At 45.9% G+C, this 57,671-nt stretch carries 44 protein-coding genes and 1 pseudogene (2 of these 45 only partly in view); 18 read left to right on the forward strand and 27 right to left on the reverse strand.

What is annotated here, in order from left to right; all coding sequences use genetic code 11:
- The 4 genes in view from SPIGRAPES_RS09130 to SPIGRAPES_RS09145 are tightly spaced (at most 33 nt apart) and all read right to left on the reverse strand, a layout consistent with a single transcriptional unit that may run on beyond the window.
- A protein-coding gene (locus tag SPIGRAPES_RS09130; RefSeq protein ID WP_014270475.1) for a glycosyltransferase family 4 protein crosses the window boundary here: on the reverse strand, positions 1–526 show its start. Its footprint begins 902 nt before the window's first position; 526 of the gene's 1,428 nt are visible here — the first part of the coding sequence; the start codon lies at positions 524–526; its stop codon lies beyond the left edge, outside the window.
- Positions 523–1,485, reverse strand: coding sequence for a carbohydrate ABC transporter permease (locus tag SPIGRAPES_RS09135; protein ID WP_014270476.1), 963 nt, complete (start codon positions 1,483–1,485; stop codon positions 523–525). The genes SPIGRAPES_RS09130 and SPIGRAPES_RS09135 overlap by 4 nt, the downstream gene beginning before the upstream one ends.
- Positions 1,479–2,393 (reverse strand): carbohydrate ABC transporter permease, encoded by a 915-nt coding sequence (locus tag SPIGRAPES_RS09140; RefSeq protein ID WP_014270477.1) that lies wholly within the window; start codon positions 2,391–2,393, stop codon positions 1,479–1,481. Before SPIGRAPES_RS09140 ends, SPIGRAPES_RS09135 begins: the two co-directional genes overlap by 7 nt.
- A 33-nt stretch (positions 2,394–2,426) precedes the next feature.
- Complete coding sequence (locus tag SPIGRAPES_RS09145) at positions 2,427–3,803, reverse strand: ABC transporter substrate-binding protein (RefSeq protein WP_014270478.1); 1,377 nt, start codon at positions 3,801–3,803, stop codon at positions 2,427–2,429.
- Between the two features lie 439 nt (positions 3,804–4,242).
- Here SPIGRAPES_RS09145 and SPIGRAPES_RS17030 point away from each other — a divergent pair, with 439 nt between their 5' ends.
- From SPIGRAPES_RS17030 to SPIGRAPES_RS09150, 3 genes and pseudogenes are all read left to right on the forward strand, one after another.
- Positions 4,243–4,401 (forward strand): hypothetical protein, encoded by a 159-nt coding sequence (locus SPIGRAPES_RS17030; RefSeq protein WP_155816697.1) that lies wholly within the window; start codon positions 4,243–4,245, stop codon positions 4,399–4,401.
- Positions 4,402–4,413: 12 nt separating this feature from the next.
- Positions 4,414–4,590: pseudogene (locus tag SPIGRAPES_RS17595) on the forward strand (MarR family transcriptional regulator); the annotation flags it as partial.
- A gap of 30 nt (positions 4,591–4,620) precedes the next feature.
- The gene (locus SPIGRAPES_RS09150) at positions 4,621–7,125 is read left to right on the forward strand and encodes an FAD-dependent oxidoreductase (RefSeq protein ID WP_014270479.1); all 2,505 of its coding nucleotides are present in this window, start codon (positions 4,621–4,623) and stop codon (positions 7,123–7,125) included.
- Between the two features lie 7 nt (positions 7,126–7,132).
- Here the strand turns inward: SPIGRAPES_RS09150 and SPIGRAPES_RS09155 are convergent, their stop codons facing one another.
- Positions 7,133–7,339 (reverse strand): SlyX family protein, encoded by a 207-nt coding sequence (locus tag SPIGRAPES_RS09155; RefSeq protein WP_014270480.1) that lies wholly within the window; start codon positions 7,337–7,339, stop codon positions 7,133–7,135.
- Between the two features lie 164 nt (positions 7,340–7,503).
- On the opposite strand from SPIGRAPES_RS09155, the gene SPIGRAPES_RS09160 reads away from it, so the two are divergent.
- From SPIGRAPES_RS09160 to SPIGRAPES_RS16600, 3 genes are all read left to right on the forward strand, one after another.
- Positions 7,504–8,472 carry a helix-turn-helix transcriptional regulator gene (locus tag SPIGRAPES_RS09160; RefSeq protein ID WP_014270481.1) on the forward strand — a complete coding sequence of 323 codons (969 nt, stop codon included), beginning with the start codon at positions 7,504–7,506 and terminating at the stop codon, positions 8,470–8,472.
- A 56-nt stretch (positions 8,473–8,528) separates the two neighbouring features.
- The gene (gene rd / locus SPIGRAPES_RS09165) at positions 8,529–8,690 is read left to right on the forward strand and encodes a rubredoxin (RefSeq protein WP_014270482.1); all 162 of its coding nucleotides are present in this window, start codon (positions 8,529–8,531) and stop codon (positions 8,688–8,690) included.
- 182 nt (positions 8,691–8,872) lie between these two features.
- Positions 8,873–11,461 carry a two-component system response regulator gene (locus SPIGRAPES_RS16600; RefSeq protein ID WP_014270483.1) on the forward strand — a complete coding sequence of 863 codons (2,589 nt, stop codon included), beginning with the start codon at positions 8,873–8,875 and terminating at the stop codon, positions 11,459–11,461.
- 62 nt (positions 11,462–11,523) lie between these two features.
- On the opposite strand, the gene SPIGRAPES_RS09175 is transcribed toward SPIGRAPES_RS16600, so the two are convergent.
- Positions 11,524–11,997: a GNAT family N-acetyltransferase gene (locus SPIGRAPES_RS09175; protein WP_014270484.1), complete on the reverse strand. Its 474-nt coding sequence runs from the start codon at positions 11,995–11,997 to the stop codon at positions 11,524–11,526.
- Complete coding sequence (locus SPIGRAPES_RS09180; RefSeq protein ID WP_014270485.1) at positions 11,994–13,307, reverse strand: MFS transporter; 1,314 nt, start codon at positions 13,305–13,307, stop codon at positions 11,994–11,996. Before SPIGRAPES_RS09180 ends, SPIGRAPES_RS09175 begins: the two co-directional genes overlap by 4 nt.
- An 80-nt stretch (positions 13,308–13,387) precedes the next feature.
- Here SPIGRAPES_RS09180 and SPIGRAPES_RS09185 point away from each other — a divergent pair, with 80 nt between their 5' ends.
- The 4 genes from SPIGRAPES_RS09185 to SPIGRAPES_RS09200 are packed head-to-tail and all read left to right on the forward strand — an operon-like array spanning position 13,388 to position 18,569.
- Positions 13,388–14,173: a nitroreductase family protein gene (locus SPIGRAPES_RS09185; protein ID WP_041384570.1), complete on the forward strand. Its 786-nt coding sequence runs from the start codon at positions 13,388–13,390 to the stop codon at positions 14,171–14,173.
- 52 nt (positions 14,174–14,225) lie between these two features.
- Entirely contained in the window at positions 14,226–15,842 is a 1,617-nt protein-coding gene (locus SPIGRAPES_RS09190; protein ID WP_050805807.1) for a response regulator, read from the forward strand.
- Positions 15,843–15,846: 4 nt separating this feature from the next.
- Positions 15,847–17,613 (forward strand): cache domain-containing sensor histidine kinase, encoded by a 1,767-nt coding sequence (locus SPIGRAPES_RS09195; protein WP_014270488.1) that lies wholly within the window; start codon positions 15,847–15,849, stop codon positions 17,611–17,613.
- On the forward strand, positions 17,610–18,569 hold the full coding sequence (locus SPIGRAPES_RS09200; protein ID WP_014270489.1) for a substrate-binding domain-containing protein: 960 nt from the start codon (positions 17,610–17,612) through the stop codon (positions 18,567–18,569). The genes SPIGRAPES_RS09195 and SPIGRAPES_RS09200 overlap by 4 nt, the downstream gene beginning before the upstream one ends.
- A gap of 107 nt (positions 18,570–18,676) precedes the next feature.
- On the opposite strand, the gene mglC is transcribed toward SPIGRAPES_RS09200, so the two are convergent.
- The 7 genes from mglC to SPIGRAPES_RS09235 all read right to left on the reverse strand — a co-directional run bounded on the left by mglC (position 18,677) and on the right by SPIGRAPES_RS09235 (position 31,143).
- A complete protein-coding gene (gene mglC / locus SPIGRAPES_RS09205) occupies positions 18,677–19,708 on the reverse strand; it encodes a galactose/methyl galactoside ABC transporter permease MglC (protein ID WP_014270490.1) in 1,032 nt (343 codons plus the stop codon).
- 13 nt (positions 19,709–19,721) lie between these two features.
- The gene (locus SPIGRAPES_RS09210) at positions 19,722–21,227 is read right to left on the reverse strand and encodes a sugar ABC transporter ATP-binding protein (RefSeq protein ID WP_014270491.1); all 1,506 of its coding nucleotides are present in this window, start codon (positions 21,225–21,227) and stop codon (positions 19,722–19,724) included.
- A gap of 98 nt (positions 21,228–21,325) precedes the next feature.
- A complete protein-coding gene (locus tag SPIGRAPES_RS09215; protein WP_014270492.1) occupies positions 21,326–22,342 on the reverse strand; it encodes a galactose ABC transporter substrate-binding protein in 1,017 nt (338 codons plus the stop codon).
- Positions 22,343–22,512: 170 nt separating this feature from the next.
- Positions 22,513–23,496: a pectinesterase family protein gene (locus SPIGRAPES_RS09220; protein WP_014270493.1), complete on the reverse strand. Its 984-nt coding sequence runs from the start codon at positions 23,494–23,496 to the stop codon at positions 22,513–22,515.
- Between the two features lie 156 nt (positions 23,497–23,652).
- Entirely contained in the window at positions 23,653–27,189 is a 3,537-nt protein-coding gene (nifJ, locus tag SPIGRAPES_RS09225) for a pyruvate:ferredoxin (flavodoxin) oxidoreductase (RefSeq protein WP_014270494.1), read from the reverse strand.
- Positions 27,190–27,344: 155 nt separating this feature from the next.
- Positions 27,345–28,592, reverse strand: coding sequence for an MFS transporter (locus SPIGRAPES_RS09230; protein WP_014270495.1), 1,248 nt, complete (start codon positions 28,590–28,592; stop codon positions 27,345–27,347).
- A 46-nt stretch (positions 28,593–28,638) separates the two neighbouring features.
- Complete coding sequence (locus SPIGRAPES_RS09235) at positions 28,639–31,143, reverse strand: adenosylcobalamin-dependent ribonucleoside-diphosphate reductase (RefSeq protein ID WP_014270496.1); 2,505 nt, start codon at positions 31,141–31,143, stop codon at positions 28,639–28,641.
- Between the two features lie 461 nt (positions 31,144–31,604).
- On the opposite strand from SPIGRAPES_RS09235, the gene SPIGRAPES_RS09240 reads away from it, so the two are divergent.
- Positions 31,605–32,264 (forward strand): AlkZ-related protein, encoded by a 660-nt coding sequence (locus SPIGRAPES_RS09240; protein WP_014270497.1) that lies wholly within the window; start codon positions 31,605–31,607, stop codon positions 32,262–32,264.
- 63 nt (positions 32,265–32,327) lie between these two features.
- On the opposite strand, the gene gdhA is transcribed toward SPIGRAPES_RS09240, so the two are convergent.
- Positions 32,328–33,665: an NADP-specific glutamate dehydrogenase gene (gene gdhA / locus SPIGRAPES_RS09245; protein WP_014270498.1), complete on the reverse strand. Its 1,338-nt coding sequence runs from the start codon at positions 33,663–33,665 to the stop codon at positions 32,328–32,330.
- Positions 33,666–33,901: 236 nt separating this feature from the next.
- On the opposite strand from gdhA, the gene SPIGRAPES_RS09250 reads away from it, so the two are divergent.
- The gene (locus SPIGRAPES_RS09250; protein WP_050805808.1) at positions 33,902–36,838 is read left to right on the forward strand and encodes a PEP/pyruvate-binding domain-containing protein; all 2,937 of its coding nucleotides are present in this window, start codon (positions 33,902–33,904) and stop codon (positions 36,836–36,838) included.
- 4 nt (positions 36,839–36,842) lie between these two features.
- Here SPIGRAPES_RS09250 and SPIGRAPES_RS09255 read toward each other — a convergent pair whose 3' ends face one another.
- The 3 genes from SPIGRAPES_RS09255 to SPIGRAPES_RS09265 are packed head-to-tail and all read right to left on the reverse strand — an operon-like array spanning position 36,843 to position 41,310.
- Entirely contained in the window at positions 36,843–37,535 is a 693-nt protein-coding gene (locus tag SPIGRAPES_RS09255; RefSeq protein ID WP_014270500.1) for an RluA family pseudouridine synthase, read from the reverse strand.
- The gene (locus tag SPIGRAPES_RS09260) at positions 37,535–39,508 is read right to left on the reverse strand and encodes a DNA topoisomerase IV subunit A (RefSeq protein WP_014270501.1); all 1,974 of its coding nucleotides are present in this window, start codon (positions 39,506–39,508) and stop codon (positions 37,535–37,537) included. The genes SPIGRAPES_RS09255 and SPIGRAPES_RS09260 overlap by 1 nt, the downstream gene beginning before the upstream one ends.
- Positions 39,508–41,310, reverse strand: a complete 1,803-nt coding sequence (locus tag SPIGRAPES_RS09265; protein WP_014270502.1) for a DNA topoisomerase IV subunit B — start codon at positions 41,308–41,310, stop codon at positions 39,508–39,510. Before SPIGRAPES_RS09265 ends, SPIGRAPES_RS09260 begins: the two co-directional genes overlap by 1 nt.
- Before the next feature lie 90 nt (positions 41,311–41,400).
- On the opposite strand from SPIGRAPES_RS09265, the gene SPIGRAPES_RS16605 reads away from it, so the two are divergent.
- From SPIGRAPES_RS16605 to leuS, 6 genes are all read left to right on the forward strand, one after another.
- Complete coding sequence (locus SPIGRAPES_RS16605) at positions 41,401–42,024, forward strand: lysoplasmalogenase family protein (protein WP_172635088.1); 624 nt, start codon at positions 41,401–41,403, stop codon at positions 42,022–42,024.
- Between the two features lies 1 nt (position 42,025).
- Complete coding sequence (gene corA, locus SPIGRAPES_RS09275; protein ID WP_014270504.1) at positions 42,026–43,072, forward strand: magnesium/cobalt transporter CorA; 1,047 nt, start codon at positions 42,026–42,028, stop codon at positions 43,070–43,072.
- Positions 43,063–43,896: a GNAT family N-acetyltransferase gene (locus tag SPIGRAPES_RS09280; RefSeq protein ID WP_014270505.1), complete on the forward strand. Its 834-nt coding sequence runs from the start codon at positions 43,063–43,065 to the stop codon at positions 43,894–43,896. The genes corA and SPIGRAPES_RS09280 overlap by 10 nt, the downstream gene beginning before the upstream one ends.
- 15 nt (positions 43,897–43,911) lie before the next feature.
- A complete protein-coding gene (locus tag SPIGRAPES_RS09285; protein ID WP_014270506.1) occupies positions 43,912–45,045 on the forward strand; it encodes a GNAT family N-acetyltransferase in 1,134 nt (377 codons plus the stop codon).
- Between the two features lie 83 nt (positions 45,046–45,128).
- Positions 45,129–46,388, forward strand: a complete 1,260-nt coding sequence (locus SPIGRAPES_RS09290) for a hemolysin family protein (protein WP_014270507.1) — start codon at positions 45,129–45,131, stop codon at positions 46,386–46,388.
- Positions 46,389–46,460: 72 nt separating this feature from the next.
- Positions 46,461–48,977 (forward strand): leucine--tRNA ligase, encoded by a 2,517-nt coding sequence (leuS, locus tag SPIGRAPES_RS09295; RefSeq protein WP_245535425.1) that lies wholly within the window; start codon positions 46,461–46,463, stop codon positions 48,975–48,977.
- Between the two features lie 93 nt (positions 48,978–49,070).
- Here leuS and SPIGRAPES_RS09300 read toward each other — a convergent pair whose 3' ends face one another.
- From SPIGRAPES_RS09300 to SPIGRAPES_RS09340, 9 genes are all read right to left on the reverse strand, one after another.
- On the reverse strand, positions 49,071–49,793 hold the full coding sequence (locus SPIGRAPES_RS09300) for a glycerophosphodiester phosphodiesterase (RefSeq protein ID WP_014270509.1): 723 nt from the start codon (positions 49,791–49,793) through the stop codon (positions 49,071–49,073).
- Between the two features lie 15 nt (positions 49,794–49,808).
- Positions 49,809–50,567, reverse strand: coding sequence for an amino acid ABC transporter ATP-binding protein (locus tag SPIGRAPES_RS09305; RefSeq protein ID WP_014270510.1), 759 nt, complete (start codon positions 50,565–50,567; stop codon positions 49,809–49,811).
- Positions 50,567–51,781 (reverse strand): amino acid ABC transporter permease, encoded by a 1,215-nt coding sequence (locus SPIGRAPES_RS09310; RefSeq protein WP_014270511.1) that lies wholly within the window; start codon positions 51,779–51,781, stop codon positions 50,567–50,569. Before SPIGRAPES_RS09310 ends, SPIGRAPES_RS09305 begins: the two co-directional genes overlap by 1 nt.
- Positions 51,782–51,791: 10 nt before the next feature.
- Entirely contained in the window at positions 51,792–52,994 is a 1,203-nt protein-coding gene (locus SPIGRAPES_RS09315) for an amino acid ABC transporter permease (RefSeq protein WP_014270512.1), read from the reverse strand.
- A gap of 63 nt (positions 52,995–53,057) precedes the next feature.
- On the reverse strand, positions 53,058–54,170 hold the full coding sequence (locus SPIGRAPES_RS09320) for an amino acid ABC transporter substrate-binding protein (RefSeq protein ID WP_014270513.1): 1,113 nt from the start codon (positions 54,168–54,170) through the stop codon (positions 53,058–53,060).
- Between the two features lie 55 nt (positions 54,171–54,225).
- Positions 54,226–55,257, reverse strand: coding sequence for a LacI family DNA-binding transcriptional regulator (locus tag SPIGRAPES_RS09325; RefSeq protein ID WP_014270514.1), 1,032 nt, complete (start codon positions 55,255–55,257; stop codon positions 54,226–54,228).
- Positions 55,258–55,531: 274 nt separating this feature from the next.
- On the reverse strand, positions 55,532–55,852 hold the full coding sequence (locus SPIGRAPES_RS09330; RefSeq protein ID WP_155816699.1) for a hypothetical protein: 321 nt from the start codon (positions 55,850–55,852) through the stop codon (positions 55,532–55,534).
- 334 nt (positions 55,853–56,186) lie between these two features.
- On the reverse strand, positions 56,187–57,395 hold the full coding sequence (locus SPIGRAPES_RS09335; protein WP_014270516.1) for an L-serine ammonia-lyase: 1,209 nt from the start codon (positions 57,393–57,395) through the stop codon (positions 56,187–56,189).
- 45 nt (positions 57,396–57,440) lie between these two features.
- On the reverse strand, positions 57,441–57,671 hold the 3' portion of the coding sequence (locus tag SPIGRAPES_RS09340; protein WP_014270517.1) for a hypothetical protein. Its footprint extends 513 nt past the window's final position; only the last 231 of its 744 coding nucleotides appear in the window; its start codon lies off the right edge, out of view — the gene reads right to left on this strand; its stop codon occupies positions 57,441–57,443.

The following is a 57,671-nucleotide window of genomic DNA, read 5'->3' on the forward strand; positions in this document are numbered from 1 at the left end:
AGCAATCGACAATCTCCATCGCTGTCTTACAGGTCATCCCAAGCCCAATGACACGCTCCCAGTAGAAATCATGTTCATGGGAAAGAATCGAAAGATGATGCCCCTGAATGGCTAAACTGAGGGCAATGGCAGCCGCAGGATGCAACCCTACAGACCAGACATTCTCAACAATGATTACATCGAGAAGGTTGTTTTCTATCCACTCATCCAACTTCCCTTTTATACCTTCGGCACTTTGAAACAGGGCTTCCCTGTATTTTGCTTCATCACCGAAGGGCAACAAAGAATGAAAGGTTGCTTTATCGAGGTCCCGGGACAAAGGAAGATGATAAGAGAGCTCCTCTATGATAGTGATGTTTGAAAAAGAACTATAGGGGGATTTTTCCCCACTGCATAAAAACACCGAATGCCCAGCATTTTCCAGTACTTGTTTCCATTTTTCCATTTCCAAAGAAACCCCGTCTGTCCCAAATATCTCAAAATGGAGCATTCCAATCCTTAATGGCTCTTTTCCCCCTTCACTCATTCTTTCACCCCCCCTGCGGCTAAACCGCTGGTAAGGTTTTTCTGTATTGCCATGAACAGAACCATAACAGGGACTGCAGTCAGCATTGAAGCAGCCATGATCCTATCCCAGATAGCGTTTTTCGATACAAACAGAGTTTTCAATCCTATCGGCAGGGTATAGAGTCCTTTGAAACTTTTCAAAAAAACCGAAGCAAACATATATTCATTCCACGCTATCATGAAACAATAGATAAATACCGTAAAGATAGCCGAAAGTGAAAGAGGAATGATAATCCTAACCAGTGTCCCAAACCTGCTCAATCCTTCGATCAAGGCAGCTTCCTCAATGGAAAAGGGAATCGTGCGAAAATAATTCCCCAACATATAGAGTGAAACGGGAAGTGTCTGTACCACATAGACAATAATAAGGCTTCCCATAGTCCCTGCCGGGGAGCTGAGCAATCCCACCATGGCAAAAATGCGATACAGGGGGATCAACAAAAGGATGCCACCGAACATGTAGACAAACAAAACCCCCCGCTGAATAACCGAACGACCGATGAATTTCAAACGGCTGAATGCATAGGCCCCCAGGATGGCCAGACAAACAGAAACGAAAGAGGCAAGCATGGCAACAAATACCGAGTTCCTGAAATACGTAAGGAATGGAAAAACATCCCCTGTGTCCTGATACTTCGCCACAATTGCCTTCTTCTGTGCAGCTGAAAGTTGAGGGGATTCCTCAAGCAGTGTTCGCACGGAATCGGGGACAGCCTTCAAGTCACTGCCTATGTTGAGCAATTCCTTATAGGCTTCCAGATTCACCAAAGAAGGGATCAAAGAAGGATTTCCCCATTCCCAGGGATATTTCAACGACAGGGAAAGCATCTGGGCAAAGGGAAAAAGGCAAAAGAACACAATGGACAGGACAAGGAGCAAAAAGAGCAGGCTTTTTAGGAAATTCTTTCTCTTTACCATTTGAGGACCTTCTTTACATAAAACAAGATAAATCCTATCAATAAAACAAATTGGATTACTGCCAAGGTTGCTCCTTGGCTTAGATCCATTGTCCCTGTAAATGCTTTGAGATATGTATATACGGAGAAAACCTTCACATTGCTGCTGAGCAGGTAGACCTCATCGAATTTGTTAAAATTCCAAATAACCCTAAGCAGGATAAGGGCATTTACTACAAAATAGATTTCAGGCAGAGTAATTGCCTTGAATTGCTGCCATCCGTTTGCGCCATCTACTTCCGCTGCCTCATAGAGATTCTGGTCGATGGCCTGCAGACGCGAAAGCACCATAAGATAGGTAAAAGGAAAGTTTTTCCATACACTAAAAAGAATTGCAGCCCATACAGCGGTCTTGGGATCACCGACTACATTCATACGTTGGGAAAACCAGCCAAGCTTGGAATAGAACACATCCATGAACACCCCGTTTACCGGGTCAAACACAAACTGCCACGCAAAAACAACGGAAATGACAGGGGCAACATAGGGTAATAAGACAATGCTCCTTACAAGACCACGCAAGGGAAATTTCTTATTCAGCGTCAATGCAACAATAATGCCAAGCAACGTGGTACCGATGGTCGTACAGGTTACATAGAGGATAGTCGTACCCAAGGCGTACAAAAATTCCTTGTCCTGCAATACCTGAAGGTAATTAGAGAACCCCACAAACGTACGTTCCCCGGTAAGATCGAAATCAAAAAGGCTCAAATAGCAATTATAGAGAACCGGATAGAGAATAAGAACCACGATGATGAGTGCAGAGGGAAGAACCAAGGCCCAACCCAAATGCTGTTCCTGTTGGGCCCTGGTCAGGTATCTCTGTCTTTTCATCGTTTCGGCATCACGTGTGCCTGTTCTTCGAATCATTGAGAAACCTCTGGAGAAAACCCCTGCCATCGATTACATAAGCTTACGCATCTCGGCCTCCGCCCAGCTCATGGCAGCGTCGATTGGCATATTCTCCTGGGTAATCTTATAGAGCATCTGGGGAATAATCTGTTTTGCGGTTATTTCACTTGCTTCTTCAATCCTGGTGCCGTCGACGATACTGAACGTACGGACATTTTCCAGACCATCGATTATTTCCGCCATTTTTTTCTGGCCATAGCGTTTGAACAAACCGGAAGGATCATTCTGGAACCTTGGATTCGTTGCAATTTCCTTCAGCATAGGGTTCATTCCTCCAGGAGCCATATGCAAGAAAGTAATATAGGCATTCTGGGTATAGAGGTACTCAATGAATTTTCTCGCTGCCTCCGTCTTTGCCTTGTCGGTCTGGTTGAATAAACCGAGTGCGACTACGGTACCGTACCCAGCAGGGAATCTGTGGTAGACCATCGAGGCAATTTCCGTATTGGTAACCAGTTCGGGATCAAAACTTGTCCCCTGCAAGTTGCTGAAGTTTTCTCCGGTGAGAGACCCTGCGGCTACCTCCTGCACTGCAAGATCATCCATGATGTACGTGGAATAGAAGAACATGGCCATTTTCCCCTGCAAATAATAGTCACGGGCTCTCCAGGTCTGAGGTCCAGGAGGATTGTATTTTGCCAGTTCGGCATAGAACGTAACGGCTTCCTTCATTTGGGGAGAATTGAAGACCAAAGTTTTGTCGGCGGTGAACAAAGCAGCACCATTTGACATGGCAATCGGTGTAAAACATTGCTCGGTATAGGCTTCAGGCAACGTTCCTACCAAAATGCCATATTGGTTCTTTTCCGGCTTATAGAAGTATTTGGCAGCGGCGAGAATGTCTTCCCAGGATTCGGGGGGAGCCAGCCCTGCCTCTTTGAACCAGTCAGAGCGATACCATAAGCCCTGTACCCAGCCATGGTAGGGAAGTGCATAGTACTGGCCTTTTGTGGTCGTTTCCAAGACCCTCAGTGGCCCGGAATAGAATCGATCAGTCCCGATCGATTTGATAAGTTGTGTCGTTGTTGCAATGTCAAGCATGTTCTGGGTGCCAAAAGAGACCACCGTTTCTGCTGGCCCTTCAAACAAGGCCGGCAACGTACCCGTGGCTTTTGCTGTCTGGGCCTGGGTGGCAAGATCATTTTCATCGACAGGGATTACGTTGATGGAAATGTTGGGATTCAAAGCGGTAAAAGTATCAACCAGAACTTGGATTGTAGCCATTCTGTCTGATTGTGTCTCCGTGGTCCAGAATTCAATGGACACAGGTCCTTTTCCCGTTGTTTCCGTTTGAGCTTGGGCAAAGACTCCGCCCGGGATCCAGAGTACCAGAATGAGGGCAATAAGTAAAAAGGCTCCTTTTTTCATTTGATTTCTCCTTGCATCATCTAAGAAGGGAGAAGAATTTTTGGATAGAGAAACATCCAAAAAACATTTTAGCTGCACATAATTCTATTCTCCAAAAGTGTTAAAAGTCAATGCAACCAAATTATGCCCACAAATTTCAGCGGTGCAGGTATAAAAAAAATCCAATATCCATACTAGCAGAGGCAACAGGTAAACTATGGGTTTAGGCCCAAAAGTAGGCTTGAAATATAATATGTAAATATTCTTATTAAAATATATATTGTATAATTATTAAGTATTTTTGCTTATTAATAATACTGTTTTCACATTATTTTCGCTTTATACTCCAGAAACTCCCTATTTTTTAGAAAAAACTAACTCATCCCTTGACGCCCATTTCTATCTGGCCTATATTTGTCTTAAGCAATATTTGCTAGTGAGAATTATATGGGAGTATCAAATGCTTGACCTTTGTTCCATACGGAAATTACAGACCTCTATCAGAACCTTTGAGGAGACCCTCAAGAAAGAAACCGGATTATCCTTGAACGACGCCCTCCTTCTTTGTGCCACCCACAAAGGCATTCATGAACCGAGTGCCCTTGCCAAAGAGCTTTAGTTATCACCATCCAGACTCACCCGCATTCTTGACACCCTGGAAAAAAGGAATCTCATTGCCAGGACAATTTCCGACGCAGACAGAAGAGGAGTTCTGGTTTCCTTGACTGTAGATGGGGACAAGTTGATCGAACGCTACAGCTGTAGCGGAATTACGATTCCAGAAGAACTTTCCTTTATCCAGAAATAAATTAAAAGATAACCTTTAGGAGGATAGTATATGGCCAAATACGTTATTGTCGGAGGAGTTGCAGGAGGAGCAGGAACAGCTGCACGACTGAGAAGACTCGATGAGAAAGCAGACATCATCATGTTTGAACGCGGGGAATACATCAGCTACGCAAACTGCGGGCTTCCTTATTATTCAGGAAATGTGATAACCGAACGGTCTCGTCTGTTTGTAATGACGCCAGAAAAATTCAAACAATCCCTCAATGTCGAGGCAAGGGTTTTGTCCGAGGTAGTATCCATCAACAGGAAAGAGAAATCTGTCCATATAAAGAATCTCAAAGACAACACTGAATATGATGAAAGATATGATACTTTGATTCTCAGTCCCGGGGCGAGCCCGATCAAACCTCCGATCCCAGGCATTGACAACCCCTCTATCATGTCCCTCCGCTCTGTTACCGATATTGATAACATCAAGGAAAAAATCGACAACCCTGCAACCAAACGGGCAGTTGTGGTCGGTGGTGGTTTCATCGGCCTTGAGATGGCGGAAAACCTCAAGGAACGAGGCTTGGAAGTCTCAGTAGTGGAAGCCCTCGAACAGGTGATGAATGTCATCGACTATGACCTGGCAGCAGAAGTGCAGCAGCATATGCGCTCAAAGGGCGTTAATTTATATCTCAAGGACGGCGTCTCTGCCTTTGAGAAACATGGCTCTCTGATAACCGTACGCCTTGCCTCAGGAACCCTCATTGACACGGATCTCGTCATCCTCTCCATCGGGGTCAGGCCCGACACAGCTTTCGCCAGGGAAGCCGGGATTGAATTGGCAAAGAACGGGGCAATAAAGGTAGACCAGTATTTCACCACCAATGACAAAAACATCCGTGCAGTTGGCGATGCCATTGAATATACCAGCCCACTTACAAAAAGTGCCCTTACTGTTCCCCTTGCAGGTCCTGCAAACAAGCAGGCAAGACTCTGTGCCGATAATATCGTCAATGGCAATAAACGCCCTTACGGCGGAACCATTGCTACCAGTATTGCAAAGATTTTCGACTTGACCATTGCTTCGACAGGACTGACCGAAAAAAGCCTGAGAAAAGCCGAACTCCCCTTCCGTGAGGCAGTAACCCATGCAGGAAGCCATGCAGGCTACTATCCTGGGTCGAAGCAGATGACCTTGAAGGTTCTGTATCATCCAACAACTGGAAAGGTCTGGGGAGCCCAGGCAGTAGGCTATGTCGGGGTAGACAAGCGTATTGATGTCATTTCCGCCCTCATTGGCAAGGAAGGTACCGTACATGACCTTGCAGAATTTGAACAGGCGTATGCCCCACCGTTCTCCAGTGCAAAAGATCCAACGAATATGGTTGGGTTCATTGGGGAAAATGTTCTCGATGGCCTATCGGACACGATTACCTGGGAAGAAGCCGCAGAGAAGAAAGCTGCAGGTGCCTTTATGCTCGATGTGCGTAGCCCGGAGGAATTTGCCCTTGGGAAAATCGAAGGCGCTCTCAACATTGCCCATACAGATTTAAGAAATAGACTTGCAGAGGTTCCCAAAGACAAGGAAGTTGTCATCAACTGTGCCATCGGACTTAGAGGATACCTTGCCGAACGGACACTCAGGCAGAATGGCTTTACAAAAGTCTACAACCTCACCGGAGGGTTCAAGACCTGGGAAGTGGCAATGCGTGAACGCGAGCTTCTTGAAAACAGGGGAAAGGGACCGATTGTTGTAACAGGAGCTCCTTCAGTACTCAATGAAGACGGCAGTTTCCGCAAACCCACAGTAGGCAAGCTTTTCGAAGTTGATGCCTGCGGCCTGCAATGCCCTGGCCCGATTATCAGGCTGAAGAAGGAAATTGACAAACTCGAACAGGGTGATCGCCTTTCGATCAAGGCCTCTGACCCCGGGTTTGCCGCGGATGTCCAATCCTGGTGTACCCTCACGGGTAACGACCTTGTCTCTCTTGTTACCAAGGAAGGCAATGTCATCGCTGTCATCGGTAAAGGCAACCCGGAAATCTGTTCGATGCCCGATTCTGTTACCGGAACAAAACCGGCTATCTGCAACCCTGACAATGGAGCTACCTTAATTGTATTCTCCAATGACCTGGACAAAGCCCTTGCTTCGTTCGTACTCGCCAATGGGGCTGCGGCAACAGGAAAAACCGTAACAATGTTCTACACCTTCTGGGGTCTCTCGGTACTCCGTAAGAAACCTGCAAAGAAGGTAAAGAAAGATATTGTTGCAAAAATGTTCGGGGCAATGCTCCCTAAGGGAATGGAAGACCTCTCCCTCTCGTCAATGAATTTCGGAGGCATGGGAGCCAGCATGATGAAAGGAAGAATGAAGAAAAAGAATGTCGATCAGGTCCAGCAGATGTTCGCCCAGGCGAAGGATGCGGGAGTGCGAATGATTGCCTGCCAGATGTCGATGGATATCATGGGAATCACCAAAGAAGAATTGCTTGACGGAGTCGAAATCGGTGGTGTGGCAACCTATATGGGCGCCGCCTCACAGAGTAAGGTCAATCTGTTCGTTTAATTTTCAATCAATAATGGGGCGGTCTCCGGCTTGGACGGAGACCGTCTCCAGCTTCCTCCACCAAATCAGATATTTTCTTTTCAAGCTTCTCCAGATGAATTTGCAACAAGGTAATTTCTTTTGCCTGTTCGGTTACCACCTTGTTCAAGGTTTCAACGGTCTCCTCAGAATAGGCCAGTTTCATTTCCAGTTTATCAAGTCGATCTTCAATCATATATAATCCTTTGCCCCTATCGTATCACGTGTGGCGATACCCGTACAATGTCTTTTTTTTGTTGCATTTTTTCCAATCCATGCGTTTTTTTTATTGTCTCAGAATAGTTTCATGCTATACTGACACAAGTTTTGTTGCGAAATGGTGCATATAAGAGGTAACACATGAAAGGCGAACGAGTAGCACAACTCGAACCATTATTACATTCACATCCTGAAGGTCTGCGTAGGGCTGAAATTGCACGCCGACTGGGAGTACACCGATCGACCATCAGCAGGTATGTCGACGAGTTGAAACAGTATATCGATATCTATGAAGAGAATAATCTCATAAAAATAAAAGACAAGGAAGGCGATGAAAACATTGCCCTCAGTGTATATGAAAGCTTGGCTTTCAATCTCTCAGCCGAGATATTGGCAACAAACTCTGAATTCCAGAACCCGCATCTCGCTTCAGGGTTGAGAAAGATTGCCATGAATATGCGTTCCTATGCGCCTAAGATCAGTGACAATGTCATCAACCTTGCCGAACAGATCGATAAACAAGTCCAACAAAAGAAGGAAAGCAGTAAATTCAACTCTATCCTGGAAGTCCTTATCGACTCATGGGTTTCGGGACGAATCGTAAGGATTATCCAGATGCCCAATGGCTTTGAACCGGTAGAAACAGAACTTGCACCCTATTTTATCGGATTCAGGGAAGAAGACAGCGGAGGCAGAAACCCTATAAGCGTTACAGGAAGACTCAGGCATACCACAGAGATTATTACCATCGATATCAGCACGATAACCAGTGCAACGATCCTTGATGAAACCTATACGATCCCTGACAACCTGAAGCCTTTCAAATTACGGGAAAACACGGAGCAATATGCAAGTATTGATATGATTCCCTTGCGCTTGAAACTCAAGGAACGGTCGGCAATGAATGTTTTTCATACGGTGGTACATGGAACCCCTGAATTTGATAAACTTGAGGATGGAACACTCATCTGTTCTATGGATGTAGAAAATTCCATTGAATTGTTTTTGAGAATCATACAATGTGGCGATTCTGTAGAAATTCTCTCCCCTGAGAGTTTCAAAAAGAAGTTCTGCAAGATGCTCAACAAGATTCTTGTGATATACCAATAAGTTTTTCTTGCTCATGAAGTATAATATCTGTATTGTATTGATAGGAGGAAACGTCAATGAAAGAATATGAATGCGACCTTTGTGGCTATATTTACGATCCCAAAGTAGGGGATCCTGACAATGGAATCAAAGCGGGAACAGCCTTCGAAGATCTTCCAGAAGATTGGGTATGTCCTCTCTGTGGAGCTCCTAAATCTGATTTCTCACCTCGTGAATAGGCATACAAAATTACTAAGGGGGAATTGTGAAAGCAATTCCCTTTTTTTGCATTCAGCCCTAAGAAATCCTTTTTTTACTATCCTATACCTCAATTGTGTTTCCTAAAATCACCAACCCCAACAATTAATTATTGATTAAATGAAAAAGCATGGTAAGGTTGTTAGATACATCGAGGAAAACCATGATTGACTCATCCAACAACATACTAGAGGTAATCCTTTTATTTGGGGAAATTCCCGAGAATACTACGGTTGCGGAAAACCTTCCGAAACAGATTATGGTAACATTCTTACAATCAGCTGAAGACTCCTTAAAGTATCTGTCAAAAGCAACTGTAATAACAAGACTTGTCATTTTGGACCTCATTCACTATAAAAAACAAGGTTTGGATTTTCTGAGACTGAGAAAAGACAATTCCCTGGTAAAAGACATCCCGGTACTCTCCATGACATTACCCAATGATTTGGATAGTGTAATCAAAGCCTTCGAACTCGGGTCCTCGGACTATTTCACCTATCCCATCTCTCCCGAACTATTAAATACCAGGATCTTGGAGCTCCTGGAGAATAAGAAAAAACAAAAAGAATGTTTTCTCCTTGAAGAACCAAATTTCGGGAATTCAGAAAATGGAGTTGCTTTTTTTACCTATACCCGTCATTGCCTAACCCCTCTTTATGCCAATTCCAAAGTACTGGAGCAACACCAGTTCCCCAGCTCCGAGGAATTCTGTTCCGGCATTCCCAATGCCCTGGACTTGTTTGGAGCTGATATCAGGCCTCAGCTGGAAAGCAAAATCGAGAAAGCTATCGAAACGCAAGGATCTTTTACTTTTTTCATGAAGGCCCATTCTCTGCAGGTGCAGATGTCCTGGCTTCCTTATCTGTACTCTGGGGCCCCTGTGTTCCTGCTGGTGTCAATCAATAACTACGAACAGGATGCAAAACAAAAAGAGCTTGTGACAATGCTCGAACTCGATTCTTTGACCGGGCTGTACAACAGGGAAGCCTTCTACAGGAAAACCGAAAACCTTATCAAAGAAAATCCTGAAACTACTTATCTGTATATCCGATGGAATGTTGTCCGCTTTAAAATGATAAATGACAGATTTGGCAATACGAAAGGAAACTCCGTTTTACGCCATCTTGCCAAAGGATTCTTGAACTGGGTCAACCAACGGGGAGTCTGCGGGAGATTCTATTCCGACCAGTTTGCCATCTGTATGCCAAAAAACGAATTCGATCCTGAACAGTTCTCAAGGTTTTCCGTCGAACTCCTGCACGAGACCTGCCTTACTATGAATCTCCAGATGTCCTTCGGTATGTATGAGATCCAAGATATTTCACTTCCAGTGGAACGTATGAATGACCGGGCTAAGCTGGCTATGCGCAGTATCAAGGAGAATGATACTGACCCCTATTGCTACTATAGCGAAGCAATGAGAAACAAGGTCCTTTCCGCACAGAAAATCATGGATTCCTTTGAAAATGCCTTGAACACAAAACAATTCATCATTTATTTGCAGCCAATCTATAATATACACGAAAACAAATTCATCTCTGCAGAAGCCTTGGTCAGATGGATTACCCCTGAGAATGGGATGGTTGCTCCTTTGGAATTCATTCCTCTCTTTGAAGAAAATGGATTTATCCAAAAACTTGACCTGTATGTCCTGGAACAGGTCTGCATTCTCCAGCGATCCCTGCTTACCGAAGGGAAAAAACCAATCCCGATATCGTCAAACCTCTCAAGGGTAGACTTCTTCAACCCGGACCTTTACAAGGAAATCATTGCAATTGTTGATACATATGAATTACCCCACTCACTTATCAAGCTTGAAATCACCGAAACAGCCTATATGGACAACCCAAAACAATTGCTTCAGACTATTTCAGTTCTCCAGAAGCACGGATTTGAGATATTGATGGATGATTTTGGTTCCGGCTATTCATCACTCAATACGCTTCAGAAGGTACCGATAGACATTCTGAAACTTGATCAACTCTTTACCAGTGAGATAGGAACTTCGAATAAGGCGGAGACAATCATCCAGAACATCGTGAACATGGCTCTGGGTATAAACCTACAGGTTGTTGCAGAAGGAATTGAAACGCAAGAGCAGGCTAATTTCTACAGATCCATCGGGTGCAATACGCTGCAGGGATACTTTTTCTCGAAACCGATATCAGAAAACGATTACCGGTTGCTTGTTGATTCTGATGCAATCAAACAGCCTATCCCAAAACATTTAAAAAGCCTTACACTTCCAACTAGCAACCTTTTTTTTCGACGATATGGAAAATTACTACAAACTGTTTTTCTTACTATATTTGAATTGAATACGTCACGTGACACCTTCAAAACAATCTATGCAAACAGTAGTTTCACAGCACTGCCGTTTGGAACTGCAGGTGCTCTTTCGGAAATGGAATCAAAAGTAATCGAAAAGCTTATACATGCGGACGACCAGAAGCATTACCATGAGGAAACCACCCTTTTCCTTTCCAAAAACAAAGGAAAGACAGGTAGTTACCACACATCGGAATTTCGGATGCTCAATTGCAATGGATTCTATATATCGGTTTTTCGGATTATCGTGAAAACCAAGAATACGAATGGGGAAAACCTGTTTCTCACGCTACTGGCAAAAAAAGAAGATCGAAAACTTGCTTCGGCCATCATGGAATCCATCAAAGATCTTGAAGACAAGAAGAAAAAGGATTTTTCCTATAGCATGCTTCACGAAGAGCCAGAAACCCAAGCCTTAGGATAGCAGAACAACATTGAAAAGGTTTTTCAAAGCTCTGGTCCCAAACTGTCCTTGGCTTGGAGAGCCTAGTTCTCAGAAAAAGAGTGTAAAGCAAGACCAGTAAGACGAAAGACCGACCAATCTTCCATAGGTTTTGCCCCGAGGCTTTTATAGAAATCTATACTACTTTGGTTCCAGTCAAGGCAAGCCCATTCAACGCGGGCACAGCCTTCCTTGTTTGCAATTTGGGCGATACGGGTAATCAACCCTTTCCCAAAACCCTTTCCCCTGTATGCTTTCTGCACATAAAGATCTTCAATATAGATTCCGCAACAACCTTTCCATGTCGAGTAGTTATAGAAATACAGTGCAAAACCAACTTCTAGGCCATCGTGACAGCAAAATAGTACCGAGGCCTTTTTCTGTTCGAAAATCCAATATCTCATTAATTGCGGGGTAGCGACTACTTCGTTTTCGAGATGTTCATACATGGCCAATTCTTTGACAAATTGCAGTATCAATGGGATGTCTTCTTCGGTTGCTTCTCGTAGGGTCATCATTGCAGGTGTACTATTTCCTTTTCAATTACGGTAGTGAGCCTTTCCTCTTCTGTTACTATCAAAGGGGATTCCTTCAGGAACGTACTCCCGATCATAGCCGCAAACAACAAGGTAGCCAACACAACCAGTAACCGTTCTGTATAGAGCCCCTCACTAAAAATGGTAACTAGCATGATTATTGCACCGAAGGCCTGGGAACAAAGCATCAGAATCGCCTGGATTATTTCCTCTGAGACTCCTTGCCCCAACTCTGCCGCATATTGAAGCCCGATAGGGATCGTGCTCAAGACACAGAACCCGAAAATGGCAACTCCGATAATGGAGATAATCCAAGGGGAAAAAACAACCTGCCCTATATTTTGGCTAAACAGTAACATAAGCAGCCCTGGAATTGAGCAGATACTGCACAAAACGTAGAAAAACTTGCGCTTGCGAAACCTATCCGAAAGAGAAGGCATTACAATTGCGCCAACCATTCCCCCTCCGAGCAAGGAGATTCCGATAATTCCATTTGAGTCAGGAAAACCCATCAAGGAACTTACAAGGTCAACTTTACTGAGAAAGGTCATAAGGACGCCCCAGCCAATGGAAAATATGACTATCAAACCCCTCAGGGAGGGATTTGCCTTTATCACAAGAAGCGAACGGAAGAATGATGATTGATCATCTGTTTGAAACAGAGAGGAAGGTGTAGGGGGTTTTTCCCTGATCAGTAATGCAGCTATCAAGGCAAACACACTACAGATAATCGAATAGATCAATATCATTCTCTCAAACCCATTCCCATACAATGCGGAATCGGCTTCGGTTACTACCCACAGGGGAGAAAAAACCATGACTACTCCCAAAGAAAGATACTGGGAAGCTGAAACGATACCAACAGCCATCCCCCTCTCCCTGATAGAGAACCAACGGGATACAATTTCTGTGATGCTGTTCAAAACCAAAGCCTGTGCAATGGCCATTACAAACTGGCTGAAAAGGAATATCGTAAAACTTGATACATAGATTGCTTTGCTCAAGCTGGCAAAGATGATGAGGGAACATGCAATCCTGATACTGACATTGATTCCAAAGCGATGGATGGCATACGAAGAAGGGATACTGGCAAAGACAAATACCAGCATATAGGTTAAAGAAAGAAGGTCTACCGGTGAAGAGAATTTTACGTAAAGCTGTCCGGTATAATACAAATTGGCAACCCTGCCGATAGGGGCCAGATTCATCCATTGGATTTCTACGGCCAACACCAAAAGCATGAGTGAAAAAAGGATGAGCCATCTATATCGATAAACCTTAACGCTTTTCATACCGGTTATAATAAACTAACTCATCAGCTTTGTATATCTTCATCTTGGCATTGGATGAAGATGGAGATTATAATTCCCTCATGAACAATATGTTGGATATGCTAGCAAACAGAAGGACTGTACGATCCTTCCAGGAAAGGGAAATCACAAAAGAAGACATACGAGCCATCAAGGAAGCAACCCTTCGCTCACCTAGTGCAGGGAATATGGCTCTCTACTCAGTCATCGATGTCACCGATGCTACAGAAAAAGAAACATTGGCAAAGCTCTGCGACAACCAAGACATGATTGCAAAAGCCCCCATGGTCTGGATTTTTCTTGCCGATATGCAAAAGTGGGTCAATTACTATGAGGAAGGTGGATCGAGAGCCCGTGGTGAAAAAGAAAAAACCGCCAGCTGGAGAGCCCCAGGATTGGGGGATCTGCACCTCTGTTTGCAGGATGCTATCATCGCTGCCCAGACAGCTGTTATCGCAGCCGAGTCGCTGGATATTGGCTCCTGCTATATCGGCGATATCCTGGAAAATTTTGAGCAAACAAAGACGCTTTTGCATTTGGGAAAATTTACCATTCCTGCATGCATGGTTATATTTGGATACAAAAAGAACCAGGGAAACCTGAAACTTACCGCAAGATGTCCCGAAAATGCAATCTTCATGGAAAATCACTACAGGGAACCCCATTTAGAGCAATTGAAACAGGATTTTGCTTCCCATGAAGAGAACAGAAGGAAGACGAACAGCCTGCCTTTTTCCAATACAGGTTCGATAGCTGACTATTATTATTTCAGAAAACACACAAGCTCTTTCATGGAAGAAATGAACCGATCCACCAAGCTGATGTTCGATACTTGGACAGACAGGTAAAGGACTTTGGATTTCCTTGCATGCTGGCGTTTTTCATACTACCATGTACAATATGCCTTACAAAATACTACTAGTGGATGACGAAACCCCAGTACGTGAGGGGATACGTGCGAGAACCCCTTGGGAACGTTATGGATTTACCGTCATAGGAGAAGCCGGGAACGGCATCGAAGCCCTTGAAATCATTGATGAGTTTCATCCTGATGTCGTCATAACCGATATCAGGATGCCCTACCTCGATGGGATGGAGCTTATCAAACAAATCAGATACTCGTATCCCCCGATTAACATCATTATCCTTAGCGGATATGATGAGTTTACCTATGCCCAGCAGGCCATCAGATACGATGTGAGCGAATATGTCCTCAAACCGGTATCGGTCGAAGACCTCTGCAACCTTTTGGAACGTACGGCAAAACGTCTTGACGAAGACATCATCAGGATGCAGGACCAGGACCGGTTGCAAAACGCCTATAAACAAGCGCTCCCCCTGATCAAGGAAAAATTCCTGGTTTCCCTGCTTACCTCGGTCCAGAAGGTCTCCGAAGATTCCGCAATTGCAAAGGCACAGGAATATGGCATTGACCTGAGTGGTGATGAATTCATCGTAGCAACCTTTGAAACAGAACACAAACAGGAAGAATCACCGTTACAGACCATGGCCATGCTTCAGGTCACTGAGGAAGTACTACTAAAAGAAAAAGGCCCACTCGTCTTCCAGTTCGAAAACCAAATCATAGCAATTATAACGGATAACAGTTTTTCCCAAAAACAGTATGATTCTGTTTTCCTGAAAAAAGCCTTTAGGCTTGCAGAACAGCTGTATGCGTATCTGAGTAAATATTTCTCGATACCCATAACCATAGGGCTGGGCACCTTGGAGCATTCCCCTTCTGCAATTGCATTGTCCTATAGACAAGCCTTGGCGGCTTTGAATTACAGTACCTTTTACCCAGAGCAACATATTCTTTTTATCAATGATCTGGAAAAACCCAATGCAGAGCTGAACAAAACCAATTTTGAATCTCTTTGCAGCACGTTCATAGCATCGGTAAAAATGGGAACCGAAGAACAGGTCATTGCAAACATTGACAAACTATTCGGGGAACAGGCAGCAGGTCTTACTGCAGAAGGATTGCAATCCTATATACTTGAAATCATAGCTTCACTCAACGAATTGGTTTCAAATTATGGCTATTCCCTATCATCTCTCAATGAAGAACAGGATCCGATAAATATTTTCTCTGAACTAGGAACACTCACTACACTGGGAAAAGCCCGGCGTTGGTTTTCCCGTCTTGCCTGCACGATTCACAAGGTAATCAGTGGACAGAGGCAGAATTCCCATATTCAATTCGTTGAACAGGCAAAGTCCCTTATTGGCACCCATTTTCAGGAATCTGGGTTTGGCCTGGACCAAGTCTGCGACATGATTGCTGTAAGCCCTGCCTATTTCAGCACGACCTTCAAACGGGAAACGGGCGTTTCCTTTGTCCAGTATCTCACCAATACCAGAATATCCCGGGCTAAAGAGCTCTTGGAAAGAACTGAGGAAAAAACCTATGAAATAGCCCGTGCAGTAGGTTTTGCAGAACCAAATTATTTTAGTTTCTGCTTCAAACGATATGAAGGTGTCTCACCCTCACAGTATCGGCAGAGTCATAGGTAGGCCCATGCATAAGAGCCAACAGGACAGGAGCATAAAAACTATTGTAACGGTGGCAATTGCCGTCGTTTCTATCTCATTCACATTACTTATAGCTACTATACTGTACCATGAATTCTCCAACACAATCAGGGAGAATGCAACAGTATCAACTCGTGAAATTGTCCGGCAGGTTAACGCAAACCTCAGCTATTATATTAACGATATCATTACAGTATCAGGATATGCGCGCGAACTGGCAAAACAGACTACCCAGTATTCGACAGATACCATCGAGGGCAAACTCAAATCAATCCTTGCAAGCCGCCAGGATATCGTATCTCTCATCCTGTTTGATATGGAAGGAAACAAACTGTTCAGTACCTCCCAGGCCCCGTTCAGGGATGCCAAGGATATCAGCTCACAACAATGGTTCACCAGGGCAATCGGGGGAGAGGGAAACTTCTATTTCACAGGTCCTCACGTGCAACAACTGTTCCCAAGCCAATATCCTTGGGTTATCACCTACAGCCAGCAGATCAGCTATACCAAACAAGATGGGGAACTTGGTCAAGGCCTTCTACTCATCGACATGAACTTCTCGGCAGTAAGCGAGCTGTGCCAGAGTGCCAAACTAGGGAATACGGGTTATGTGTATTTTATCGATAACAACGGCAAAATTGTCTATCACCCCCTTCAACAACTCATCAATTCCAATATCTTCAATGAAGACCTAGAGGCTGTAAACAACCATATTTTCGGGACCTTTACCAGCAATTTCGAAGGCCGGGAAAGACTGACTATCATCGACACCGTCAACAATTGCAGATGGAGAATCGTAGGGGTGGCCTTCATGGATGAGTTGATGAGTGGTTTGGAGCAGTTTACCTCCGTCATGATATTCCTCGTTCTTTTCTGTATTATCGTCACCATTTTACTGGCAAGGGTGGTTTCCTCTTGGATCAGCAGGCCAATAAAACAACTGGAAAAATTGATGCTTTCCGTTGAAAACGGGAATCTGTCAGCACCTCCCCACGTCGGGGGAAACAAAGAAGTGGCAGCCCTCTCCCTATCCTTTGGCATGATGATCCAAAGAATCAGGCAACTGATGGACGACATTGTAAAATCACAGGAAATGAAGAGAAAATTCGAACTTGATGCCCTGCAAGCGAAGATCAACCCTCATTTTCTCTACAACACCCTCGATTCGGTCGTCTGGATGGCTGAACAGGGAAATACTGAGGGTGTCATAAAAATGATTACTGCCTTGGCAAAACTCTTTCGTATTTCCATTAGCAAGGGACATGATATCATCACTCTCGCCGAAGAAATCGAGCATGTCCGCAATTATTTGATCATCCAGCAAACCCGTTACCAGGGGAAATTCGAGTTTTCCATTGACCTCCCTGAAGATTTGGAGAAACTTCCTACCATCAAGTTGATCATCCAGCCGATTGTGGAAAATGCAATCTATCATGGAATCAAATACTTACAGGAGATGGGTCATATTGATATTACAGTGTCAAGGAGAAAACCTGGGGCAATACTCATTCAGATTCGAGACAATGGCATTGGGATGGATGAAGAAACACTGGATAACATCCTCAGATTCTCGGCAAGTCATCTCCCCGATGGAAGCGGCATCGGCGTCAAGAATGTACATCAGAGGGTTCAACTCTATTATGGCTCTGATTTCGGTCTTGAAATCTCAAGCGAAATGGATGTAGGGACTCTGGTCAACATCGTCATTCCTGAAGGAAATCCTCTTTCCCAAATCAAGGTGGAAAAGAAATGAATAAAAAAGCACTCAGTTATCTTTGTATATTCTTTCTCCTTGTCCTTTTCTTTTCAGGATGCGAGAAGCGAAATGAACGGGATAACCCTTATCGCATTGCGGTAATAACCATGATGCAGGGAGGAGAGTTCTGGGGAGAAGTCAAGAACGGAGCCAGGAATGCCAGAACAGAAACCGGTGCGGTTTTGGAATTTTTCGCCCCGGTAAACGAATCAGACTATGAGGAACAGATTGCCTGTGTAGAGAAAGCCATTACCCAAAAGTTCGATGCCATCGTATTGACCCCGAGTCACAGTACAAAGCTGGAAGAAGTCGTGCGGAAGGCGCAGGCAAAGGGCATCGAGGTGGTGCTTGCGGACACATCCCTCAAAAACAGGCTTGGCGATTTTTCAGTTACTGCCGATTATCATGCAATCGGCAAAAAAATGGGTTACCATGCATTCTCCCTCTTTGATGCGGATGAGCCCATCAATGCAATGGTACTCGGATCTCTTCCCAATACTACGGCAATGACAAACATGGTTGAAGGACTTGTTGAAGCTTTCGGGGAAAACGACAAGGCAACTATCCGCTATGCAACCTATAGCTTCACCGATGAATCAATCGCGAGGAAAATAACGCAGAAAACCATCGGGGATGATCCCTCTGTAAACGTAATTTTTGCCTTGGAGGAAAACACCGCACATGGGGCAATAGATGCCCTTGGTGAAAATAGCAAAGTTCGTTTCATTGCCTTGGGTACAACCCAGTATGAAATACAACTACTTGAGAACAATACAATCGATGCACTGGTTGTGGTAAACACCTTTAACATGGGATATCGTTCGGTAAAGGCGGCAATAGATCTTCTCAACGGTAAAAAACCCATTGAGAAGCTGGTAGATTACGCTTTGGTCACCAAACAGACAATGTTTAGCGAAGAACACCAGAGGCTCTTGTTCCAGTCGCTGAACTGAATCGGAAAAACCTTCTGTAACCTTGAAATGAAGAATACCGTTCTTTAACAGAAAGAGGCCATCGCTTTTGGCGATAGCCTCTATACCATGCAATTTTAAAATAGGAACTATTTCTTCTGTACGTATTTGCGGATATCAAAGGAAACTGCAGATACGATGATCAAGCCCTTGATAATGTTCTGCCAGTACGGATTGATGCCGATAAACGTCAAACCGTAGTTGATGAAGGAGAAGATGATAACACCGGCTATTACACCGCTTACCGTTCCCACACCACCTGTGGTAGAGACACCACCGACAACGCAAGAGGCAATGGCATCAAGCTCATAGCCGTTTCCGTAGTTGTTTGTAGCTCCACCGGTTCTCGCAGCTTCTAGGACACCCGAGAAAGCAATAAGACCACCGCAAAGCCCAAAAAGCCCGACCAGCGTTTTGGTAATATTGATACCAGAAACTGCCGCTGCCTCAGGGTTTCCTCCTACTGCATAAATGTTCTTGCCAAATACCGTCTTGTTGAGAATAACCCATACAATGACAGCAACAACCGCTGCAAAGATACATATAACCGGAATAAAACCAATCGAACCGGAACCAAGGAATGTGAAATCGTTCCTCAATCCTCCGATAGGCTGGCTATTGTTTGGAGGCATATTGAAATAAATGGAAGTCACACCATAAATAATCAACATAGAGGAAAGGGTTGCAATGAATGCAGGTACCTTGAATTTTGCAACAATCATTCCGTTCAGCATCCCAAAGAGCGTACCGACCATAACAGCAATCAAAATGGGAATAAAGATTGAAATCTGCCCCATCTCAGGATAGAAACGCCTTACATAGTCAGGATTCTGTAAGAAGGAAGCTGAAATAACAGCTGCCATGCCAACCATACGGCCACCGCCAAGGTCAACACCACCGGTCAAGATGACAAACATCATGCCCAAGGCCATGATGATTTTCGTCGAACTCATCATCAAGATATCACGCACAACCCGCATGCTCAGAATCCTAGGGTTGATTATTGCAATGACAATGACTAAAAGCAAAAGAACCAGGAAAATAGCTTTTTCCATGGCAAATTGCCTGAGCGTTTTCTTGTCGCTCACCATATTTTCATTCGTAATACTGTTACTGCTCATATTGACTCCTCACCTAGCCGACATATTTCGTCGCCAGTTGCATTATTTCTTCCTGGTTGGTCTTCTTGCTATCCACCGTGCCTGCGACACGCCCTTCGCTCATCACAACAATCCTATCAGTCATTCCAATCAATTCCGGCATTTCAGAACTGATCATAATCACCCCTTTCCCTTGGGCTGCCAAGGCGGACATGATTACGTAGATCTCATATTTTGCCCCGACATCAATACCTCTGGTAGGTTCATCCAGAATGAGGATATCAGGGGTCGTAAGCAACCAACGGGCAATCAGGACCTTCTGCTGGTTTCCCCCGCTCAGACTCTTGATAAGCGTCTTTGCCGAAGGGGTTTTTACATCCAGCTCCTTGAGGCTTTTCTTTACATCGGCAGTCATACGCGAACTGGTAAGTAGCCGGGCTTTATTTACATATGAGGACATATTGGCTATGAGAAGGTTTTCCTGTACGGAAAGGACCGGGAAAATTCCCGTTGCACGTCTTTCTTCGGTAAGCAGGGCCATTCCGAGCTTTTTCCCCTCATAGGCGCTATTACAGGTTTTTTCTTCACCCTTTACATACAGATGCCCTTCACTGTGCAGACGAAGACCGAAGACGGCTTCCATAACTTCTGTACGCTGGGCCCCTACAAGGCCTCCGATACCGAGAATCTCTCCACGGTGCAATGTCATGGAAACATTCTGGAAACTTCTTGGGTTCGGGGAGGTATAATTATCAATCCGCAGCAATTCTTCTCCGATCTTCGATTCTCGCAGAGGAAAGCGATGGGTAAGGTCTCGGCCGACCATCTTTTTGATAATCATTGCCGTAGTCAGTTCACTGGCTGCCCAGGTACCAACGTACTTTCCATCTCGCATGATGGTCACTTCGTCGGAAATCTGGAGGATTTCTTCCATCTTATGGGAGATATAAATGATAGCGACCCCACGCGCTTTCAGCGCACGGATAATAGTAAACAAATGGGCGACTTCGTTTTCCGTCAAGGAAGAACTCGGTTCATCCATAATGATTATTTTCGAAGCATAGGAGACAGCTTTTGCTATCTCGACACTCTGAGCTTTGGAGACTGAAAGCATGCGAAGTTTGTCTTCCGGTTTGATGGTGAGGTTGAGCTCCTTGAGCAATTCCTCGGTTTTCTTATACATCAGCGCATGGTCGACAAAAGGGCTATTCTTCCCTCCTATGCGGGGGAATCTGCCAAGCCAGATATTTTCCATGACAGATCGATACGGAATCGAATGCAATTCCTGGTGAATCATAGAAATACCAAGATGCAAAGCCTCTTTTACGCTTTCAATCTTGACCGGTTGTTCGTTGAAAAGGATTTCACCTTGATCCATCGAATATAAGCCAAACAGACATTTCATGAGCGTAGATTTTCCGGCACCGTTCTCGCCCATGAGTGCATGTACCGTTCCCGGTCTCACTTTCAGGGTAACATCATCCAAAGCCTTAACACCGGGAAAGGATTTGGAAACATGGTTCATTTCTAATATGTACATACAGTTCCTTGGCGGCACCGGAACACCAGTGCACTTCTTCGAAAGAAACCCCCCGGATTTTTCTAGAACCCGGAGGGAGAATTTACATCCAACCAGCCCTATTTAAACTGCTTGTAGTTTTCTTTGGTGACCTTCTGGTAGGGAACCCATACATACTTGCCATCGGTAATGGTGTAACCGATAGAAGCAGAAGTCGGGGTCTTGCCTTTGGCCAGATCATAGGAAAGCATGAAGGTTGCACGGCCCTGGTTGTTCGCATCGTTCAATACGGTTCCGAGCAAAGTGCCTTCTTCGAGAGCCTGGAGAGCAGGAGCGGTAGCATCAACACCTACGACAGGCATGAATTTACCATCTTTGAAATAACCGGCAGCCTTGAGGGCTTCGATGGCACCGAGGGCCATGTCGTCGTTATTTGCAAATACAGCTTCAATCTTGTCGCCCTGTGAAGCGATGAAAGCAGCCATTTTCTCTTGGCCCTTTACACGGTCCCACATACCAGTATCTTCAGCAAGTTTCTCGACCTTCATTCCATTGTCCTTGAGGCACTTGATGGAATATTCGGTGCGAAGCTCTGCATCCTGGTGTCCGGGTTCGCCTTTGAGCATGACATACTGGAGAACTCCATCACCATTGCGGTCCATGGTAGCTTGATTGGCTTTCCAGTAATCAGCAATAATCTGACCACTCATGGTACCTGACTCTTCAGCCTTTGCACCAACATAATATACCTTGTCCCATTTTGCCATATCTTCGGCAAGTGGTTCACGATTGAAGAATACTACAGGAATGCTGGCCTTTTTTGCCTTGTCGATGATAACACCGGCAGCAGTGCGGTCAACGGGGTTGATCTGCATAGCTTTTACACCCTTGGTAATAAAAAGGTCAACCTTTTCATTCTGGGTGGCCTGGATGTTCATTGAGTCTACAACATCAACCTTTGCATCGGTTGTCGCTGCTGCTGCAACGATTGCATTCTTTACACCAGTCATGAAGGTGTCATCAAACTTGTAGATAGCACACCCGATCGAAACAGTGCTGCTTTCACTCTGCCCTTGGGCAAAGACCGGCATTACGAGCGTGAGTGCCAGACACGTAACAATAGCGAATTTTTTCATGTAATCCTCCTAAATGGATTTTCTCTATGCTAAGTTTTGCATGACCTTAGCAAACCGTACATGCAAATTTTTTCGGATATTCTTGGTTTTTTTTGGATAGTCAGGGGAAAAAGAAAAAAAACCTTCAACTGAAAACCCACTGGCAAGTGAATGGATTTGTTTACAGTAGGTCAAAATACCTTCAATCTTTTACATAAGGAAATCCAATAAGGAGACTGCAGGCCCAAAACAGATGGCAACTGTTCTTTGGCAATCGATACTCGAGGTGGAATCGGAGAGGCAACAGATCCAGGACCATAACTGTGCGATTCAAAGAATTTTGACTGACTTGGCGTAAACTCTATCTGGCTTCCGTCTGCACAGTTTGCATGCATCGAAGTCCAACCTTCAAAGCAGATGTGTCCATCGAGAAAGCAATCAACAAGAACTGCACAGGGAACCAGGGAAGGGTCTGCCTTGGGATGCCAAGGCCTTCCCAGGTAGACAGAAGAAAGGGGAACCCCTGTATCGGCACATACGAACCGACAGCAATAAAACAGAAAACCCAGATCACCGCTTTTTGTGGAGGGAGCGCAGATATAGCCTTTCCCCCTTGAGACAACCAAACAATGGAGAAACAGGCAGCTTCCAGAACCAAAAATGAAATCAACCAGTCCTTCAATGGTACAGGAATCGATTTGATGCGACCCATGGTCAAGGAACAAAGTATCCTGATACCCCAGAAACCGACAATGGGAAAGGTATACACAGTCAGAAAAGCCTGTCGTTCGTAGCGCAACAGCCTGCAACCCTGTGATTTTTCCAAAATCCCTATCGCTTTCTTTCCTGTGCATGGGATAATCGAAGTCATTGGCAATCGTAATATGCTCGGCACGAAAGCCAGGTGCTGATACTGTTACGGTTGCACTTGCAAAAGTGCCCATGGGCACCCCACCACAAAGAGAGGAAGCACTATCGCCGTACACAATGCTGGTTGTATCCTCTGAATCGCCCCTGATTGTTACATCTGGGTGATCAATATACAATTTTTCACGGTAAACCCCTGGTTGGAGAAAAAAAACCAACGGGGACAACTCCCCTTTCTTTGCATCGAGGCCCTCTTGTATGGTTCTGAACTCTCCATCTGGCCCGATGGTAATCAATTGTGCTTCCATACTCAGATTATACGACATCCTGCTTGTAGAATGGAGTCATCCCTTTCTCTTTTTCTTACGACTTTGCCCCATACCATATAAAGGGCCCTTCCTTACGGAAAGACCCTTTGGTTAGAATCAGACACTATTTGGCCGGAGAACCAGCCAAATCATGGTTTACATAAGAGGACCAAGCTTCTCGTAGAAACTCATGCGGTTCTTGGCATCTTCCTCAGCTTTTGCAAACAACTCATCAGCATGTTCGGGGTTTGTCTTATACAATGAAGTATAGCGAACCTCGCCCTTGATGAAGTCCTGGAATGAGGAAGTAGCAGGCTTGGTGTCCCATGCAAACTTCTTGCCTTCTTCCATGGCAGGGTTGAAGCGATACATCGGCCAGTAACCTGCGTCAACAGCCTTCTTCTCTTCGACCTGGCTGAAACGCATGTTCATTCCGTGGTTGATACAAGGAGCATAGCAGAATACGATCGAAGGACCGTTCCATGCGATAGCTTCCTGCAGAGCCTTCTGGGCATGAGCCCTGTTGGCGCCCAAGGAAATGGATGCAACATAAGCATGTCCGTAGGTCATGCACATGAAGCCCATGTTCTTCTTGCCAATCTGCTTGCCTGCATTTGCAAACTTTGCAACTGCTGCAATCGGGGTTGCCTTTGAAGCCTGTCCGCCGGTGTTGGAGTAAACCTCGGTGTCGAGCACCAGAATGTTTACGTTCTTGCCGGAAGCGACAACATGGTCAACACCACCGTATCCGATATCGTAAGCCCAACCGTCACCACCGATGATAAAGACTGTCTTGTCGGAGAAGTAATCCTTCAGTTCGACAATCTTGCCCAGTACTTCTTTTTCCTCGGCAGTCTTTGCAGCTGCCAGAGCATCGGGAAGCAAAGCCTGAACTTCTTTCTGTGCCTGTACGGCAGCATCGGAAGACTCAGCCCAGAGAGTAAGAGATTTCTCGATGGCAGACTTCAACGCAGCAGTGGTTCCAAGGGCAAACAAACGGTTGATATAGATCTTCAACTGGTTGCGGTTGCTGTCTACAGCAAGCCTCATACCAAGACCATACTCGGCGTTGTCCTCGAAAAGACTGTTTCCCCATGCTGGACCACGACCATCAGAGGTACGGGTAGTATAAGGAATGGAGGGGAAGGTACCGCTATAGATGGAGGAACAACCAGTTGCGTTTGCAACAATCATCCGGTCACCGCAAATCTGCGATACCATCTTGACATACGGGGTTTCACCACAACCGGCACAGGCACCGGAGAACTCAAACAGCGGCTGCTTGAACTGGAGACCCTTGATTGAAGTTTCGAGGGTACCGTCAAGTACATCATACGGCAACTGTTCGAAGAATTCAGAGTTGATTGTCTCACCCTTCTCTCTTTCTTCGGCAATCGGGCTCAACTCCAAAGCCTTGTTCTTTGCAGGACAAGTCTCTACGCAGACACCACAACCCTGGCAGTCTTCAGTGTAAACCTGAATCTTGAAAAGCAGACCGCGGTCATTCTTGGTGTTTGACTTGAGTGTATTGAAAGTCTCAGGTGCACCGGCGAGATCTGCGGGATCAATCTGCTTTGCGCGGATTGCAGCGTGTGGGCAGGACTGTACACACTGGTTACACTGGATACAGTTTTCTGCAATCCAATGAGGAATGAACGGTGCTACACCGCGCTTCTCGTACTTTGCAGTACCGGTAGGCAGGGTACCATCGAAAGACATCTTGGAAACAGGAATATCATTGCCCTTGAGGTGCATGATGGGTTCCATGATATCTTTTGCAAAATCAGAGGCATCGGAAGGAAGCAGAGCCTTAGGCACGAAGCTTTTGGTAATCTGAGCTGGAATAACAACCTGGTGCAAAGCATCGCTTGCGCCATCTACAGCTGCCCAGTTCTTCTTGACGATTTCTTCGCCCTTCTTGAGGAAGGTCTTCTTGATGTACTTCTTGATCAAGTCGATAGCTTCCTGTTCAGGAAGGATTTCGCTGATTTTGAAGAATGCTGCCTGCATAACCGTGTTGATACGGGAACCCAGACCGGCATTTTCTGCAATGGCCAGTGCATCGATGTTATAGAAACGGATTTTCTTGCTGATAATCTGTTCCTGCATCTCACGAGTCAAGTGCTCGAATACCTCATCGGAAGGAATCTGGCTGTTCAAAAGGAATACACCATTCTTCTTCAAAGGACCAAGCATGTCGTAACGCCCGATATAGGCTGGATTGTGACAGGCGACAAAGTCTGCATTGTCGATCAACCACGGCATGTCCAAGGAACTCTTACCGAAGCGGAGGTGACTGATTGTGATACCACCGGACTTCTTGGAGTCATATGCGAAATAAGCCTGTGCATTCTGGTCGGTATTGTCGCCGATGATCTTGATGGAGTTCTTGTTTGCACCGACAGTACCGTCAGAGCCAAGACCCCAGAACATGCAGGAAACAACTCCGGCGGGAGAAACGTCAATCTGTTCATTTACTGGAATCGAACGGTTGGTTACATCGTCGTTGATACCGACGGTGAAATTGTTGAAAGCAGCACCGCTGAGATGATCATAGACAGCCTTTGCATGGGAAGGAGTGAAATCCTTGCTGCTGAGGCCGAAACGACCGCCAATTACCTTGATACCGGTGCGGCCAGCCTGGCTGAGAGCAGTTACGATATCGAGATAGAGGGGTTCGCCGATGCTTCCGGGTTCTTTGGTACGGTCAAGCACGGCAATGCGCTTGGTCGACTCAGGAAGAGCTGCAATGAAATGATCAACACTGAACGGACGATAGAGACGGATTTTCAGGACACCGGTCTTTCCACCCTTCTTGTTGATGTATTCACTTGCCCATTCCATGGTATCTGCACCACTGCCCATGACAATTACGACATCGGTAGCGTTTGGATCGCCGACATAGTCGAACAAGTGATAGGCACGACCGGTAACGGTTGCGACCTGATCCATGTACTTCTGAACTATTGCAGGAACTACTTCATAGTACGGGTTGACAGTCTCACGACCCTGGAAGTAAACGTCTTCGTTCTGGGCGGCAACCTTGATCTTGGGTTGCTCAGGACGCTGGGCTCTTTCGCGGAAGCGAAGAATGTATTCCTCGTTTACAAGGGGACGGATGTCGTCATAGGAGATTTCCTCGACCTTCTGGATTTCATGGGAGGTACGGAAACCATCAAAGAAACTGAGGAACGGAACCTGGCTTTCCAAAGTTGCAAGGTGGGCAACAAGAGCCAAATCCATGGTCTCCTGGATGCTTGAGGCTGCAGTCATTGCAAAACCGGTATTACGACAAGACATTACATCAGAATGGTCACCGAAAATGGACAGGGACTGAGCAGCGAGGGACCTGGCAGACACATGGAAAACGGTTGGGATCATCTCACCCGCAATCTTGTGCATGTTAGGAATCATCAGAAGCAAACCTTGGCTGGCAGTAAAAGTCGTAGTGAGAGCACCTGCAGCGAGAGCACCGTGTACAGCACCGGCGGCACCTGCTTCAGATTGCATTTCCATGATCTCTACCTTTTTGCCCCACAGGTTCTCTCTGCCAGTGCTGGCCCAGGAATCTGCATATTCGCCCATCGGCGAAGAGGGGGTGATAGGATAGATTGCGGCTACTTCGCTGAACGCATAGGCAATATGCGCGGCAGCGGTGTTTCCGTCAATAGTAACCATTTTTTTGTTACCCATTTTGACACTCCATAAAACAATATTTGATGAGACCCATGGGGGCCACACTTTGCAAAAACTAAAATTGAACTAAGCCAATTCCAAGGAAGAATGATAAACCAATAGGCTTTCGATTGCAACCTTGGCGGATTGGTTTTGCCCTTGATTCTTGGAACCTATCCTTTTTTTTGCGCACCAAATCTACGATCCATTTGGAAATAACAAAAAACAAGAAAGAGACAAATTCCAGACATCACGCCCCAGAGAAGTGAATAGTTACCTTTTCCAAGCAACAAAGCCCCAAGACTAGGGCCCAAAGCATGCCCCAGGCCACCAGCAGTAATGGAGACAGCATTAAACCTTGCCCTATAACGAACCGGTGCATACGCGTTGAGAAAAACATTGCCATTCGTAGCAACCAATATTTCCCCTATGGTCCAGATAAACGTTGCGAACAACAATAGCATATAGTCGCTACATACTGCATACATCCCAAATCCAACAACATAGAACCACATGGCAAGACGCATGTTTTTCAACTGATGGCGATGATCGGTAAGCCTGGTAATCACTGGGGTAAGGGCCAAAACCGTCAAAGCATTCACTGTCATAAGATATCCAAACCGGGCAGCCCCTGTGTTTACTCCAAAGAGAGAGGAGAATTGCAAGGGAAGGGCAAAGCTGTTCTGTTCGTAGGCAAAGCAATACAGTACAAAGAAAACCAGATACCACACAATAGCGGGTTTCTTAAGCAACTCCTTGAGAAAATGTGTTTTCACTTCCTGTTTTTCAGACTGGAAAGCCTCTACCTTAACCAGTGGAATCTGCAATACCAGCATCAAGGTGGAGAGGGCAATCAAAAAGGCTGAACCGCCAAACAAAAGGGGCAACGAACGGGCATATAAAAACGCAGCCGCCATAGGACCAAGGGCAACCCCGATATTCGTTCCCAGATAGAGCAGTGAAAACGCACGACCACGGTCGGCTTCGGAAGTAAAATCTGCAACCATGGTATTTGAAACCGGGGAGGTAGCTCCCCGAAAGGGGGAACAGACAAGGATCAAGGTAGGGACAAGGTTCGAATGGGAACTGCCGATTGCAAAGGAGCAGGCTAGGTAACAGACAGAAACCATACCCTGACAAAAGGCAAGGACACGCTTACGGGGAAACCTATCCGCTATTTCGCCACCTGCAAGCTGTCCAATTGAAGTGCAAATCAAGACAAAGGTAATGAAAAGTCCTGTTGCCTTGCTGTCCATCCCAAATTTTCCTGTCAAAATCAGAACCAGGAGAAGTTGCACAAAATCGCCAAACCGGTTGATTACCCGTATGGCAAAGAGAATATAAATATTTTTCCCGAGGCCCTTGTACAAGGAAAACCCCGCATTCAAGGGAAAGCGGGGTTCGGTTTTTGCATTAATCATTCACCCAGTATCTCCGTCGCAAGGGTAAACAAGCAAGCTCTATTGGTCAACACTCACTATGGCCACAGGAGAAACATTTCTTGCATCCTTCGATATTGACGAACGTCACATTTCCACAAATCGGGCAAATATCGGGTTTCACACTGTTCACAGAGGCAGGAAGCCCAAGATCAAGCTGCCCGGCATCCACAGGCTCATCTTCCTCGTCGGGAAGATTCGAGGCATGGGTGCTCTGGATTCCGCTTTGACCAAGATGCTGTTGCAAAACCTGTGCCACGGCATCGGCAAGGCTCATTACCCTGTTTTTTCCAAAGCCCATCGACCGTCCGCTTCCAATCCCTGCGAGTTGCGCAATGATCGATTGCGCCCGCTGTTCGGGGGTAAGAGGGGAAGGCATCCTGAGAATCAGGCTGATCAAACGACCGATACCCTCTGCATCTGCAGCGACATCGGAGCCAACCTTCGCTACATTGATAAACACCTCAAACAAATCGGAAGGATTCGGGCCATCGCAATTGACCGTAATATAGGCAGTCCCGATCGGAGTCGCCTTACGATAGGTAGTCCCTCTGAGAACCGTAGAGCGAACCCTCGGTTTCGGCTCGGAGAAAGAAATTGCAGGGGCGACCTTCTCTATCGGCTTTTCTTCTTCTTCCTTCCTTGCAGTCAAAACCTGGGTATCCCTGGAACCATCACGATACGTAGTACCACCCTTGCATCCCAGATCATAGAGAAGCTCATAGAGCTTCGCAGTTTGCTCAACCGTATACTCTTTGGGGGTATTGCCGGTCTTGGAAATCGAAGAATCAACCCATTTCTGAATTGCAGCCTGTACTTTGACATGCCCTTCAGGAGCCAAATCCATGGCAGAGACAAAGTAGTCCGGGCGTTTCTGGCCAGGATGGGCCTTCACCCATTCATCATATACTTGGACCCGCTCGATATTGGAGCCCATGCGTCCGGTCCGTTCCCATTCCCAGAAATAGTACGGTTCGATACCGGTACTGGTATTTACCATAGTCCCAGTGGTTCCCGTGGGGGCCTGGGTAAGGAGCGTAACATTGCGAAGACCCTTCTTTTTTACATCCTTGCGGATTTTTTCGGGCATCTGTTTCATGAAACCGCTCTGCAAAAGCTTATCGGCATCAAAATAGGAGAAACTTCCCTTCTCCTGTGCCAAGTCCGCGCTTTCTTTGTAAGCCTCTTCACAAATGAACTTATAGAGTTCATCAATGAACACCAGAGAGTCTTCACTCCCATAGGCAAGTTCCATCTTTATCAACATATCGGCAAGGCCCATCGTTCCAAGACCGATACGTCTTTCCGACTGTTGCTGCTTTCTGTTTTCCTCGAAGAAATAGGGGGTATCATCGATTACATCATCCAGGAAACGGACAGCATCCCTGACAGTCCTCCCCAGGTCCTCGAACAAAACTTTTTTATTCTCGACGAATTTACTCAGGTTAATCGAACCAAGATTGCAGACGCCCCAAGGTGGAAGCCCTTGTTCCCCGCAGGGATTAGTACTCTGGATTGAGCAGTAATACCAAGAGTTGGACATTTTGTTATACCGGTCGATAAAGAAAACCCCTGGTTCAGCTGATGCCCAGGCACTCTCGATAATCGCATTCCAGATATCCCTGGCTTTCAAGGTCTGATAGGGAATCACTTTCTTGCCTGCAGCCTTCCATGCGTTGATGTCACCGTTCCAAACCACATTGTATTCCGGATCCGTAGTATCGGGGAAACAGGTTTCCCAATCGCCATTGTTTTTCACAGCTTCCATGAAATCATCGGTAATGCCAACGCTGATATTCGCATTGGTAATCTTTCCCATCTCACGCTTACTGTTGATAAAATCAACGATATCTGGATGCCAGACATTGAGAATGAGCATCAGGGCCCCCCGACGGGAACCACCCTGCTCGATAAGACCGGTCACGAAGCTGAAAAGCCCACCCCAGCTCACAGACCCGCTCGACCTACCGTTTACACCCTTTACGTAGCAATGCCTTGGCCTGAGGGAGGAAATGTTCATACCAACCCCGCCACCACGACTCATGATCTCGGTCATCTGACCAAGGGAAGCAATGATTCCGCCACGGCTATCCTTCGGGGAAGGAATCACATAGCAGTTAAAATAGGTCAAGCTCTGATCGGTGCCGGCACCGGTAAGGATTCTACCCCCGGGGACAAATTTCCAATCCTCAAGCAACCAGTTGAACTCTTTCTCCCATTTCTCCCTTTCCTCGGGTTTTTCCTGGGAGGCAATCCCCTTTGCGACACGGGAAAGCATTTGGGCTGGATCTGTTTCAAGAGGTTTGTCAACTTCGTCTTTTTTGACATTCAAGATGGTCCCATCGTCAAGTTTAACAATAATGGAATCACCTTCTCCAAGTCCGGTAACTACGCCGATTTCTCTCTGACCGGTCTGGGTATTGCTTACAGCGACGACAATGTCACCCTCAACCAGGGTTTCTTTCTGGACGTCCTTCAAAGCATATCTGTCAAGGAAAATCTTGCGCCCCAACGGACTCAGTTCATTTTTCATGTAACCCCTCTCTATTTGCTATGCCTGTAATCGACATATGTATATCTACGTATAAGCAAGCTTATATGTAGGTATAACGATAGCATGGGTTGGTTTTCTTTGCAATACAGATTACAACATTTGTAGCGCATACAAAACTTTAACAACACTATATATGGTGTTATATAGATTTAATAGCATATAGATATCAGTTAAAAAATCGCCATTTATTTACGATAAAACGGCCAGAAAAACTCTCTGTATTTCCCACCCAAATTGTTATCCGGACAAGGGGAAAGGATTTCATCGAAGAAAAACTTGAATGCAAGTTATTGTAAAATATTCTCCTTTCGAAAAGGGCAGAGCCAGCGTCTCAGCCACAATTCTTCCCACCCCCTAGTGTGGAATTTTTTTTTCCTGCCAAGACCACGCCCTTGACAACAGGCTCCCCAAAAACAAAGAATTCCAACAGGAGTATAGCAATGAAAATTCAACCTATAACCAATGTAACCCAGCTTTCACAAGTAGTAGATTCCCTTGGTTTTCTTCCCTTTTTCCCAAACTCAATCGAAGGATTCTCCTTGAAGGAAGCAACTCCCAGGGAATACTGGTTTGTCAAAGGTGTCGAAGGCCCTTGGGAATGGAAGGAACAGATTGCCAAAGAAGGAATACGAGCCTATGCAAAGCTGTTCAACGGAAAGGCTGGTTTTGTAAGCAGTGAATGGTATCCGTATCTCGCAAACTACCGAAGAGGAGGGGACGATTTTCAGACTTGTTATCAAAAAGGCAGAGTTGGACACAAGGAGAAATTGATTTTCGATGCATTACAGCAAAAAGGTCCCTTGTTATCCTCCGAACTAAAATACATGTTTGGAAAATCAGGATTTGACCAGGCAGTTACGAAATTGCAGATGAAAACCTTCGTTACCAACATGGATTTCGAATACAAAACAGATCGTTTTGGAAAGAGCTATGGCTGGGGCATAGCGCTTTTTTCATTGAGTGAGGAACAATATGGGGAGGATTTTCTTGTAGGTCAAAGTGATCTGCTTCCTGATGAATCGTTTTTCATCATGCTAACCCACTTGTCCAAACAGTTGGGCTCTGTATTCGAAAAAGAAATTGCAAGGATATTACGATAAAAGAAAAGAGAGACACCGGTTACGATGCCTCTCTCTTGATACACACCCCAACGGGGAAAACCACTAATAACCCATCTGAACCATGGCATCGGCAACTTTCTTGAAGCCAGCGATATTCGCTCCCTTCGCGTAGTTGATATAGCCATCGGACTCGGTACCCTCGGCAACACAAGCAGTATGGATGCTCACCATGATGGCATGGAGCTTCTCATCGACTTCCTCAGCAGTCCAGCTAAGGTGCATCGCATTCTGGCTCATCTCGAGCCCCGAAACGGCCACGCCACCCGCATTTGCCGCCTTGCCCGGGCCAAAGGGAATCTTATGCTCGAGCAAATAGGCAACGGCATCCGCCTGGCAACCCATATTGGAAGTCTCGACGATGTACTTGGCCCCATTGGCGACGAGTTTCTTTGCATCCTCGAGGGAAAGCTCGTTCTGGATGGCACAGGGGAAAGCCATATCTACGGGAACTTCCCAAGGCTTTTTGCCGGCGACGAACTTTGCGCCGAACCTCTTCGCATAGGGCTCGACCACATCGTTGTTAGAAGATCTCAGATAGGTCATGTAGGCCCATTTTTCCTCAGTCCCAACACCTTCTTCATCATAAATGTACCCGTCGGGCCCGCTGATGGTGACAACCTTGGCGCCGAGCTGGGAAGCCTTCATGGCAGCCCCCCAGGCAACATTGCCGAAGCCGCTGACAGAAATCCGTTTGCCCTCCATGGTATCTCCATGGGCCTTGAGCATCTCGTTTGCGAAATACATGGTACCGAAGCCCGTAGCCTCCGGGCGCACCAGGGAACCGCCGAAACCGAGGCCCTTGCCGGTAAGAACCCCGGTATTCTCATCGCGTATCCTCTTGTACTGGCCATAGAGGAACCCGATCTCACGGGCACCGACGCCGATATCCCCGGCAGGGACATCCGTGTTCGGGCCGATATATTTCTGCAGCTCGGTCATGAAGGACCTGCAGAAACGCATGATCTCCGCATCGCTCTTGCCACGGGGGTTGAAATCGCTTCCGCCCTTGCCGCCACCCATGGGGAGGGTCGTGAGACTATTCTTCAAAGTCTGTTCGAACCCAAGGAATTTCAGTCCGCCGAGGGTTACGCTTGCATGGAACCGCAGGCCGCCCTTGTAGGGGCCGAGCGCATTGTTAAACTGCACACGGTATCCGCGGTTAACCTGGATGTTGCCCAAGTCGTCTTCCCAGTCGACACGGAACATAAAGGTCCTGTCCGGTTCGGTAATGCGTTCCAAGATCCTGTTCTTTTCATAGACAGGGTTGTCATTTACCATTTCTATCACACTTTCCAGTACTTCCCTGGCTGCCTGGATGAATTCCGGCTGTGCGGGGTTCTTCCTTTCAAGTTCTGCCATCAAGGGCTCAAGCTCATACATATTGTTCTGTCTCCTTTTCATCGGAAGAAAGTCATTGCTCTTTCGAAGGCAGGGTAAACCCACAACAACAATCTGTCAACTTATTTTCATTAACGAAACCGCAATATTTTTCTACAATTTTTGATGCATGTATCAATAAATTTAAAAATTTCTGTTTTTATGCACAAAAAAACAAAAAAATGGAAGAATTACTTTTTTCTTCCCAGTGTCCCCCTGCTCATGATAAAATGCATGATATGTATAAGTTAGACCCAACTTGGTTGCCATTCAGCAATTTAATGCTCCGCCATATTTACAACGTACTGCTCATATGCAGCGACTATGATCGTTTTTTGCTTGAGGAAGACGGCCGGGTAGAAGAAGAACTCTACCTGGAGTACACCCAGCTGGGGTTGAACAACCCCCCGAAAATAACCCATACGAATACAGGAGAAGAGGCTCTCCAACTCCTGAAGGAACGAAAATTCGATTTGGTCATAACCATGCTCGATCTAGGTTCCGACCCAGTGGAGCAGCTCGCCTTTGATATCAAGGCCATCCAAAGTGATATGCCAATCATTGTACTCTCCCCATCCTCAAGTCATAGACGAAACAAAACCATCAAAGGAGCCTTATGTCCTGCAATTGACTATTTCTTCTATTGGCAGGGCGACCCTACGATATTTTTGGCAATGATCAAGCTGGTGGAAGACAGTATGAATGTCGAGCACGATACACAAGAGGCAGATGTCCAGGTAATCATCCTCGTTGAAGACTCTATCCGTTTCTATTCCTCCTATCTCCCTTTGATGTATACCTGCCTTATCCAGCAAAACCGTTCAAGTATCCTTGAAGCCCTGAATAATTGGGGGAAAACCCTGAGAATGAGAGGTAGACCAAAAATCGTGCTTGCAAGGACCTATGAGGAAGCCATTGGTCTCTACACAAAGTACAAACACAATATACTGGGAGTCATAACCGACATGTCCTATTCCCGTGAAGGGAAGCAAGATACCGAGGCAGGCCTGGAGCTTTCGAGGACGATTTTTTTCGACAACCCGGAGATACCCATACTTATCCAAAGCACTGACCTTACCCTTCGGGAGGAATGTGAAAATCTTGGGGTAAGCTTTATCTGGAAACTTAGTCCAACCCTCCTTGCCGAGTTGAATAAATTCATGAACATCCAGTTTGGTTTCGGCCCCTTCATTTTCCGGGACCCAACCACGTTCAAAGAGCTGGCACGGGCAGAGACGATGCGTGACCTGCAAAGGATGCTTCCCTCAATACCTCCTGACAGTTTTGCTTTCCATTGCAGGAGAAACGAATTTTCCCGCTGGCTCCGGGCCCAAAGCCTCTATGTCCTCGCTTCAAAGATCAAAGGTCTCCAAATCCCTGAAAAAGGTGATTCTGGAGAAGTACAGCAGCAGTTGATAGAAATCATCCGCAGTTACCGCACAGAACGGACAAAGGGAGTCATTGCCCAGTTCAGCAGAAACAACTATGACGAAACCTTGTTTTTCAGTCGCATAGGAAGCGGTTCGCTTGGGGGCAAAGGAAGAGGACTGGCCTTCATTGACATGGAACTTCGTTCCAGTGGGATTTTGGACAAATATCCAAACATTTACCTGTCCATTCCCAGAACAGTCGTTGTCACCACAGACCAATTCTCCCAGTTCCTCGAAGACAATGCCTTGACTGATATCATTTCCAGCGAAATGCCTGACAATAACCTTCTGAAAATATTTCTGTCAAAGCCCTTGTCCTCGGAATTGGTTCTCAACCTGAGCGAAATCATACAGGTAATCCGTCAGCCAATCTCAGTGAGGTCCTCCTCATTACTCGAAGACTCCCACTTCCAGCCGTTTGCCGGAGTATACGAAACCTGCATGATTCCTAATTGCGGGAATGATAAGCAACGCCTGGACGAGCTTTGCGATGCAATCCGGTGTGTCTGGGCCTCGACCTTTTTCCGCAGGGCCAAGGAATACCTGAAAGCAACCGACCATATGATGGAAGACGAGAAAATGGCGGTTGTCATCCAGCAGGTAATCGGGAGCGAACATGGGTCCTACTGGTATCCCAACATCAGTGGGGTTGCCCGATCCTTGAACTATTATCCGATCGGAGGAGAAAAACCCGAGGACGGGGTTGGAATGCTCTCCTTCGGCTTTGGAAAATCCGTTGTCGACAATGGCTCGGTCTTCCGGTTCTCCCCAACCCATCCAAAACGACCGGTTCAGTTCCTTGGGGGCACCCAGTCCAGCGCGCAGAACAATTTCTACGCATTGAATCTGAACACCGGATACCACCCGCTGGAAAAAGACGGTCCGGAAAACCTTGAACTCTTGGATCTGGAAGAAGCCGAGAAACACCCTGAGTCACTTCGGTATATCGCAAGCACCTATGACAGGGAAACAGGTTCGCTTACAGAGAGCATCAGAAGTGTGGGCCACAAGGTCATTACGTTCAATGGCATCCTCAAATATGATGCATTCCCCCTTGCCTCTATCGTAAAAGACATCCTGGAGCTGGGAACCCATGCAATGAGCACTCCTATCGAGATTGAGTTTGCTGTCAATCTAAACAGAAAAGCTCCCAAAAAACCTGAGTTCAGCCTCCTGCAGATCCGCCCGATTGCACAGGGAAACGAAGAAAACGATGTACAGATTTCCGATATGGAAAGAAAAGAATCAATTGTATATTCAAATGTCATCATGGGGAACGGAAAGATTACCGATATAAAAGACCTGATTTATATTAAACAGGAAACCTTTGACCCCGCAAAAATGCATGCAATGGCTTTGGAACTGGATATGCTCAATGCAAACATGGTACTCGAGGAGAAAGACTACGCCCTCATCGTGGCAGGGAGGCTCGGTTCCTGCGACCCTTGGCTGGGAATCCCCGTATCGTGGTCGCAGATTTCCCGCTCCAGGGTAATCGTCGAGACAGGATTCCCGGGGTTTCAGGTAGAACCGAGCCAAGGGACCCATTTCTTTCAGAATATGACCTCCCTGGGTTGCATCTACATGACAGTAAACCCTTCTTACAAGGCAGGGAAACTGGATTTCGAAAAACTCAAGGATTATCCGGTTTTCGAACAAACCAACCATTTCCTCCATATACGGACAGAAAAGCCGCTTACCATCAAGGTAAACGGCTTCAAAGGAGAAGGGGTGCTCTGCCTATAACAGCCTAACGCTCGACCTGCTGCAAAAAAGCATCCCAAAGGTTGTCATGCTGCGGGTCGGCAACAATCTCTACTTCTGTTTTCTTCACCGGATGTAAAAAAGAAATCTTTCTTGCATGCAGGCAGATTCCCCCGTCAGGATTGCTTCTCGATGCCCCATATTTCAAGTCACCCTTGATATGCAGGCCAATTGCTGCCAACTGCGCCCTTATCTGATGGTGGCGCCCTGTATGCAATTGGATTTCCAAAAGGAAATAGGTCTTGGAAGAAGCAATCAACCGGTAGTCCAGCTTTGCAAGCTTACTACCTTTCCTTTCGACGGGAGTGGCAATGCTCTTGTTCGGCTTGGGGTCCCGTATGAGATAATGGACAAGTGTCCCTTCATCCTGTGGGGGAACCTTATCGACTATAGCCCAGTAGATTTTCTTAACTGCACTACCTTTGAACATTTCATTGAGCCGGACAAGGGCCTTTTCTGTCTTTGCATATACGACAATACCGCTGGTTGGACGGTCAAGGCGATGAGGAATCCCCAGATAGACATTCCCTTCCTTGTGATAGGTATCCCTCAGGTATTGCTTGGCTTTGTCAGCAAGGGTCTGGTCTCCTGTAGCATCCCCTTGGACCAACTCTCCGCAAAGTTTATTCAAAACCAGCAGGTGATTGTCCTCAAAGAGAATCCTCTCTTGTATGCCCATTATTCTTTCTCCTCATCGAACAACGTCGGTTCGCTCTTATTCTCATGCACAATTTCCTTCACTCCCCTGAGGCGGATCGTGGCAATATCCTTGACAACGATTCGGACCCCATTGGCTTTGACACCCTTGGTCAGGTAATCGGAAAAGTAGAATTTCTCTTCAAGGATCCTCAACCCGGGCTTTGGTTTGTAGGTAACTGTCAGCTCTGCATTCGGAAGCGTAGAGAGCTTGACCAGCTTGTAGTTTCCCTCGGGAACCAACGGATATACCTTCTTCAGCGTATAGGAACTTATCTGGCATCGCTTCAAAAAGAGATATTTATAGGTTTTTTCCTGGTAGAGTAGCGTAAAGGTAACTTTTGCAAGCTCACTTTTGTCAGCATAGCCGCAAAACAGCAAGCCTTTTCCTACAAATTCTTTCTCCGGGGCATCAATGACCTGGTAGGTTCCATCTTTACGGATAACCAGTACCCGGTCGAATGTACTGACTTCCAGCATCTGGCTTCCCGTCTTAACCCCATATCCCAGATATCCGTTTGAAGGGTCATATTTGACCGAAAGGTTCCGTTCGGCAACTTCCTTGATGGCGATAGTCTCGAAACTGTTTACCTTGGTTTTCCTTTTATGGAGTTCGGTTCCCAGCATTTTCTTGAGTTCCTGGATATAATCCAAGGCATACGCGACAAGATTGGCGAGTTTTTTCTCGATTTCGTGTAACTGGCTGTTTATACCCTCGATTTCCTCACGGTTTTTCTCAATATCGAATAAGCTTATCCGCCGTATGGGAATTTTGAGCAACCGCTCGACATCCTCGTCATCGATAGGCCTGAAAAGCTGTTCGGAGAAAGGTTTGAACCCAGAGACGACAGCTTTATTGACTTCGTCGGCACTCTTTTTCTGTTCAATCCGCTTATAAATCCGTTCTTCTATGAAAATGCGTTCCAATGTCCGAGCATGGAGCCTGTCGATAAGGTGTCCTTTTTCCAGTTCAAGCTCAGCTTTCAATACTTCAATCAGATGATGGGAATGGAACTCGAGGATTTCTGATATTCCCATGATCGTCGGGAGATTGTCGCGGATTACCAGAGGGTTTACCGAGATTTTCGTCTCGCAGACCGTATAGGCATAGAGGGCATCGATAATATCCTCTGCATACGTATTGCGTGCAAGATTAATCTCGATATTGACCCTGTCAGATGTATAGTCGTTGATCGAACTGATCTTCAACTTGCCTTTCTTTGCCGCATCCTCAACTGAATGGATCATCATCTCACTGGTAGTCCCATAGGGCAGTTCCTCGATAATGATCTTCTTCGGGTCGGAAGTGTTCAGCTTTGCCCTGATCGATACAGTACCCCTGCCATTCTGGTAATCTTTCACATCGACGATACCACCCCCGGGAAAATCGGGATACAGGATAAAACTTTCGCCTTTCAGACATGCAGCCATGGCATCGAGAACCTCAAGCGCATTATGGGGAAGAAGAATGGTACTCATCCCTACGGCAATACCGGTAACGCCCTGGATAAGGACTACAGGAATCTTTGCCGGGAAAAAAACCGGTTCCTTGTTTCTTCCGTCATAAGAATCGACAAACTCAGTCAGTTCGGGGTTATAGAGAACTTTCTTCGCAAAAGGCAAGAGACGACATTCGATATACCTGGCGGCAGCGGCACTGTCCCCGGTCATGAAGTTTCCGAAGTTTCCCTGTCGTTCGATGAACAAATCACAGTTGGCAAGGTTTACCAAAGCCTCATAGATTGAAGCATCGCCATGGGGATGATAACGCATGGACCACCCCACTACGTTGGCTACCTTGTGGAATTTTCCATCATCCATCTCAAACAGGGAATGTATGATTCTCCGCTGGACAGGTTTGAAGCCGTCCATCAAGTCAGGTATTGCCCTTTCTTTGATAACATAGGAAGCATATTCAAGAAAATTTTGTTTGAAAACCGATTGTGCCTGTGCCATCAGATTAAGTTCTCCATGATAAAGTCTCTCCGCTGGGGTGTATTGTTGCCCATGTAGAACTCAAGGGTCTTGTGCATTTCGTTCATTCCAGGGATAGATACCGGGACAAGTCGGATTTCTTCGCCTATGAACTGACCGAACTCCTTGGGGTCGATCTCTCCGAGGCCCTTGAACCTGGTCACCTCGCTGTTACGGATCTGTGCAATCGCATTGTCGCGTTGCTTTTCCGAATAGCAATACACTGTCTGTTGCTTATTCCGCACCCTGAATAATGGGGTCTCGAGGATATACAACCGGCCGGCAAGGACAAGGTCCTCGAAATAGGTTAAAAAATAGGTCATCAATAGGTTACGGATATGAAATCCGTCGTTATCGGCATCGGTTGCAATGATAACTTTCCCATAGCGGAGCCCCTCGACCCCATTCTCGATCCCTAAGGCAACCATCATGTTATACAGCTCGGCATTCTTGTAGATTTCAGTCCGTTTCTTACCAAATACGTTGAGAATCTTGCCTCTCAGGCTGAACACCGCCTGCGTCATGACATCACGGGTTTTCGTTATGGTTCCAGAGGCAGAGTCCCCTTCGGTGAGAAAGATTACCGAACGTTCGCATTCATCCTGATGGGAGGTACTCTGTCCGAGATGGTATTTGCAATCCTTGAGCTTAGGAATGTTCAGAGATACTTTCTTTGCCGATTCCCTTGCCCCTTTTTTCACTTCGTTGAGCTCTTTGCGAAGCGTCTCATTATTGATGACTTTCTGGTTGAGTTTGTTGGCGTCCTCAGGATTCTTCAATAAGAAATCAATGATCGCATCCTTGACCTCACTTACTATCCAGGACCGTATCTCGGTATTACTCAGCTTGTTTTTTGTCTGCGATTCGAAGACGGGATCCTTTACCTTGATGGCAATGGCCCCCACTATTCCATCGCGTACATCCTGGGGAGCCCAGTTTTTCTTGAAATACTCGTTTATCCCCTTGAGTATACCTTCTTTGAAAGCACTCTGATGAGTCCCCCCATCATTGGTATGCTGCCCATTCACGTACGAAAAATAGTTTTCCCCATAGGAACCGGGAAGATGGGTAAAGGCAAACTCAATCTGCTTTGAGCGGCTGTGGATAATCGTATACAGCGATTCACTCCCCACTTCCTTGTCGAGTAAATCAAGCAAACCATGGGCTGATTTATACACTTTGTTATTGAAATCGATGGAAAGCCCCGTATTCAGGTATGCATACCCCCATATCCGGGAAATGATAAAATCCTCATTGAAGGCATAGTCACCGAACAACTCCTTGTCAGGGACAAAACTTACCATGGTTCCATCGGGTTCAGGACATGTCCCCGTATCTTGGCTTACCAAGAAACCTTTGCTAAAGGAAGCCGAGGAAAATTTTCCTTCCCGATAAGCCGTAACGGTAAAGGAAGAGGAAAGTGCATTTACCGCTTTCGTCCCTACCCCGTTGAGGCCAACGGAAAACTGGAACACATCATCGCTGTATTTTGCCCCAGTGTTGATAATCGATACACAGTCGACGACTTTTCCAAGGGGGATGCCTCTTCCATAGTCTCGAACAGTAACTGTATTGTCTTTGACTTTTACAAAGACCTTGCTTCCAAACCCCATGATAAATTCGTCGACACTGTTGTCGATGACTTCCTTGAGGAGAATATATATGCCGTCATCGACATGGGTACCGTTGCCTAAACGGCCGATATACATGCCAGGACGTTTTCGAATATGTTCCAACGCACTTAGGGTTTGGATTTTTGATTCGTCGTAGGTAGATTGTGCCATAGCACACGATTATAACAGATTTACCCTACAAAGGCAAAAGCATCGAAAAGAGATATTGTCTTCAAATAATACGTACTGTAAGCTATGAACATGAATAATCTACTGTGTATCTATCTCATCCTGTGCACCCTCCATTTGACATTCCTGAGCGAAGGATTGCCTAGATTATCCCATACTACCAAACTATTGCTCATGCCAGCCCTGCTCGCCTATTTCCTTTCCCTCCAGACAGAGGGTGGAATTTCAACCCTTTTGGTAACGCTTGCCCTTCTTTTAGGAACCATAGGCGATGCCTTCTTGCTCAACAACCACAAGGGGAAACTCTTTTTTGCAGGAATGGGCAGTTTTTTCCTTGGTCATATCTGTTATGGTACCTATCTGGCCCTACACTACAAAAGCGGCGTCTACCTCTTGGTGGCTGCACTGTTTTTACTCTATCCCTTGTTTCGTATCATCAAGAGCCTCCAAGTACCTCCCTATGGCGTGTGTCTGGGAATTTATGCTACCATACTTGCAGTACTCATTGCCTTGAGCGCAGGAAGCGGTTCACTTTTTTGTACCCTTGGAGCCATTGCCTTTTCTTTTTCCGATTATTTCATAGCAAAGGACACCATTGGGGAAAAAACCTATAGTCCGACTGCAGTAATGGGAACCTATACGTTGGCACAGCTGCTTTTAATCCTAGGGATTCTATCAATACAGGGGGTATGGTGAGATGCCAGAATGGAAAAAATTTACCTCGGTCCATAAACAGAAAGAAGGATTGAGCCCGGGAACCCTTGTGTATGTAGGAGATACGGAAAGCGAAGAAACTGTCGTCGTAACCCATTTCTTCAATGAAAACGACTATATATGCAGCAAGGGCATGGAAGAACCGGTTGAGGGAAAACGAACCTGGGTCCAGATATCAGGACTATCCGATATCAGGACCATTGCAGAGATTGGCAAACGGTATAATATCTCCAACCTTAGCCTTGAAGATGCCCTCTCTACCGACCAGCGGCCGAAAATCGAATTTGCCAGTACCTATTTCTTCATTACCATGAGGATCCTCGACACTCCGGACAAAACAGAAGAGCAAATAAGTTTCTTTGTAGGCAAGGACTGGCTTGTTTCGATAAGCGAACATACAAGCGATGTATTAAACCCTGTCATAAAGCAACTGGGTAGTGAAGACAACCGACTGAGAAGCAGTACACCAGACAGGCTTGTCCATGCGCTCACAGACAGGATAGCAGACCAATATTTGGTCAGGGCAGATGAACTGGATATGCAAACCGAAGCCTTGGAAGAACTGGTAGTAAACCAAGCTGAAAAAGTGACGGCTTCCATGATTCACAGGCACAAAAGGGCCATTCTCCACCTCAGGAGAATTTCCATGCCTCTTAAGGAGCTTTTCAACACCCTGTCAAAAGGGGAAACGCCTTTTGTCAGTGCATCTTCCGTTCCCTTCTTCCGGGATACATTTGACCATGTGCTTTGGCTCTCCGAGGAATGTGAGACACTGAGGGATACCAGCCAAGGACTCATGGAAGTCTATATCTCTAGCTTGGATATGAAAATGAATAGGATTATGAAAGTGCTTACAATCATATCGACCATATTCATACCGATTACCTTTATTACCGGTATGTATGGGATGAACTTCATCCATATGCCCTATATAACAAAAACAGCCTGGGGATTCTCCTTTGTCATAGGTTTTTGCATAGTGCTCTCTATCTGGATGATTTTCTGGTTTAAAAAGAAAAAATGGTGGTAACGGCAAATCTCGAGGGAGTTTCCCTCAAAGTCCTCACCGAGGCCTTCAACGCAGCCTTTGGCGATTACCATTTCTCGCAGCAGATGAGTGAACAGCAACTCAACGAGAACCTCACGCGCAACGGGTACGAACCAAACGCCTCGACTGGTCTCTTTGACGATGCAAAACTTATCGGATTCGTGCTAAACGGAATCAGGGACAACCAAGCCTATGACTGTGGGACAGCAATTATCCCCGCTTTCCGAGGTAAGGGATATTCCCACCTGCTCATAGAAAAAACCCTTGAATCATTGCATCAAAACTATATCGATTCCTGGATTTTGGAAGTCCTTAGCGAGAACACACGGGCAAAAGAGCTCTATATGAAAAAAGGCTTCCTCTTGCTGCGAAAATTCAATTGCTATTCACTTACCCAGAAGCTAGGGCCCCCAGATGGTTCTGTTACCCTTTCACTTGAAAACCCATCCCTGCTCGAAAAGAAGACGGATTGCAGCCCAAGCTGGCAAAACAGCAACGATTCGGTACGGGCAGGACTGATCGGAGTTTGGTCAATTCAATCACAAGGGGAAAAGGCTGGCTATCTTTGTTTCTCCAAAAAAACTGGTTCGATAGCCCAATTATTCATATACCCTAGCTTTAGAAACAAAGGAATAGCGAATGAGGCTATCAAATATGCCCAAACATTGTCCCAAACCAAAACCTTGAAGTACATCAACATCGATGCAGCGTACACTCCATTGAACCGATTCCTCACAAAAACAGGGTTTACCCTTCTCACGACCCAGGAGGAACTCATCATGGATTTTAGCGGCAAAAAGGAATAGGGAACTGTAAAACCGATGCAAGAAACTACCTATACAATTCGCCTTCTTCAAGACGGAGAGGAACCTGAGCTTTTAGCTCTCATGAGAGCTACTTTCGAACCAAGCATGGAAAAAATCTTCTATATCCATCCAGCATCGACGCTCGTTGCAGAATACGATGGCCAGCTTGTTGCCGGAATAAACCTTGATATCTACCCTGTAAACAAAAATACAAAGATGGGATATATAGGTTGGCTCTACACAGCTAGCAGTCATAGGGGAAACGGCCTTGCAGGGAAACTGATCGAGCAGGCACTTCCCTTCCTCAAGGAACAGGGTTGCACCGATGTGTGTGCCTGCGTTGAGGGTGACAACCCCTCATCCTTCAAACAGCTCGTCAGACAAGGGTTCTCCATCCTATCGTTGAAAGAGCAGGTACAGCTGTTTCGTTTTGGCATCCTGAAAGTCTACAGACATGCCTCGCGTTTCTTTGACATGGGTTATTTCCTCTATCATTACTGCCTTGCAGATCCCAGTGAAACACTCTCGGAACAAACCCCTGCAAAAGCCTTTGCCCTGACCCTGCTTGGCAATACAGTCCTATGGGTAGTTTGTCTCAAAGGATGGAATCTCTTACATCTGGTTGGAATGTTTACAGGGAATCCCCAGTGGGCAAGTGGACTTACCGAAGGTTTCAATGGGCCACTGGTGGGAGGACTTCCCGTTGTACTCCTCCTTGTCCCCCCTCTGTTTCTGATAATCAGAACCCTGGCAATGGAATTAAGTGCGAAAATCCAAAAGATAGACCTGGTTTACAAGGGATGGGACACCGCTTGGATAACAGCCTTTCTATCCTCTTTCCTGATTGGTTTTCCCTTTCCTGTACCGGGGAACCTGTATATCGAGGGAAATGACTGGGATACGAAAACCATGCAACCTAAACTTACTATGCTAGCTCGTACTTCCCAGCTGGCCATTGGGATCGGGTGTCTGTTTTTTGCAGATAGTTTTGCCTTACGGTATCCTCTCACTTTGCTTGCTCTCGATACGTTGTTTTTCTTCTACCCGTTCTGTGGGTTCAATGCCCGGAGGCTTCATTTCGGCGGGCCTGCAACCAAGACAAGCTCTTTGGCTTTACTACTTGCCGTTTCGCTCTTTGTATTGCTATAATACAGCATTATGGATGACCCGTTACCTAGAATAGGGGGTTCGAGAGAACTCCCCGCCAGTTTACCTGCGGCAATGGTGTGCAAATGAACACACAATTGATAGCAATATGTATTTTGTTGGTTTTGTCTGCAGTCTTTTCTGCCACAGAAACCGCATTCACCTCGCTTTCCTATATTCAACAGAAAACCCTGGAAAACAAAAGAAGCCGTAGCGCGAGAATGGCCTACAAACTATGCCAGAAAAGCGATGTTCTCATTACCACAGTCCTCGTGGGGAACAATGTGGTAAATATCAGCGTATCCTCGCTGGTAACCACTTACGCATTAAGGGTGTTCGGGAATAATACGGTAGGGTATGCAACAGGCCTTTTGACCCTCGTTATCCTTATATTCGGGGAAATCACTCCAAAACAGATTGCCTTGAACCATAACATGAAAATTGCGACCTTCATGGCCTATCCCATCAGATTTCTCACCCTGGCCCTTTTTCCTGTCATATGGCTGCTGAGAATTTTATCCAAGGGAATCACTCACCTCTTTGCAAAAAATACAGAACCTAGGATTACTGCCGAAGGCGTAATGCATATGGTCGATGCGGCAGAGGATTTCGGGGTTGTCGATGAATATGAATCAGGGCTCATGCAAAGGGCCATCCATTTCAGCGCGATGCAGGTCAAAACAATCATGACCCATAGGACCGATGTATTCTGCATCAACGACGAAATGAGCATAAGGCAGGCCTTTCCGCTAATCGTGGAAAGCGGCTTTTCGCGTACCCCAATCTATCATGGCAATAGCGAGGATATCACCGGTATCCTTTTGATACGGGATATTCTCAGGGCACAGATTGAAGGAAACCTCGACGAGCGTGTTATAACAATTGCGAGAAAACCCGCATTTGTCCCAGAACAGATGCATCTTGATGATGTGTTTTTCCTTTTCAAGAGAGACAAACTCCAGCAGGCAATCGTATTGGATGAATATGGCGGATTCAGTGGGGTAGTTACCATGGAAGATGTCGCAGAACAACTGTTCGGGGAGCTGTATGACGAACATGAAAGCAGGTTCCCTGAAAGGATTGTCGAGAGTGAGCAGACTCCTGGGACCTATAGGGTCATGGCCGACACTCCCTTTATGCAGCTTATCGATGAACTTTCGCTCCATTATGCCCCCAACGGAAAAACAAGTACCGTCGCGTCGTATCTGATGGATCTCACCGGAGACATTCCCCAGGAAGGCGATATTTTACAATCGCCGTTAGGAACCTTCAGGATCATAACCATGAAGGGAAACAGGATGGAAGAGGTTGAGTTTTCCCCGACGGTAGACGACGGAACACTGTAGAAACCGTTTTGTTGCTCGCATAAAGAGCGGTTGACGTTGACGGAAAATTGATGCAAATGTATGATTGCTCTCATGAGCAAATATCCTTTCCATGAAATAGAAACCAAGTGGCAGAAGTACTGGGAAGAAAACCAGACTTTTGCAGTAACTGAAGACATCTCCGTCCCCCCTGAGAAACGAAAATATGTCCTGGACATGTTTCCCTATCCCTCCGGAGCTGGCTTGCATGTAGGACACCCTGAAGGGTATACCGCCACAGACATATACTGCCGGTATCTAAGGATGAACGGATACAATGTCCTGCATCCGATGGGCTTCGACTCTTTCGGGCTACCAGCAGAGAACTATGCCATCAAGACAGGGACCCACCCCAAGGCAACTACGGAAAAGAATATTGAAAATTTCCGCAAACAGATTAAAAGCCTAGGTTTTTGTTATGACTGGAACAGGGAGATTTCTACCCATTCAAGTGAATACTATCGATGGACCCAATGGATATTCCTTCAGCTTTTCAACAAAGGGCTGGCCTACGAATCCCAGACTCCGATCAACTGGTGTCCCCAGTGTCTGACCGGTTTGGCCAATGAAGAGGTCAAGGATGGAAAATGCGAACGCTGCGGAACGCGCGTAGTACGCAAGAACATCCGCCAGTGGGTTCTCAAAATTACCGATTATGCAGACAAGTTGCTTGCCGATCTCGACACCCTCGACTGGCCGGAATCGGTAAAGAGTATGCAGCGCAACTGGATCGGACGCAGTGAAGGCGCCTCGGTGTTTTTCAAACTGGAAAAATCAGAGGAAAAGCTGGAAGTCTATACCACTCGCTGCGATACCCTCTTCGGTGCAACCTACATGGTTGTATCCCCTGAGCATCCCTTGGTGGCAACACTCACCACAAGCGAAAACAAAGCAGCGGTGGAGGCCTATATTGTCTCCTCAGCACATAAAAGCGATCTGGAAAGGACCGACCTTGCAAAAGACAAGACCGGGGTCTTCTCCGGTAGCTATGCCATCAACCCGGTAAACGGCAAGAAAATCCCTATATGGATTGCTGATTATGTTTTGATAAGCTATGGGACAGGTGCTATCATGGCAGTCCCTGCCCATGATACTCGTGACTGGGAATTTGCCAAAAAATTCAATCTCCCCATCGTAGAAGTACTCAAAGGCGAAGTCGATGTGCAACAACAGGCCTGGACTGAAGACGGAATCCATGTAAACAGCGATTTCCTTGACGGTCTGGATAAAGAAGAAGCCATCAACAAGATGCTTCTTTGGCTTGAAGAACGCAAACTCGGAACAAAAACGACCAACTACAAACTCCGTGACTGGATTTTCAGCCGTCAGCGCTATTGGGGGGAGCCAATTCCCTTGATACATTGTGAGCATTGCGGAATCGTTCCTGTTCCGGAAACGGATCTTCCCCTACTTCTCCCCGAGGTAACTTCCTACGAACCAAGCGGAACAGGGGAAAGCCCCCTTGCAAAGATTGACGACTGGGTCAACACCACATGCCCTGTATGCGGGGGCCCTGCAAAAAGGGAAACCAATACAATGCCCCAGTGGGCTGGTTCGTGCTGGTACTATCTCAGATACATCGACCCACACAACAGTGAGCGCTTTATTGACCGTGAGAAAGAGCTCTACTGGATGCCTGTAGACCTCTATGTCGGGGGTGCTGAGCATGCAGTACTGCACTTACTCTATGCCCGGTTCTGGCATGAAGTCCTCTTTGACCTTGGAATCGTATCAACAAGGGAACCTTTCCAGAAATTGGTAAACCAAGGCATGATCACTTCGTTTGCATTCCAGAGGAAAGACAAAAGCCTGGTCCCTACCGATATGGTAGAGGAAAAAGGCCCAGACCTCTTTATTGAAAAAGAAACCGGCGAGGAACTCGAACGGGTTGTCGCAAAGATGTCCAAGAGCCTAAAAAACGTAATCAATCCCGATGAGATTATTACTGAATTCGGGGCTGACTCCATGCGCATGTATGAAATGTTCATGGGTCCCCTTGAAGTATCAAAGCCTTGGGCCACAACAGGTCTCAGCGGAGTCTATCGATTTTTGGATAGGATCTGGCGCTTGTACGAGGATAGGCCGATCAGTGAAGAAGCCCCCTCTCACGAACTGCTCAAGACCCTGCACAAAACCATTAAGAAAGTCACCTATGATACTGATACATTGAATTTCAATACGGGTATCAGCCAGATGATGGTATTGGTGAATGAACTCTATAAAGTCGAAACCCTTCCAAGGATTGTCTGGGAAGCCCTGATCAAGATGCTCAGCCCGTATGTCCCCCACCTCGCTGAGGAGTTATGGGAAAAGGCAGGGCATGAGCCGTCCTTGGCAAATGTGGCATGGCCTACCTATGATGAGAAACTCACCATCGACAGTGAAGTCGAGATGGTTTTCCAGATCAATGGAAAAGTAAGGGCAAAGGAAGTCATCGAAAAGGGAATGGCAAAAGACGAACTGCTTACAATGGCCAAGGCTAACGAGAAGATTGTCAGCTGGCTGGATGGTAAAACCATTGTCAAGGAAATCGTTGTTCCCGACAAACTGGTGAATATTGTAGTCCGGTAGAAATGCTCCTTGCTAGGACAGAAGCGGCTGTTGCATTGTCTGTTTCAGGCTTTGTAGCAGTCGCTTTTTTGTGCCTCCAGGTACATGAAAAAATCAACGCTTCAATACATCCAGACACATATCAGGGAAGTTGCTTATGGCCCCGGCCACATTCCAATGCCTCAAAGCCTCAATCTGTTCCGGTGTATTGACTGTCCAGACATTCAATCCTATCTGCTGTTCCCTGCATTCCCTCACCATTTCGTCATCAACAAGGGCAATGGAAGGATGACAATACTCAATACCGAAGGTTCTCGCCAAGGCCCCTATATTCCGCACTGAAGAATCACCATAGAGCAATCCGCAGGGAATGGCTTTCTCAAGTTGCTTGATCCTTGCGACGCTGAGCCAATTGAAGGATGAGAAAATCACCCGGTCTTCCAGGTGATAATGCCTGATTACCTCAAGGGCCTTTTCCTCAATCCGGGGATAATAGGTATTGTCCGTCTTTATTTCAACATTGGAAATCATTGTATTGCTCTGCAAGAATTCACAATATTCCTCAAAACGCGGAATAGGGGTGATCCCATAGCTATCTGCAAATGTTTTACCTGCATTTATTGATGAGAGTTCCCGAGAAGTATAGTCACTGACTTTCCCTTCTTTCCCGGTAGTCCTTGCCAAAAGTTCATCATGAATGATCATCAACTGTCCATCCTTGGAAAGATGGACATCCATTTCAATACCATCGGCACCTGCTTGTTCAGCCTTCTGGAATGCAAGAAGGGTGTTCTCTGGATATTTCCCACTAAAACCCCTATGGGCAAATACTTTCATTTATTCTGATTCCTCCTAATGATTGAGAATCTGTGACAAAAACTGTTTTGTCCTGTCTTTCTCTGGATTTGAAAAGAAGACATCAGGGCTAGCTGTCTCTATAATCTTCCCTTCATCAAAGAAGATTACCGTATCTGCCACGGCCTTTGCAAAGCCTAGCTCGTGGGTTACGACCAGAAGTGTCATATTTCGATCTGCCAGTTCTATCATTACATCAAGTACTTCCTTGATCATCTCTGGATCAAGGGCACTGGTGGGCTCATCAAACAACATAATCTGTGGCTTCATGGCAAGTGACCGTGCAATTGCAACCCGTTGTTGTTGACCTCCAGAAAGTTGATTCGGGAATTTCAACGCCTGATCCTTTACCCCAACCCTCTCCAATAGCTCCAGGGCATTGGTCTCGGCCTCTTCCTTGCTCTGCTTAAGCGTCCAGATAGGTGAAAGCGTAACGTTATGCAATACTGATAGATGGGGAAACAGATTGAACTGCTGGAACACCATTCCTATCTTGTTTCGTATTGCATTGATGTGTTTGATATTGTGGTCCAGGACAATACCATCTACGGTAATCTTTCCCTTCTGGTATTCTTCCAGTGCATTTATTGTACGGATAAACGTCGACTTACCACTTCCTGAAGGCCCGATTATAACGTTCACTTCGCCTTTGTGGATGGTATAGTCTATTCCCTTGAGAACTTCGAACTCAGGGGTATACCACTTGTGGACATCCTCAAATATAATCAAAGGTTTTTTTTCGTTGTTATCTAGCATTATTGGCCTACCTTACTTTTAATTCCAAGCTTATTTTCAATGACTCGACTTGTTTTCGAAATACTGTAGCAAAGTAAAAAATAGATGGCACCCTCGAAGAAAAGAACTTGGGAGCTTCCAGTGAGATACTTTGGGTTGCTTACGATGGAAGTCGAGACCCCGATGATATCCAACATCCCAATGATGCTTACCAGACTCGTATCCTTTAAAGCTGCAGTAAACTCATTTACGAGAACAGGGATCATACGTTTCAGCACTTGGGGGAGTATCACAAGAAGCATAGATTTTGAGGGTGATAGGTTCAGGCTTGTAGCCGCTTCATATTGCGTCCTGCTAATCCCTTGCAACCCCCCACGGAATGATTCTGCCATATAAGCACTGTGAAACATTACGATACCGGTCAGCGCCCTGATAAAAACAGAGGGAGTCATGCTGGCAGGGAGCGCCATAGGGAGAATCAGATATCCAATAAACAAAATGGTAATCAGGGGAACTCCCCGTGTTACCTCTATTATGAAAATACAGATACTTTGAACCACACGCATTTTGCTTCTCCTGCCCAAGGCAAGCAACAAACCTATGGGAACGGACAGGAAAATACAGGTGAGGCTGATCAACAGGGAAAGCAACAAACCACCCCAAAAGGAGGTTTTCACATACGTTAGGATACCTCCAAACCCCCTGATCAAGATAAAACAAAAAGGTAATAAGACTATCCATGAGATGATGGCAATGAAAACCACCTTCTGCTGGGAAATCCATTTGGAAAAGAAAAACGACAAAACCAACAAGAATGGAATGATTGCCAGAAAAGTCTTTGCCATCGTGGAAAAATTACCAAAAGAAAGGAGCACAAAAGCAAATGCTACGATATACAGGGAAGCAGGCCCCTTGCTCTCAGGTTTTGTCGAAATACGAAAAGTAAGCCCGGCAAGAAGGGCGCTGTAGCAGAGACATACCCAGGGGCGCCATAGTTGGCTAACAGGGTAACTGCCTGTGAGGATAAATTTCAGGTTTGCCCTGACTACCGACCAATCCCAGCCAAAAAGAGGTATTACTACCTTCGTGGCCATTGTGTAGAGCAAATAACCGGAAAAAAAGGTCAATAGAACATTTAAGGGGGAAGAAAAAAGATTCTGATGGATCCAGAATAACAGGGGATGTTTCAATTCAATTTCAGTTTTAAAGGGATCAAATCTTACAGGGGTTTTCATATCATCTTCCTTACCGTTCTTTGATCAGAATGTGTTTGTTGTATATGTTCATGATATAACTCGTTAAAAGACTCAACCCCAAATAGATAGCCATGGCAATCAGAATCATTTCCATAGCCCTGCCTGTCTGGTTGATCATGGTTCCTGTGATAGAAAACAAATCAGGAAAACCAATGGCAACTCCAAGGGAGGTATTCTTGGCAACCCCAAGGCACTGGCTAGTAAGTGGCGGTATGACAACTACCTTTGCCTGGGGAATGACTACCAGACGTAACGTTTGGTAATGGCTCAAGCCCAAAGCCCTTGCGGCTTCCACCTGACCTTTTGAAACACCCTGAAGCCCGGAGCGGAAGATTTCAGCGACAAAAGCAGAAGTATAGAGAACAAGTCCGGAAAACAGGCTGAACCATTCCGCAGTTATATGCAAACCTCCTTCAAGGTTAAATCGTTTCATAACGGGAATATCCAGATAAAAAGCTTTTTGGGGTAGCAAATGATAGGAAATGAAAGCAAAACCCAAAAATAACAGAATGGGATAAAACAGGATGGCTTGCTTTTTCCCTGTCCTTTGTTGCTTCCAAACCAAGAAACTGCAAAGTAAAACAGCAAGGACCAGCCCTGCTAAAACAAACCAGCGGTACGTCTTGAAATATGCTGTAGGAACCAACCAGGCAACGGAAAAACCACGATTGGAAAGAGAGAGGAGAACCTGTTGGCTTCCGTCAGCTAGGAGGCTACTGCCCCATATAACCCCTTCCCGAATGCCAGGCATCCTGAGAAAAAATGCACGATACCAAAGAAGCAATAAGAGCAACAGGGGAATATTCCTGATTATCTCAATATAGATGGTCGCCATCTTCTTCAACAACCAGTTTGAACTCAATCTGCACAAGGCAATCGCCAATCCAAGGAATATTGAAAAAACAATGGCAAGGAATGAGATGGAGATGGTATTAAGAAACCCAGCAAGCAGCATTATACTATTGCTGGACGTATTGGTCACAGAAATGAAAGAATCCCCAAGATTGAAATTACTAGGCATCTTGAGAAACTTGAACGAAGGGACCATTCCTATCCTAGCCAGAGAATCGATAATATTCCCGTAGCCGGCAGAAACGACATACAAAGCTATCAAGGCAAAGAGAAACTGCCAGATGAATTGCCTTTTATGCGTATCCTGCCAGATAGGAATCCCGGTTTTCTTACGTTTCATGAGAGCCCTCCCAAAAGGGGATCCCCATAGGTGGAGACCCCCAAAAATCTTGCTTACCAGATTCTAGTTGAACGGACAGGCGTAGAATAATCCACCTTGGTTCCAAGGCTTGTTGTAACCGCGGGTAACATGCATGGGAATGCCCAATTCACGGTCAAAGATTTCACCATAGTTGCCACATTGCTTGATAATCTGATAGGACCAGTCGGTAGCAAGGCCCATCATCGGTCCAAGATCCTTTCCAGTCCCTAGGAAGCTCTTGGTTTCAGGATCTGTCGTAGTAGCCTTTACCTGGTCAATGTTTGCACTGGTAATATTGTGTTCATCACCAAACCATAGTGCATTAAGTGTCCATTGGCAGATATCTGCCCAGTTACTATCGCCACCACGAACCGCAATACCAAGCGGTTCCTTGCTTATAGTCTCTTCAAGACCCTTGAAATTACCTGAATCCCCGAACTGTGACAGGAAAACCACTGCAGATGATTTATCGACGGAAAGGGCATCAACACGGCCATTGATAAAAGCACTCTTCATCTCATCGAGATTCTCAAACGTTAACGGCTTATAATTAATTTGTTTGCTCGCCATGATTGAAGCAAGGTTGGTCTCGGTAGTACTTCCAGTCAAAACAGCAATGGAGGCACCTTCCAAGTCATTCATGGTTTCGATTCCCAGGTCCCCACGAACAATGAACGTCTGGCCATCATAGAAATACGGAGTCGTAAAATCCAGTCCAAGCTCATTATCACGGGTAAAATTAATAGTTGCGGTGCGAATCAGCAGATCAATTTCCCCACTCTGCAGTGCAACAAACCGCTCTTTGCTGGTAAGTGGCCGAAATTCCAGTTTGTCTGGAGTTCCAAAAACTGCAACACTAATGGCCTTCGCCAGATCAACCTCGAATCCCTTATAGGTACCATCTTCCTGGAGGAAAGAGAATCCAGGGTTTGATGCGTTAACACCTACAACTATATACCCTCGGTCACGGACAGTCTGGAGCATCGATTTTTTAGTCGATTCAGGGGTGACAGTAGTTGTTGCAGGGGTTGCTGCAATGGCTGCGACTGTTGTCTCAGTTGTTGTAGTTTTCTCATCCGCGGTATTGTTAGAGCACGAGGTGAGCACGAGAAGGATTGCCAGGACGGCAAACAAGGAACCCAATGTTTTTTTCATAGCACACTCCCAAATTAAGATTCTCTAAGACTTATTTTCGGTAAAACCGAAATAATTACCTCCAAAAACTCATAGCAGGAATATAGGGAACTGAAACCTTTTCTCCTTTCTCAATTTGCATTACCAGTGTTTCAACAGCCCTTTCTGCTATTTGCTGGGTATCTTGGATCGTAAACAACAGATGATTGGCTACACAGTCCAAAACCCCCTTCTGTACGACTAAATCCTGAGTGACCGAAAACCCATCAACGGTGAGAAATTCCGGAGTACAGTCCCTGAACCGGGAAGCATCCAGGGACTTCAATAGATAGGGCATATAAAAGCCTGAATAGAGGAATATGGCCTCAGGTTCCTCTTTTAAATTGTCCAAAACCTCAGTGAGGGTAGTATCGGCTTTATGTTCTCCTCCCCTAAGGGAAAAACTTACTTCCCAAGGCATTAAGTGTGCATCAATCATTGCTTTTCTATACCCTTCCCTTCTGAGTATCAGGGTGGTATTCAAGGGCTGCCCTTCACGATTCAGAAATAAAATATTGCGGGGGTGTTTCTTTTTCAATATCTGACTAGTCATCGAATAGGCAATCTGGAAATGGTCAGAGGAAACAATGGGAACAGAAATGCCCTTGGCATATCGATCAACAAATACAAACGGAAACCGGGCGTTCAGCATATCCTGGTAGTTTCCTTTTGCCTCGGAAGTCTCCGAAAGGGAAGCTATCAACATGCCATCGAAAAGACCACTCTGGTACAGTCGAAGAGACTCAAACTCTTTTTGGGAATCATTAAACGTATTTATGGTGATTGCACTGTAGCCTCTCGCCCAGGCCGATTGTTCAACGTAATAGATTAATTCACTAAAAAACCCAAATGGCGTATAAGGGACTACTATCCCAAGTATATGGCTCCTCTTTGACTTAAGGGCACTGGCAAGTTTATTGGGCACATAATTGTTTTCCTTTGCAACAGCAAAGATTCTCTGTCGGGTAATTTCGGATACTCGGGTCGGCTTATTGTTGAGTACAAGGGAAACCAAAGTTACCGAGACCCCAGCTTGTTCAGCAATTATTTTTAAAGTAGGTTTTGCCATTTACTTCCTCATCTTATTGAGCTGAAACGTTATGCTGTATGCTAAATCGTTTTAGCATGGTTATAGTATATATTAGGTTTTAAAAAAACGCGAAAAGATTTTATGATTTTTTTTATTGATACAGACCTTGGGAGCGGAAACCCTGATAGGATTCTCCTACACATGGATACAGAGTGCCTATGCAGGGAAAATTAGTAGAAACAGATTGCCCGGGACCTGTTTCATTCACTAAGGAAGGGGTACTGAGGCAAGGTAAGATTGATACTCTTTTGTATTACATATCCAAGACAAGACTGAAAGCTACGTTGCTTTCATAGTTTCCTGAATCCCCCTCCAAGGGTTTCTCAATTTTTGCCCACAGCCTAGAGACATGTACAACCTGAAGGCTATCAGGACTGGCTGAGTAATGGAAAACTGCTTTGTCTATCGGCTTCAGTATTCCCTTTTCCTCATAGAAAAGTGAATAGCCAATGCTCCTATCGCCATCGGTAAGCGAGGAATGGGCTACCGTAACCGTACCGATCCCTTTTTGTTTAGCAGCCAAAGCAAGGTCACAGATTGGCAAAAAATCGCCTTGCTTTGAAGATTCAGTCATTTGGGCAATGTCAAAGCGAACCTGTGTCCCTGAGGTTTGCAGGGTTATCGCTGAAAAAAGGAGACAAGAAGTCGAAAGCTGCAGAATTAGAAAAGCAAGGAAAAATTTTCTGCAATGAAACCCAATACTACCCATCCTATCCATTACCCCATGTATAAAACATCATGCCAAGGAACAATACTATACAGGAAAAACCTATGTCAATAGTATGAAAAGATTGGAACAAAGGTTACCTGTTACTGTATTGATGAATTTACACTAATTACATATGCTACTTATCTAATAAGAATTGCTAACCTATGTCACAGGAAATCAGATTACCAATAGCAAGAACTCAACTCATAACCTTGGCAAGGCCACCACGGGAAGTTTCCCGATACAGGGAAGGAAGCGCCTGCCCAGTTTCCATCATTACTTCAATTACATTATCAAAGGAGACTTTATGCCTGCCATCGCCCAATAAGGCATAAGTACAGTGGTCAATGGAACGCATCGTAGCAAGTGCATTCCTTTCAATGCAGGGGATCTGTACCAATCCACGCATAGGGTCACAGGTCAAGCCCAGATGATGCTCAAGACCCATCTCCGCCGCATACTCCACCTGATAGATAGTCCCTCCCAGCAATTGGGTTGCAGCCCCACTGGCCATGGCACAGGCTACACCCACCTCGCCCTGGCAACCAACCTCTGCCCCGCTGATCGAACCATTGGTTTTCACCACATTGCCGATTATACCGGCGGTGAGCAAAGCCCTGAGAATTTTGATCTTTGGAAATTTATACTGTTTTGCAAGGTAATAGATTACCCCTGGCAAAACACCGCAACTGCCACAGGTAGGGGCAGTCACAATCTTGCCTCCACCTGCATTCTCTTCCGAGACAGCAAGCGCATAGCTCAGGGCAAGTGCCGTATTACCCAGTGGACCGGTAAATTCAGCGGCCTTGGCATTATATTGCCAGGCTTTTCGTTGTAGCTTGAGTCCGCCGGGAAGAACGCCCTCGGCATTGAGCCCATTTTCAACAGCTTCAGACATAACAGACCAAACTTCTTCAACAAAGGAAAGAATCTCCATTCCTTCAAACTGAATGACAAATTCCCACAGTTGCATCCCTTCCTGATTACAATAATCGAGAATCTGGCGCATGGTACTGTATTCTTTGGGATAAATCTGGGGAGGATCCGCTTCTGCATGGCCTTCGATGACAACCCTTCCCCCGCCTACACTGTAATAGGTCTGTTCAGACAAGAGATTATTATTCCTATCGAAAGAACGCAACGTGAGGGCGTTCGGGTGGTAGGGTTTCTCGATATCGGGAAACCATACTATCTCGACAGGTTTTGAAGAAGCTTCGAAAACCTCGCGGATAGCCTTGTCAGTCAAGTGCCCTTTTCCGGTTGCAGCTAAACTTCCATACAAGTCGGCCTCAAAACGACATGCTTCCTGGTTGTTTGACAGGAAGTGGGTAGCAGAGAAACGAGGCCCCATAGTATGGCTGCTTGAGGGTCCATACCCAATTCTATACAGTTGGCGCAATGATTCCATGTAATGACTGTACCCTTTTGGAGAATAAAAGGGAAGATAGGGAAACTACCAGGAAGGTGCCTCACGAAGACTTGAAAATGAAGTTTTCGTATAAATATCGACAAAAACCTTAAGCATCAGGTCGTCTTCTTTATTGAGAAAACAGTGCAGGCCATCACTGAGTAATAAACCTACCCCGCCATCGCCAAGCTGGGACCAGAACGCCCCGTCCGACTCACGTTCCCCCACCCAGTATCCTGGGGGTATATCCTCAATACACACTGAAACGGGTTCAAG

It is taken from the genome of Sphaerochaeta pleomorpha str. Grapes (assembly GCF_000236685.1).
Taxonomy (GTDB): Bacteria; Spirochaetota; Spirochaetia; order Sphaerochaetales; family Sphaerochaetaceae; genus Sphaerochaeta; species Sphaerochaeta pleomorpha.

What these genes read in the sequence shown, in the direction of transcription:
- SPIGRAPES_RS09135 (WP_014270476.1), bottom strand. Translation starts at nt 1,485, where the DNA reads ATGGTAAAGAGAAAGAATTTCCTAAAAAGCCTGCTCTTTTTGCTCCTT.
- SPIGRAPES_RS09140 (WP_014270477.1), bottom strand. Translation starts at nt 2,393, where the DNA reads ATGATTCGAAGAACAGGCACACGTGATGCCGAAACGATGAAAAGACAG.
- SPIGRAPES_RS09145 (WP_014270478.1), bottom strand. Translation starts at nt 3,803, where the DNA reads ATGAAAAAAGGAGCCTTTTTACTTATTGCCCTCATTCTGGTACTCTGG.
- SPIGRAPES_RS17030 (WP_155816697.1), top strand. Translation starts at nt 4,243, where the DNA reads ATGCTTGACCTTTGTTCCATACGGAAATTACAGACCTCTATCAGAACC.
- SPIGRAPES_RS09150 (WP_014270479.1), top strand. Translation starts at nt 4,621, where the DNA reads ATGGCCAAATACGTTATTGTCGGAGGAGTTGCAGGAGGAGCAGGAACA.
- SPIGRAPES_RS09155 (WP_014270480.1), bottom strand. Translation starts at nt 7,339, where the DNA reads ATGATTGAAGATCGACTTGATAAACTGGAAATGAAACTGGCCTATTCT.
- SPIGRAPES_RS09160 (WP_014270481.1), top strand. Translation starts at nt 7,504, where the DNA reads ATGAAAGGCGAACGAGTAGCACAACTCGAACCATTATTACATTCACAT.
- rd (WP_014270482.1), top strand. Translation starts at nt 8,529, where the DNA reads ATGAAAGAATATGAATGCGACCTTTGTGGCTATATTTACGATCCCAAA.
- SPIGRAPES_RS16600 (WP_014270483.1), top strand. Translation starts at nt 8,873, where the DNA reads ATGATTGACTCATCCAACAACATACTAGAGGTAATCCTTTTATTTGGG.
- SPIGRAPES_RS09175 (WP_014270484.1), bottom strand. Translation starts at nt 11,997, where the DNA reads ATGATGACCCTACGAGAAGCAACCGAAGAAGACATCCCATTGATACTG.
- SPIGRAPES_RS09180 (WP_014270485.1), bottom strand. Translation starts at nt 13,307, where the DNA reads ATGAAAAGCGTTAAGGTTTATCGATATAGATGGCTCATCCTTTTTTCA.
- SPIGRAPES_RS09185 (WP_041384570.1), top strand. Translation starts at nt 13,388, where the DNA reads ATGAACAATATGTTGGATATGCTAGCAAACAGAAGGACTGTACGATCC.
- SPIGRAPES_RS09190 (WP_050805807.1), top strand. Translation starts at nt 14,226, where the DNA reads ATGCCTTACAAAATACTACTAGTGGATGACGAAACCCCAGTACGTGAG.
- SPIGRAPES_RS09195 (WP_014270488.1), top strand. Translation starts at nt 15,847, where the DNA reads ATGCATAAGAGCCAACAGGACAGGAGCATAAAAACTATTGTAACGGTG.
- SPIGRAPES_RS09200 (WP_014270489.1), top strand. Translation starts at nt 17,610, where the DNA reads ATGAATAAAAAAGCACTCAGTTATCTTTGTATATTCTTTCTCCTTGTC.
- mglC (WP_014270490.1), bottom strand. Translation starts at nt 19,708, where the DNA reads ATGAGCAGTAACAGTATTACGAATGAAAATATGGTGAGCGACAAGAAA.
- SPIGRAPES_RS09210 (WP_014270491.1), bottom strand. Translation starts at nt 21,227, where the DNA reads ATGTACATATTAGAAATGAACCATGTTTCCAAATCCTTTCCCGGTGTT.
- SPIGRAPES_RS09215 (WP_014270492.1), bottom strand. Translation starts at nt 22,342, where the DNA reads ATGAAAAAATTCGCTATTGTTACGTGTCTGGCACTCACGCTCGTAATG.
- SPIGRAPES_RS09220 (WP_014270493.1), bottom strand. Translation starts at nt 23,496, where the DNA reads ATGGAAGCACAATTGATTACCATCGGGCCAGATGGAGAGTTCAGAACC.
- nifJ (WP_014270494.1), bottom strand. Translation starts at nt 27,189, where the DNA reads ATGGGTAACAAAAAAATGGTTACTATTGACGGAAACACCGCTGCCGCG.
- SPIGRAPES_RS09230 (WP_014270495.1), bottom strand. Translation starts at nt 28,592, where the DNA reads ATGATTAATGCAAAAACCGAACCCCGCTTTCCCTTGAATGCGGGGTTT.
- SPIGRAPES_RS09235 (WP_014270496.1), bottom strand. Translation starts at nt 31,143, where the DNA reads ATGAAAAATGAACTGAGTCCGTTGGGGCGCAAGATTTTCCTTGACAGA.
- SPIGRAPES_RS09240 (WP_014270497.1), top strand. Translation starts at nt 31,605, where the DNA reads ATGAAAATTCAACCTATAACCAATGTAACCCAGCTTTCACAAGTAGTA.
- gdhA (WP_014270498.1), bottom strand. Translation starts at nt 33,665, where the DNA reads ATGTATGAGCTTGAGCCCTTGATGGCAGAACTTGAAAGGAAGAACCCC.
- SPIGRAPES_RS09250 (WP_050805808.1), top strand. Translation starts at nt 33,902, where the DNA reads ATGTATAAGTTAGACCCAACTTGGTTGCCATTCAGCAATTTAATGCTC.
- SPIGRAPES_RS09255 (WP_014270500.1), bottom strand. Translation starts at nt 37,535, where the DNA reads ATGGGCATACAAGAGAGGATTCTCTTTGAGGACAATCACCTGCTGGTT.
- SPIGRAPES_RS09260 (WP_014270501.1), bottom strand. Translation starts at nt 39,508, where the DNA reads ATGGCACAGGCACAATCGGTTTTCAAACAAAATTTTCTTGAATATGCT.
- SPIGRAPES_RS09265 (WP_014270502.1), bottom strand. Translation starts at nt 41,310, where the DNA reads ATGGCACAATCTACCTACGACGAATCAAAAATCCAAACCCTAAGTGCG.
- SPIGRAPES_RS16605 (WP_172635088.1), top strand. Translation starts at nt 41,401, where the DNA reads ATGAATAATCTACTGTGTATCTATCTCATCCTGTGCACCCTCCATTTG.
- corA (WP_014270504.1), top strand. Translation starts at nt 42,026, where the DNA reads ATGCCAGAATGGAAAAAATTTACCTCGGTCCATAAACAGAAAGAAGGA.
- SPIGRAPES_RS09280 (WP_014270505.1), top strand. Translation starts at nt 43,063, where the DNA reads ATGGTGGTAACGGCAAATCTCGAGGGAGTTTCCCTCAAAGTCCTCACC.
- SPIGRAPES_RS09285 (WP_014270506.1), top strand. Translation starts at nt 43,912, where the DNA reads ATGCAAGAAACTACCTATACAATTCGCCTTCTTCAAGACGGAGAGGAA.
- SPIGRAPES_RS09290 (WP_014270507.1), top strand. Translation starts at nt 45,129, where the DNA reads ATGAACACACAATTGATAGCAATATGTATTTTGTTGGTTTTGTCTGCA.
- leuS (WP_245535425.1), top strand. Translation starts at nt 46,461, where the DNA reads ATGAGCAAATATCCTTTCCATGAAATAGAAACCAAGTGGCAGAAGTAC.
- SPIGRAPES_RS09300 (WP_014270509.1), bottom strand. Translation starts at nt 49,793, where the DNA reads ATGAAAGTATTTGCCCATAGGGGTTTTAGTGGGAAATATCCAGAGAAC.
- SPIGRAPES_RS09305 (WP_014270510.1), bottom strand. Translation starts at nt 50,567, where the DNA reads ATGCTAGATAACAACGAAAAAAAACCTTTGATTATATTTGAGGATGTC.
- SPIGRAPES_RS09310 (WP_014270511.1), bottom strand. Translation starts at nt 51,781, where the DNA reads ATGAAAACCCCTGTAAGATTTGATCCCTTTAAAACTGAAATTGAATTG.
- SPIGRAPES_RS09315 (WP_014270512.1), bottom strand. Translation starts at nt 52,994, where the DNA reads ATGAAACGTAAGAAAACCGGGATTCCTATCTGGCAGGATACGCATAAA.
- SPIGRAPES_RS09320 (WP_014270513.1), bottom strand. Translation starts at nt 54,170, where the DNA reads ATGAAAAAAACATTGGGTTCCTTGTTTGCCGTCCTGGCAATCCTTCTC.
- SPIGRAPES_RS09325 (WP_014270514.1), bottom strand. Translation starts at nt 55,257, where the DNA reads ATGGCAAAACCTACTTTAAAAATAATTGCTGAACAAGCTGGGGTCTCG.
- SPIGRAPES_RS09330 (WP_155816699.1), bottom strand. Translation starts at nt 55,852, where the DNA reads ATGACTGAATCTTCAAAGCAAGGCGATTTTTTGCCAATCTGTGACCTT.
- SPIGRAPES_RS09335 (WP_014270516.1), bottom strand. Translation starts at nt 57,395, where the DNA reads ATGGAATCATTGCGCCAACTGTATAGAATTGGGTATGGACCCTCAAGC.